This is a genomic window from Amycolatopsis benzoatilytica AK 16/65 (assembly GCF_000383915.1).
Classification (GTDB): domain Bacteria; phylum Actinomycetota; class Actinomycetes; order Mycobacteriales; family Pseudonocardiaceae; genus Amycolatopsis; species Amycolatopsis benzoatilytica.
Map to the genome: position 1 here is coordinate 5566968 of NZ_KB912942.1, position 55936 is coordinate 5622903.

At 69.8% G+C, this 55936-nt stretch carries 56 protein-coding genes, 2 tRNA genes and 1 other RNA gene (2 of these 59 only partly in view); 26 read left to right on the forward strand and 33 right to left on the reverse strand.

What is annotated here, in order from left to right; all coding sequences use genetic code 11:
- On the forward strand, window positions 1-556 hold the 3' portion of the coding sequence (locus AMYBE_RS0125630; protein ID WP_020662254.1) for an ATP-binding cassette domain-containing protein. It extends 359 nt beyond the left edge of the window; 556 of the gene's 915 nt are visible here — the last part of the coding sequence; its start codon lies off the left edge, out of view; the stop codon is at window positions 554-556.
- Window positions 553-1311: an ABC transporter permease gene (locus AMYBE_RS0125635; RefSeq protein WP_020662255.1), complete on the forward strand. Its 759-nt coding sequence runs from the start codon at window positions 553-555 to the stop codon at window positions 1309-1311. The genes AMYBE_RS0125630 and AMYBE_RS0125635 overlap by 4 nt, the downstream gene beginning before the upstream one ends.
- A gap of 82 nt (window positions 1312-1393) precedes the next feature.
- Here AMYBE_RS0125635 and AMYBE_RS0125640 read toward each other — a convergent pair whose 3' ends face one another.
- Window positions 1394-1945: a TetR/AcrR family transcriptional regulator gene (locus AMYBE_RS0125640; RefSeq protein WP_020662256.1), complete on the reverse strand. Its 552-nt coding sequence runs from the start codon at window positions 1943-1945 to the stop codon at window positions 1394-1396.
- A gap of 52 nt (window positions 1946-1997) precedes the next feature.
- Between AMYBE_RS0125640 and AMYBE_RS0125645 the strand changes: the two genes are divergently transcribed.
- A complete protein-coding gene (locus tag AMYBE_RS0125645; protein WP_020662257.1) occupies window positions 1998-3137 on the forward strand; it encodes an FAD-dependent monooxygenase in 1140 nt (379 codons plus the stop codon).
- On the opposite strand, the gene AMYBE_RS0125650 is transcribed toward AMYBE_RS0125645, so the two are convergent.
- Window positions 3109-3756 carry a response regulator gene (locus tag AMYBE_RS0125650; protein WP_020662258.1) on the reverse strand — a complete coding sequence of 216 codons (648 nt, stop codon included), beginning with the start codon at window positions 3754-3756 and terminating at the stop codon, window positions 3109-3111. The genes AMYBE_RS0125645 and AMYBE_RS0125650 overlap by 29 nt on opposite strands.
- Entirely contained in the window at window positions 3753-5300 is a 1548-nt protein-coding gene (locus AMYBE_RS0125655) for a sensor histidine kinase (protein ID WP_020662259.1), read from the reverse strand. The genes AMYBE_RS0125650 and AMYBE_RS0125655 overlap by 4 nt, the downstream gene beginning before the upstream one ends.
- Window positions 5301-5380: 80 nt before the next feature.
- On the opposite strand from AMYBE_RS0125655, the gene AMYBE_RS0125660 reads away from it, so the two are divergent.
- Window positions 5381-5590 (forward strand): hypothetical protein, encoded by a 210-nt coding sequence (locus AMYBE_RS0125660; RefSeq protein WP_020662260.1) that lies wholly within the window; start codon window positions 5381-5383, stop codon window positions 5588-5590.
- Window positions 5587-6315: a hypothetical protein gene (locus tag AMYBE_RS0125665; protein ID WP_020662261.1), complete on the forward strand. Its 729-nt coding sequence runs from the start codon at window positions 5587-5589 to the stop codon at window positions 6313-6315. The genes AMYBE_RS0125660 and AMYBE_RS0125665 overlap by 4 nt, the downstream gene beginning before the upstream one ends.
- 104 nt (window positions 6316-6419) lie before the next feature.
- Here AMYBE_RS0125665 and AMYBE_RS0125670 read toward each other — a convergent pair whose 3' ends face one another.
- The 9 genes from AMYBE_RS0125670 to hutH form a co-directional block, all read right to left on the reverse strand.
- On the reverse strand, window positions 6420-6641 hold the full coding sequence (locus AMYBE_RS0125670) for a hypothetical protein (RefSeq protein WP_020662262.1): 222 nt from the start codon (window positions 6639-6641) through the stop codon (window positions 6420-6422).
- Window positions 6642-6652: 11 nt separating this feature from the next.
- Complete coding sequence (locus AMYBE_RS0125675; RefSeq protein ID WP_027928008.1) at window positions 6653-7783, reverse strand: inorganic phosphate transporter; 1131 nt, start codon at window positions 7781-7783, stop codon at window positions 6653-6655.
- 357 nt (window positions 7784-8140) lie between these two features.
- Window positions 8141-8536: a hypothetical protein gene (locus AMYBE_RS46720; RefSeq protein WP_342663904.1), complete on the reverse strand. Its 396-nt coding sequence runs from the start codon at window positions 8534-8536 to the stop codon at window positions 8141-8143.
- An 80-nt stretch (window positions 8537-8616) separates the two neighbouring features.
- On the reverse strand, window positions 8617-9078 hold the full coding sequence (locus AMYBE_RS46725) for a serine hydrolase domain-containing protein (protein WP_027928009.1): 462 nt from the start codon (window positions 9076-9078) through the stop codon (window positions 8617-8619).
- Between the two features lie 20 nt (window positions 9079-9098).
- Entirely contained in the window at window positions 9099-10244 is a 1146-nt protein-coding gene (gene hutI / locus AMYBE_RS0125685) for an imidazolonepropionase (protein WP_020662264.1), read from the reverse strand.
- Window positions 10232-11536, reverse strand: a complete 1305-nt coding sequence (locus AMYBE_RS0125690; RefSeq protein ID WP_020662265.1) for a formimidoylglutamate deiminase — start codon at window positions 11534-11536, stop codon at window positions 10232-10234. The genes hutI and AMYBE_RS0125690 overlap by 13 nt, the downstream gene beginning before the upstream one ends.
- Complete coding sequence (locus AMYBE_RS0125695; protein WP_020662266.1) at window positions 11533-12729, reverse strand: allantoate amidohydrolase; 1197 nt, start codon at window positions 12727-12729, stop codon at window positions 11533-11535. Before AMYBE_RS0125695 ends, AMYBE_RS0125690 begins: the two co-directional genes overlap by 4 nt.
- Entirely contained in the window at window positions 12726-14384 is a 1659-nt protein-coding gene (hutU, locus tag AMYBE_RS0125700; protein WP_020662267.1) for a urocanate hydratase, read from the reverse strand. Before hutU ends, AMYBE_RS0125695 begins: the two co-directional genes overlap by 4 nt.
- The gene (gene hutH / locus AMYBE_RS0125705) at window positions 14384-15910 is read right to left on the reverse strand and encodes a histidine ammonia-lyase (protein ID WP_020662268.1); all 1527 of its coding nucleotides are present in this window, start codon (window positions 15908-15910) and stop codon (window positions 14384-14386) included. The genes hutU and hutH overlap by 1 nt, the downstream gene beginning before the upstream one ends.
- A 171-nt stretch (window positions 15911-16081) precedes the next feature.
- Between hutH and AMYBE_RS0125710 the strand changes: the two genes are divergently transcribed.
- Entirely contained in the window at window positions 16082-16867 is a 786-nt protein-coding gene (locus tag AMYBE_RS0125710) for an IclR family transcriptional regulator (protein ID WP_020662269.1), read from the forward strand.
- A gap of 228 nt (window positions 16868-17095) precedes the next feature.
- Here the strand turns inward: AMYBE_RS0125710 and ssrA are convergent.
- Window positions 17096-17470, reverse strand: a transfer-messenger RNA (tmRNA) gene (ssrA, locus tag AMYBE_RS43690).
- A 165-nt stretch (window positions 17471-17635) separates the two neighbouring features.
- Between ssrA and AMYBE_RS0125715 the strand changes: the two genes are divergently transcribed.
- The 5 genes from AMYBE_RS0125715 (at window position 17636) to AMYBE_RS0125735 (ending at window position 21985) form a co-directional block, all read left to right on the forward strand.
- A complete protein-coding gene (locus AMYBE_RS0125715; RefSeq protein WP_020662270.1) occupies window positions 17636-18328 on the forward strand; it encodes a sensor domain-containing protein in 693 nt (230 codons plus the stop codon).
- The gene (locus AMYBE_RS0125720; protein WP_020662271.1) at window positions 18325-19458 is read left to right on the forward strand and encodes a sensor histidine kinase; all 1134 of its coding nucleotides are present in this window, start codon (window positions 18325-18327) and stop codon (window positions 19456-19458) included. The genes AMYBE_RS0125715 and AMYBE_RS0125720 overlap by 4 nt, the downstream gene beginning before the upstream one ends.
- 167 nt (window positions 19459-19625) lie before the next feature.
- On the forward strand, window positions 19626-20267 hold the full coding sequence (locus tag AMYBE_RS0125725) for a response regulator transcription factor (protein ID WP_020662272.1): 642 nt from the start codon (window positions 19626-19628) through the stop codon (window positions 20265-20267).
- 85 nt (window positions 20268-20352) lie between these two features.
- The gene (locus AMYBE_RS0125730; RefSeq protein WP_027928010.1) at window positions 20353-20571 is read left to right on the forward strand and encodes a hypothetical protein; all 219 of its coding nucleotides are present in this window, start codon (window positions 20353-20355) and stop codon (window positions 20569-20571) included.
- Between the two features lie 118 nt (window positions 20572-20689).
- Window positions 20690-21985 carry an acyltransferase family protein gene (locus AMYBE_RS0125735; RefSeq protein ID WP_020662274.1) on the forward strand — a complete coding sequence of 432 codons (1296 nt, stop codon included), beginning with the start codon at window positions 20690-20692 and terminating at the stop codon, window positions 21983-21985.
- Here AMYBE_RS0125735 and AMYBE_RS0125740 read toward each other — a convergent pair.
- The 6 genes from AMYBE_RS0125740 to AMYBE_RS0125765 form a co-directional block, all read right to left on the reverse strand.
- Window positions 21975-22871, reverse strand: coding sequence for an amidohydrolase family protein (locus AMYBE_RS0125740; protein WP_027928011.1), 897 nt, complete (start codon window positions 22869-22871; stop codon window positions 21975-21977). The two genes, AMYBE_RS0125735 and AMYBE_RS0125740, sit on opposite strands and share 11 nt — an antisense overlap.
- Window positions 22868-23350, reverse strand: a complete 483-nt coding sequence (gene smpB, locus AMYBE_RS0125745) for an SsrA-binding protein SmpB (RefSeq protein ID WP_020662276.1) — start codon at window positions 23348-23350, stop codon at window positions 22868-22870. Before smpB ends, AMYBE_RS0125740 begins: the two co-directional genes overlap by 4 nt.
- Before the next feature lie 108 nt (window positions 23351-23458).
- Window positions 23459-24352, reverse strand: coding sequence for a permease-like cell division protein FtsX (ftsX, locus tag AMYBE_RS0125750; protein ID WP_020662277.1), 894 nt, complete (start codon window positions 24350-24352; stop codon window positions 23459-23461).
- A gap of 46 nt (window positions 24353-24398) precedes the next feature.
- Window positions 24399-25088 carry a cell division ATP-binding protein FtsE gene (ftsE, locus tag AMYBE_RS0125755; protein ID WP_009073292.1) on the reverse strand — a complete coding sequence of 230 codons (690 nt, stop codon included), beginning with the start codon at window positions 25086-25088 and terminating at the stop codon, window positions 24399-24401.
- Window positions 25089-25172: 84 nt separating this feature from the next.
- The gene (gene prfB / locus AMYBE_RS0125760; RefSeq protein ID WP_020662278.1) at window positions 25173-26276 is read right to left on the reverse strand and encodes a peptide chain release factor 2; all 1104 of its coding nucleotides are present in this window, start codon (window positions 26274-26276) and stop codon (window positions 25173-25175) included.
- A gap of 64 nt (window positions 26277-26340) precedes the next feature.
- On the reverse strand, window positions 26341-26841 hold the full coding sequence (locus AMYBE_RS0125765) for a PadR family transcriptional regulator (RefSeq protein WP_020662279.1): 501 nt from the start codon (window positions 26839-26841) through the stop codon (window positions 26341-26343).
- A 339-nt stretch (window positions 26842-27180) separates the two neighbouring features.
- Between AMYBE_RS0125765 and AMYBE_RS0125770 the strand changes: the two genes are divergently transcribed.
- Window positions 27181-27254 (forward strand) — tRNA-Met (locus AMYBE_RS0125770).
- Window positions 27255-27824: 570 nt separating this feature from the next.
- Here AMYBE_RS0125770 and AMYBE_RS0125775 read toward each other — a convergent pair.
- Window positions 27825-27898, reverse strand: a tRNA-Met gene (locus AMYBE_RS0125775).
- A gap of 67 nt (window positions 27899-27965) precedes the next feature.
- The gene (locus AMYBE_RS0125780; protein ID WP_020662281.1) at window positions 27966-30953 is read right to left on the reverse strand and encodes a UPF0182 family protein; all 2988 of its coding nucleotides are present in this window, start codon (window positions 30951-30953) and stop codon (window positions 27966-27968) included.
- Window positions 30954-31120: 167 nt separating this feature from the next.
- Between AMYBE_RS0125780 and AMYBE_RS0125785 the strand changes: the two genes are divergently transcribed.
- Window positions 31121-31681, forward strand: a complete 561-nt coding sequence (locus AMYBE_RS0125785) for a PPA1309 family protein (protein ID WP_020662282.1) — start codon at window positions 31121-31123, stop codon at window positions 31679-31681.
- A 117-nt stretch (window positions 31682-31798) separates the two neighbouring features.
- On the opposite strand, the gene AMYBE_RS0125790 is transcribed toward AMYBE_RS0125785, so the two are convergent.
- Entirely contained in the window at window positions 31799-32818 is a 1020-nt protein-coding gene (locus tag AMYBE_RS0125790; RefSeq protein ID WP_154676617.1) for a YlbL family protein, read from the reverse strand.
- A 191-nt stretch (window positions 32819-33009) separates the two neighbouring features.
- Between AMYBE_RS0125790 and AMYBE_RS0125795 the strand changes: the two genes are divergently transcribed.
- Window positions 33010-34443, forward strand: a complete 1434-nt coding sequence (locus tag AMYBE_RS0125795) for a zinc-dependent metalloprotease (protein WP_020662284.1) — start codon at window positions 33010-33012, stop codon at window positions 34441-34443.
- Between the two features lie 290 nt (window positions 34444-34733).
- Here AMYBE_RS0125795 and AMYBE_RS0125800 read toward each other — a convergent pair whose 3' ends face one another.
- On the reverse strand, window positions 34734-35243 hold the full coding sequence (locus AMYBE_RS0125800; RefSeq protein ID WP_020662285.1) for a YgjP-like metallopeptidase domain-containing protein: 510 nt from the start codon (window positions 35241-35243) through the stop codon (window positions 34734-34736).
- Window positions 35244-35460: 217 nt separating this feature from the next.
- On the opposite strand from AMYBE_RS0125800, the gene AMYBE_RS0125805 reads away from it, so the two are divergent.
- From AMYBE_RS0125805 to AMYBE_RS0125815, 3 genes are all read left to right on the forward strand, one after another.
- Window positions 35461-36546, forward strand: a complete 1086-nt coding sequence (locus AMYBE_RS0125805) for a TOMM precursor leader peptide-binding protein (RefSeq protein ID WP_020662286.1) — start codon at window positions 35461-35463, stop codon at window positions 36544-36546.
- A gap of 104 nt (window positions 36547-36650) precedes the next feature.
- Window positions 36651-37952, forward strand: a complete 1302-nt coding sequence (locus tag AMYBE_RS0125810) for an ABC1 kinase family protein (protein WP_425386957.1) — start codon at window positions 36651-36653, stop codon at window positions 37950-37952.
- A gap of 90 nt (window positions 37953-38042) precedes the next feature.
- Window positions 38043-38984 carry a hypothetical protein gene (locus AMYBE_RS0125815; protein ID WP_020662288.1) on the forward strand — a complete coding sequence of 314 codons (942 nt, stop codon included), beginning with the start codon at window positions 38043-38045 and terminating at the stop codon, window positions 38982-38984.
- A gap of 284 nt (window positions 38985-39268) precedes the next feature.
- Here AMYBE_RS0125815 and AMYBE_RS0125820 read toward each other — a convergent pair whose 3' ends face one another.
- From AMYBE_RS0125820 to AMYBE_RS0125850, 6 genes are all read right to left on the reverse strand, one after another.
- Window positions 39269-39451, reverse strand: a complete 183-nt coding sequence (locus AMYBE_RS0125820; RefSeq protein ID WP_020662289.1) for a hypothetical protein — start codon at window positions 39449-39451, stop codon at window positions 39269-39271.
- Window positions 39448-40353 carry a methyltransferase gene (locus tag AMYBE_RS0125825; RefSeq protein ID WP_020662290.1) on the reverse strand — a complete coding sequence of 302 codons (906 nt, stop codon included), beginning with the start codon at window positions 40351-40353 and terminating at the stop codon, window positions 39448-39450. The genes AMYBE_RS0125820 and AMYBE_RS0125825 overlap by 4 nt, the downstream gene beginning before the upstream one ends.
- 402 nt (window positions 40354-40755) lie before the next feature.
- Window positions 40756-41019, reverse strand: coding sequence for a hypothetical protein (locus AMYBE_RS0125830; RefSeq protein ID WP_020662291.1), 264 nt, complete (start codon window positions 41017-41019; stop codon window positions 40756-40758).
- Window positions 41016-41363 carry a WhiB family transcriptional regulator gene (locus AMYBE_RS0125835; protein WP_020662292.1) on the reverse strand — a complete coding sequence of 116 codons (348 nt, stop codon included), beginning with the start codon at window positions 41361-41363 and terminating at the stop codon, window positions 41016-41018. The genes AMYBE_RS0125830 and AMYBE_RS0125835 overlap by 4 nt, the downstream gene beginning before the upstream one ends.
- Window positions 41364-41517: 154 nt before the next feature.
- Window positions 41518-41793, reverse strand: coding sequence for a hypothetical protein (locus AMYBE_RS0125845; protein WP_020662294.1), 276 nt, complete (start codon window positions 41791-41793; stop codon window positions 41518-41520).
- A 213-nt stretch (window positions 41794-42006) separates the two neighbouring features.
- Entirely contained in the window at window positions 42007-44106 is a 2100-nt protein-coding gene (locus tag AMYBE_RS0125850) for an ATP-dependent DNA helicase UvrD2 (RefSeq protein WP_020662295.1), read from the reverse strand.
- A 64-nt stretch (window positions 44107-44170) separates the two neighbouring features.
- Between AMYBE_RS0125850 and AMYBE_RS0125855 the strand changes: the two genes are divergently transcribed.
- A complete protein-coding gene (locus AMYBE_RS0125855) occupies window positions 44171-44899 on the forward strand; it encodes a DUF4191 domain-containing protein (RefSeq protein ID WP_020662296.1) in 729 nt (242 codons plus the stop codon).
- A 106-nt stretch (window positions 44900-45005) separates the two neighbouring features.
- Here AMYBE_RS0125855 and AMYBE_RS0125860 read toward each other — a convergent pair whose 3' ends face one another.
- A complete protein-coding gene (locus AMYBE_RS0125860; protein ID WP_020662297.1) occupies window positions 45006-45491 on the reverse strand; it encodes an RDD family protein in 486 nt (161 codons plus the stop codon).
- Window positions 45492-45663: 172 nt separating this feature from the next.
- Here AMYBE_RS0125860 and glnA point away from each other — a divergent pair, with 172 nt between their 5' ends.
- The 3 genes from glnA to AMYBE_RS0125875 all read left to right on the forward strand — a co-directional run bounded on the left by glnA (window position 45664) and on the right by AMYBE_RS0125875 (window position 49902).
- The gene (gene glnA / locus AMYBE_RS0125865) at window positions 45664-47088 is read left to right on the forward strand and encodes a type I glutamate--ammonia ligase (RefSeq protein WP_020662298.1); all 1425 of its coding nucleotides are present in this window, start codon (window positions 45664-45666) and stop codon (window positions 47086-47088) included.
- Between the two features lie 298 nt (window positions 47089-47386).
- Window positions 47387-47866, forward strand: a complete 480-nt coding sequence (locus AMYBE_RS0125870; RefSeq protein ID WP_020662299.1) for a UPF0158 family protein — start codon at window positions 47387-47389, stop codon at window positions 47864-47866.
- A gap of 299 nt (window positions 47867-48165) precedes the next feature.
- Entirely contained in the window at window positions 48166-49902 is a 1737-nt protein-coding gene (locus AMYBE_RS0125875) for a hypothetical protein (protein ID WP_211226853.1), read from the forward strand.
- A 25-nt stretch (window positions 49903-49927) separates the two neighbouring features.
- Here the strand turns inward: AMYBE_RS0125875 and AMYBE_RS45085 are convergent, their stop codons facing one another.
- Window positions 49928-50077: a hypothetical protein gene (locus tag AMYBE_RS45085; protein ID WP_020662301.1), complete on the reverse strand. Its 150-nt coding sequence runs from the start codon at window positions 50075-50077 to the stop codon at window positions 49928-49930.
- A gap of 230 nt (window positions 50078-50307) precedes the next feature.
- Here AMYBE_RS45085 and AMYBE_RS0125885 point away from each other — a divergent pair, with 230 nt between their 5' ends.
- Window positions 50308-51519: an oxygenase MpaB family protein gene (locus AMYBE_RS0125885; RefSeq protein ID WP_020662302.1), complete on the forward strand. Its 1212-nt coding sequence runs from the start codon at window positions 50308-50310 to the stop codon at window positions 51517-51519.
- Here AMYBE_RS0125885 and AMYBE_RS0125890 read toward each other — a convergent pair.
- Both AMYBE_RS0125890 and AMYBE_RS0125895 read right to left on the reverse strand, forming a co-directional pair.
- On the reverse strand, window positions 51516-52646 hold the full coding sequence (locus tag AMYBE_RS0125890; protein WP_020662303.1) for a TetR/AcrR family transcriptional regulator: 1131 nt from the start codon (window positions 52644-52646) through the stop codon (window positions 51516-51518). The genes AMYBE_RS0125885 and AMYBE_RS0125890 overlap by 4 nt on opposite strands.
- A gap of 194 nt (window positions 52647-52840) precedes the next feature.
- Window positions 52841-53497, reverse strand: a complete 657-nt coding sequence (locus AMYBE_RS0125895) for an HAD family hydrolase (RefSeq protein ID WP_020662304.1) — start codon at window positions 53495-53497, stop codon at window positions 52841-52843.
- A gap of 72 nt (window positions 53498-53569) precedes the next feature.
- On the opposite strand from AMYBE_RS0125895, the gene AMYBE_RS0125900 reads away from it, so the two are divergent.
- From AMYBE_RS0125900 to AMYBE_RS0125915, 4 genes are all read left to right on the forward strand, one after another.
- The gene (locus AMYBE_RS0125900) at window positions 53570-54106 is read left to right on the forward strand and encodes a helix-turn-helix domain-containing protein (protein ID WP_020662305.1); all 537 of its coding nucleotides are present in this window, start codon (window positions 53570-53572) and stop codon (window positions 54104-54106) included.
- Window positions 54107-54231: 125 nt separating this feature from the next.
- Window positions 54232-54603 (forward strand): YciI family protein, encoded by a 372-nt coding sequence (locus tag AMYBE_RS0125905; protein WP_020662306.1) that lies wholly within the window; start codon window positions 54232-54234, stop codon window positions 54601-54603.
- Window positions 54600-55799, forward strand: coding sequence for an RNA polymerase sigma factor (locus tag AMYBE_RS0125910; RefSeq protein ID WP_020662307.1), 1200 nt, complete (start codon window positions 54600-54602; stop codon window positions 55797-55799). The genes AMYBE_RS0125905 and AMYBE_RS0125910 overlap by 4 nt, the downstream gene beginning before the upstream one ends.
- Window positions 55799-55936, forward strand: partial view of a carboxymuconolactone decarboxylase family protein gene (locus AMYBE_RS0125915; RefSeq protein WP_020662308.1) — the start only. Its footprint extends 744 nt past the window's final position; only the first 138 of its 882 coding nucleotides appear in the window; the start codon lies at window positions 55799-55801; the stop codon falls past the right edge of the window. Before AMYBE_RS0125910 ends, AMYBE_RS0125915 begins: the two co-directional genes overlap by 1 nt.

Below are 55936 nucleotides of genomic sequence, written 5' to 3' on the forward strand. Positions count from 1 at the left end.
CGCGGGCAAGCGCGCGGGCGCGTTCTCGCTCGGCATGAGCCAGCGGCTCGGCATCGCCGGCGCCCTGCTCGGCGACCCGGGAGTGCTGATGTTCGACGAGCCGGTCAACGGCCTCGATCCGGACGGCGTCCTCTGGGTCCGGCAGCTGATGCGTTCGCTGGCCGACGAGGGCCGGACAGTGTTCGTGTCCAGCCATTTGATGAGCGAAATGCAGCTGACCGCGGACCACCTGCTGGTCATCGGCAAGGGCAAACTCCTGGCCGACGCGGCGACCGCTGACTTCATCGCGGGCAACTCGAGCAGATCTGTCGCGGTGCTGGCCCCGGACCCGGTCGAGCGCGCTCGGCTGGCCGACCGGCTTGGCGCCGACGGCCGCACGGTGCTGCCAGGCGAAGGCGAAGAGCTGCTCGTGCGCGAGGTCAGCGTCGCCGAGGTGGGCGACCTCGCGCACCGGCTGGGCACGCGGCTGCACGGGCTCGGCGAACGGACCGCCTCGCTGGAGCAGGCGTACCTGGAACTGACTGCCGGCTCAGTGGAATACGGGGTGACCGCATGACGAAGCTCGCGATTTCCGCGGAGTGGACGAAGTTCTGGTCAGTGCGCGCCACCTGGTGGTGCCTGCTCGGCGGCGCGCTGCTGATGGTGTTCTACACCGTCGTTTCCGGCGTTTCCCAGCACCTCGGCGACGGCCATCCGAACTCGGCGCACGGCATCGTGCTGGCCGGAGCGGTGTACTTGGTCGAGTTCTGCGTGGTGTCGGTCGCGACGCTGTTCGTGACCAGCGAGTACACCAGCGGCTCGATCCGCTCGACGCTGCAATGGGTTCCGGTCCGGCCGCGGGTGACCGTGGCGAAGGCCGCGGTGCTGGTTCCAGTGCTGTTCGGGTACGGCGTGCTGGTGGCGTCGCTGGGCATGGCGGCGAGCACTGTCTCGATGGGCGGGGCCGGTGCGCCCACCTCGGTCGCGCAGGGCACGGTGACCGCGGTCGGCATGGGCGCGTTCTTCGCGTTCCTCGGATTGCTGGCGATGGGCATCTCGTTCGCCCTGCGCAGCGCGGCGGGCACGTTGGTGACGGTGATGGTGTTGTTGCTGCCGCTGCCGATGCTGGTGTCGGCATACGTGATCAGGGGAGCGATGGACTACTTCCCCGCGTTCGCCGGGGCCAACGCGATGGTGCCGGGCGGGGAGGTCAATCCGTTGCTGGGCAACGAGCCGCCATACCAGTCTTGGGTGGGGATCGTGGTCTGCCTGGCCTGGGGAATCGCGGGACTGGCGGCGGGGACGGCGTTGCTGCGGCGGCGCGACGCTTGACGGGCGAGGGTCCCCCGGCTGCTCCCGGGGGACCCTCGCCTCCCGCGGAAGCCCGCCGGGGGACGCCGCCCCTACGTCGTCGTCAAGCCGCCGCCAGCCCCAGTCCGGACAGCACCGCCCGGGCTCCCTCGACCAGCTCCTTCTCCCTCGGCGGGTTCAACGACCCGGACCCCGCCAGCGCGTCGAAGATCGACCCGTCCATCCACCCGATCACCGTTCGCGTGTGCGCCTCCGGCGTCGAAGACCCGGCCGCCGCGAGGACTTCCGCGCAGCGTCGCCGCAACTCCACCCCGCCCGCGTCGTACCGCGCCCGCAGCTCCGGCCGTCGCACCGACTCCAGCGCGAACTCGTACCGCGCGAGCATCCGGGTCCGGCCGACCGTGATCGACCGGTGCACCACCGCGCCGAGGAACTCCGCCAGCTTCCCCGGCGGGGGCGCGACCTCGGCCTCGTCCAGCGCGACCATCCGGTCCGCGGCCAGTTCCAGCAGCGCCAGTCGCGTCCGCGCGTAGTACGACGTCGAACCGGCGGGCAGCCCCGCCGTCCGGTCGACCGCCCGGTGGGTCAGCCCGCGCATCCCTTCGGCGGCGATCACTGCGATCGCCGCGTCGCCGATCACGGCAATCCGTTCCACCCCTCGAACCCTACAGGTGTAGAGTCCTCTACAGAAGTAGAGGAGGCGGCGGATGGCTTCGCGACACGCGCTCGTGGTCGGCGGCGGCATCGGCGGACTCGCCGCGGCGATCGGGCTGCACCGGGTCGGCTGGCAGGTCACCGTGCTGGAACGGGCATCGGAACTCACTGCCATCGGCGCGGGGATCTCGTTGTGGCCCAACGCGCAACGCGCGCTCGCCGAGCTCGGCGTCAACGCGCGGATCGCACCGCAGAGCGGCGGCGGCCTGGTCGACTGGCGCGGTCGGCGGCTGGCCAGCTGGGACGCGGACGCCTTCGTCCGCAGCCACGGCCTGCCGCTGGGTGCGATCCACCGGGCGAAACTGATCGAAGCACTCCGCTCCGCGCTGCCGGCGGAATCTCTGAAAACCGGCGTTGAAGTCACCGCCGCCGAGCCGTCCGGCATCGTCCGCTGCGACGACGGCGAACTCGAAGCCGACCTGATCGTGGCCGCCGACGGCATCAACAGCCCGATCCGCCAGCAGCTGTTCCCGGCCGCCCGCGTCGCCTACAGCGGCGGCGCGGCGTTCCGCGGGATCGCGAAACTTCCGCTGTCCCCCAGCCTGAGCACCACCTGGGCGGCCGGTACCGAGATCGGCATTCTGCCGCTGCCGGACGACGAGGTGTACTGGTGGGTCTGCGAGGCCCGGCCCGCCGGGATCGGCCACGAGGACAACCGGGCGTACCTGCGCGAAAAGTACGGTCGGTGGCACGAGCCGATCGGGCAGCTCATCGACGCGACCCCGGAAATCCTCCGGCACGACCTGCAGCACTTGGCCACCCCGCTGCCCAGCTACGTCCGAGGCAAGATCGCGCTGCTCGGGGATTCCGCGCACGCGATGCCGCCGTTTCTTGGCCAAGGCGGCTGTCAAGCGCTGGAAGACGCGGTGGTGCTGGCGGAGCATGCCGGAAAGTCCACTGTGGAGGCCGCGTTGCGCGGCTACGACACCGAACGCAGGCCGCGCACGCAGAAGGTCACCAAAGCGTCCATGCGGGCCGGGGCGAGCGGACCGCTGCTGCGCAACCCGGCGGCCGTCGCGCTCCGCGCCGCGTTCACCCGGCTGCTGCCGTCCGCGGTCACCACCCGGATCGGCGCGAGCGTCAGCCGGTGGGAACCGCCGAAGCTCACACCAGTCCCGCCTCGAACGCGGTGATCGCCGCCTGGACCCGGTTCCGCGCGTCCAGCCGGGTCAGGATGGTGCTCACGTGCGCCTTCACCGTCCCTTCCACCACGAAGATCCGCGCCGCGATGTCCGCATTGGACAGTCCCTCGGCCAGCAGCACCAGCACTTCCCGTTCGCGGGCGGTCAACGCGCGCACCCGGTCCCGCGCCGAGGCCGCCCGGCTCAACCGGCTGCCGGACAGCCGCGTGATCACCCGGTGCGCGACCTTCGGCGAAAGAAACGCCGCGCCGTCCGCGACCGCGTGCACACCGGAGAGCAGTTCGCGCGGATCGCCTGCCTTCAGCAGGAAACCGCTCGCGCCCAGCGCCAGCGCGCGTTCGATGTAGGCGTCCTCGCCGAACGTCGTCAGCATCAGCACCCCGGTTTCCGGCAGCAGCCGCCGGATCTCCTCGGCCGCCGCGAGCCCGTCGAGACCGGGCATCCGGATGTCCAGCAGCACCACGTCCGGCCGGTTCGCGCGCGCCAGCTCGACCGCCTCCCGGCCGTCCGCCGCCTCGGCGACCACCTCGATGTCCTTGTCCGAGGCCAGAATGGCGGCCACGCCGGCCCGGATCATCGCCTCGTCGTCGGCCAGCAGTACCCGGATCACCGTTCGTCCTCGCTGTAGTAGTCCTTGCTCGCCAGCCGTCCGTCCACAAAGCACAGCCGGTAGACAGCCGTGCTGAAGTTGAGCCAGCTTCGGCCGGTCCCGTAGTACTCGCAGTCGCTCCGGGGCGGCTCCGCCGGCACGTTGACGCCCGGCCGCGAGTCGCGCTGCCGCGCCGGCAGCAGGTCGGCGATCGCCGAACGCGGCACGCCGACCTGGATCCGCGCGTACGCGTCCGGCGCCAGCTCGGACTCGTTCCAGCGCACCAGATACGCCACCCCGGTGCCGCCGAGGACCACCCCGAACAGCGCCACCGGCACCAGGATCGCCTGCACGAGGCTCGACCGCACGTTCCGCCGCGCCCGTTCCCGCTCCCGGGCCGCCTGCCCGACCTCTTCGTCGTCCGGCTCCGGCGCGGGGGCCGCCTCGTGCGGCAGCTCCGCGGCCACCTCGAACCCGCCGTCCACCGGGCCGGTCCGCAGGCTCCCGCCGACCAGCCGGACCCGCTCGCGCAGCCCGATCAAGCCGCGCTGCCCGGAGCCGCCGGGCAACGGACCGGCCGGCGGCGGGTCGTTGCGCACCAGCACGCTGGTCCCGGCATCGGTGCTGGTCACCACGACCGAAACGACGGCGCCGGGGGCGTACTTCGCCGCGTTCGTGAGCGCTTCCTGCACCACCCGGTAGACCGCGCGCGCGACCATCGGCGGGGTGCCGGCAAGATTGTCCAGCTGCGACTCGATCTCGATCCCGGACGCCCGCGCCCGGTCGATCAGCTCGCCCAGATCGCCCTGCACCGGCTCGATCGGCGCGGCGTCCTGTCGGAGGACGCCGATGATCTCGTGCAGCCGCTCGGTCGCCGTCGCGGCACCGGCGCGGAGCTGCCCGGCGGCGGCGCGCTGGTCGTCGTCGAGGCGGCTGTCCACTTCCAGCGCCGACGCCCGCACCGCGATCAGGCTCAGCTCGTGGCCGAGCGAATCGTGCATGTCGCTGGCGATCCGGGCACGTTCCCGCAGCCGCGCCTCCTGCGCGACCAGCCGGTGCCGGCTCTCCATCTCCTCGGCCCGCCGCCAGCCGTCCTGCGCCAGCTCGCGCCGCAGCCGCAGGTGGCGTCCGAGCAGGCACGGAGCGACGCCGCCGAACGCGAGCGTGCCCAGCACCGCGCCCCAGGCGTCGAAGCCCGCCGACGGCAGCAGCGTGAGCGGCAGCGCGGCCACCGCGAGCGCGGCATACACGATGACCGCCGCGCGCACCCGCTCCAGCCGCAGGCCGGCGAGGTAGGAGGTCACGACGATGAGGAAGAACTCCCAGACCGCCACCCGGCCGCCCCAGCCGAACGCGATGACCAGCGCGGTCGTCATGGCTACGCCCAGCGCGACGACCGGCAGCGCGCGAGCGGTGGCCATCGCCGCGGTGACCGACACGATCCCGTAGACGAACTCCCAGAGGTGCGGCTTCAGCAGCGCGTCGATCGCGACGAGACCGCACAGCGCGGCCCACAACAGCACGTCGACCGCGATGCGCCAACGGTGCCGGGTCACCTCCTTCATCCTGGAAACGCTACAAGGACCCCGCGCGTCGTCACCACTGACGAAAGTCAAAGACGTCCTCGTGCGGCATGATGGCAACCATGGCGGAGCGCACCCTGGCCGAACAGCTTGGCGGCCCGCTGCCGGACGGCATCGAAGCCCTCTCTGAGCAGCACAAACAGGATCTGGCGGCGGCGGTGCGGGAGGCCCGGCACCGGCAGTCCACGGCGCTCGCGCACGCCGGCGAGGAGAGCCTGAAGTACGTGCCCGCACTGCTGCGCGGCGCGGTGCGGAAAGCGGTCGGCCTGTGAACCCGGAGATCCTCAAGCTGGCCCGGGTGCTCGGCGTCGATCCGGAACGGCTCGGTTACCTGGCCGACGTCGACTCCTACGAGGTCCGGCTGCTGCGCGAACAGGTCTCGACGACGCTGTTCGACGCGAACCTGGTGGTGCTGGAGCGGATGGCGCTGGCGAGCAGGCTGCTGCCCGCATCGGTGCTCGCGAAAATCGCCGAGAAGGTGTTCGGCCCGCTGCTGTGCGCGCGGATCGCCGGGCTGGTCGACGTCGCCCGCGGCGTCGATGTAGCGAAACGGCTCTCGCCGAAGTTCCTCGCGTCGGTGGCGACGGAACTCGACCCGCGCCGCGCGACCGCGATCATCATCCGGATTCCGGTGCCGACCGTCGTAGCGGTCGCCGAGGAACTGACCCGCCGCGAGGACTGGATCACGCTGGGCCGGTTCGTGGACCACCTGCCCGACGAGACCGTCCGCCGCTGCGTACGGCTGCTGGACGACGCCGGTCTGCTGCGCACCGCATACGTGCTGGACGACCAGCGCCGGATCGACCACGTGCTGGGCCTGCTCGGCGAGCAACGGCTGCCCGGCCTGGTCCGGACGGCCGCCGGGGACGACACGTTGTGGGCACCGGCCGTCGACCTCCTCGCGCAGCTGTGCGAGGAGCGCCGCGCCCTGGTACGACCCTTGCTGGCGGACCTGCCGGACGAGCTGCGAGAGCGCGCCGAAGCCGCCCTCGGCTGACCCTCGTCGCACTTGTCCGCTCCGGTCATTCCGTGAAGGGCCCCTTAAGGGAATCCAAGTCCCTCAAGGGGCCCTTCACGGACTGCTTGCTGGCCGGGGGGGTATCAGGCCACGATCAGGAAGATCCCGTACCCGACGACCGCGGCGCAGACCGCGAAACACACCACTGCGCCGGTCAGCTGGACCGTGCCGGTACCGCCGTGCGCCCGCGCCGCCTCCCGGTCGGACAAGCCGCGCACGCCGAACGCGAACAGGCCGGTCAGCACGACCGCGGCGGCCAGCGCCACTACGAACACGATGCCGAGGGCACCCCAGTTGATCGCCATGTCGTGCTCCCTCAGGCCGCGACCGGAGCGGCTTCGTCCGCCACCGGCTCGTCGTTGACAGTGGCCGGCGTGACCGGGTTGCGCCGCGACGCGAGCCAGATGCCCAGCGCCAGCAGCACCCCGACCCCGCCGACCAGGACCGTGCCCCAGCTGCCCCGGGTGGACACCGCGGCGGCGATCGCGCCGACGATGGCGGCGGCGGGCAGCGTGAGCGCCCAGGCGATCACCATCTTGCCCGCGACGCCCCAACGCACCTCGGCGAGCTTGCGGCCGAGGCCGGAACCGATGATGCCGCCCGAGGTGACGTGCGTGGTCGACAGCGCGAAGCCGAGGTGCGACGAGGCCAGAATGACCGCCGCCGAGCTCGTCTCCGCCGCGAATCCCTGCGGCGTCTGGATTTCGGTGAGCTTCTTGCCCATCGTCTGGATGATCCGCCAGCCGCCCAGGTAGGTGCCGGCCGCGATCGCCACGCCCGAGCAGAGGATGACCCAAACCGGCGGGCTGGAGCCGGGCGCCAGCGAACCGCCCGCGATCAGCGCGAGCGTGATGACGCCCATCGTCTTCTGCGCGTCGTTCGTGCCGTGCGCGAGCGAGACCAGGCTGGCCGAGAGCACCTGGCCGGTCTTGAAGCCCTTGCCGACCACGTCCTGCCGCGATTTCGCGGTGATCCGGTACACCAGGAAAGTGCCGGCGATCGCTACGACGCCCGCGACGATCGGCGACGCGATCGCCGGGATCAGCACCTTCTCGACGACCTTGCCGAAGTGCACCGCGTCCGCGCCGGAGGCGATCCAGGTCGCGCCGATCAGCCCGCCGAACAGCGCGTGCGACGAACTCGACGGCAGCCCGACCAGCCAGGTGACCAGGTTCCAGACGATCGCGCCGACCAGTCCGGCGAAAATCACCACCGGGGCGATTTTCGTGTCGTCCACGATGCCGCCGGAAATCGTCTTCGCGACTTCGATCGAGAGGAACGCGCCGACGAGGTTCAGCACCGCCGAGATCGCGACCGCCACCCGGGGCTTCAGCGCGCCGGTGGCGATCGACGTGGCCATGGCGTTGGCCGTGTCATGAAACCCGTTGGTGAAGTCGAAGGCCAGTGCCGCGACGATCACCACCAGGACAATAAGAGAAAAGTCCATACCCGCTCTCCAGTTCGGAGTGTCCTGCGCAATAGACGCTACCGATTCCGGAGACTTCTCCAGATCCCTCGAAGAGTGTCCAGTAGTTGAACTCTGAATGAACGCGATCTTGCCGAGTGCTCCGGTTTCTTGCCGTTCACCTGCTGGTCGGTCACCGGTCGGGATTCATCGTCGCCATTCATCGTCGCCTTCGCGCGCCGGACCCGCGCGCACACCCGGACGCACAGTCGCATCGGGGCAACAATTCTGCCCCGGCGCACTTGCCCCCACTTTCGAACTACCGGGCCGGACGGTATTCAGTCGCCTGCGGCAATGCGCTCGGCAGCGCATTCACCGTGCGGGAGCCACCCGATTCTGCTAATCGGTCATTTCCGCCATTTCCGGCAGCGGAACGGGCCCGGGGCCCCTGGACCGCACTGCTACAAAACCCCAACGACCCGTCAAGCCTCCCCGCCAATACCCCACCCCAATGTGGCATTGGGTGCGTGAGATGCACCCAATACCCCACCCCAATGTGGCATTGGGTGCGTGAGATGCACCCAATGCCACATTGGGGTGCTCGCCCCGCCCGGTCAGGCCGCGATGCCGGATTACGCCATCGGTCTCGAGGTGGCCGACCGCCGTCCGGCACAGAATCGCCTCGTCCGCACTGGTCGCGACTGCGGCCAAGCCCAGCGGGTCCACCAGGCGCTCGCGGAGCACGTCGTGGAACAGCTTGCCGCGCAACACTTCCACCAGCCGGCCCAGCACCACGTACCCGCTGTTGGAATAAGGAGAACACCTGGCCTGGGGTGAACAAGCGCTCCGCTTCGGTCAGGCCGGCGACGAACTTCTCAATCGCGTCGGGGTTGCGTCTCTGGTCGACATAGTGGTTCGCGTCGATCCCAATGTGGCATTGGGTGCATGCGACGCACCCAATGCCACATTCGGTGCGTGAGATCCACCCAATGCCACATTGGGGTGCGTGAGACGCACCCAGGAGTGTGGGTGAGCAGCTGGCGCGCGGTCAGCAGGTCGGTCGCGGCCGGATCGCGCAGCCGGAACCCGGGCAGGTACTCGCGCACCGGCCGGTCGAGGTCCAGGACGCCGTCGTGCACCAGCTGCTGGACCAGCGTCGCGGTCCAGATCTTGGTGATCGAGCCGACCTTGAACACCGAGTCGCCGGTGGTCTCGACCCCCGTGCGCAGGTTCAGCACCCCCGCGGCCTGGTCATGGATCTCCCCGCCGGCCAGCACGGCGACCTGTGCGCCCGGGACGCCGTGCTTCGCGATGAGCTCGCGCAGGTTCCAGCTCATCCGGCCACCTTAGTGACCGCTCACCGCACCCGTTCTCCCTTTCGCCACACCGCGTGTGTCAGCGGCACGCCGGGCCGGTACGCGAGGTGGGTCGCGGACGGAGCGGCGAGCACGTGCACGTCCGCCCGCGCACCCGGGCGCAGGTACCCGACGTCGTCCCGCCGAAGCGCCTGCGCGCCACCCGCGGTCGCGGACCACACGGCCTCGTCCACGGTCATCCGCAGCTGCAGGACCGCAGTCGTGACACAGAACGCCACCGACGTGGTGTACGAGCTACCCGGGTTCGCGTTGCTGGCCAACGCGACCGTCGCACCCGCGTCGAGCAGCCGCCGCGCGGGGGCCAACGCCTGCCGAGTCGACAAGTCGCACGCGGGCAGGATCGTCGCGACTGTGTCGGACGACGCGAGCGCTTCGACGTCAGCATCGCTCAGGTAGGTGCAGTGGTCGACGCTGGCCGCGCCGAGTTCCACTGCCAGCCGAACGCCCGGGCCTTCGCCGAGCTGATTGCCGTGCACCCGCAGGCCGAGCCCGCGTTCCGCGGCGGCCTTGAGCACCCGCGCCGACTGCGCCTCGTCGAACGCGCCGGTCTCGCAGAACACATCGGCCCAGCGCACGTGCGGCGCGACCGCGTCCAGCATCTCGCCGCACACCAAGTCCACATAGGACTCGGCGGCCGCGCCCGGCGGCACCAGATGGGCACCGAGGAAGGTCACCTCGTCGGCGACCTCGGCGGCGATCCGCGCCGACCGCGCTTCGTCGGCGACGGTGAGGCCGTACCCGGTCTTCGTCTCCAGACAGGTGGTGCCCTGCGCGGCCGCTTCCTCGACAAGCCGACGCAGGTTCGCTGCCAGCTGCTCGTCCGACGCCTCCCGGGTGGCGTTGACGGTGACGGCGATTCCGCCTGCCGCGTAAGCCTGTCCGGCCATCCGCGCCTCGAACTCGGCGGTGCGGTCTCCCGCGAACACCAGGTGGGTGTGGCTGTCCACCCAGCCCGGCAGCACCGCTCGGCCTTCGACGTCCACGCGCTCGTCCGCGTCCGGAGCCTGCGCCGCCGGTCCCGCCCACGCGACGGTCTCCCCGTCGAGCACCAGAGCGGCATCGCGAAGCTTGCCCAGCTCCGGGTCGTTCGTGGTGAGCTCGCCGATTCCGGTGATCAGAACTGCCACAGCGCCTCGATCTCCTTGGCCAGTACGGTTTCCGGTCGTTCGATCAACGCGTGCGCCCCGTCGCGCACCACTTCCCGCCCGGCGACGACCACGGTACGGACGTCCGGCGCTCCGGCGGCGAACAGCACGCCGGACGGCTCGATGCCGGCCGTGCGCACCGTGTCCAGCGCGACCGTGACCAGGTCGGCTCCGGCACCGGCGGCGAGGGCGCCGACCTCCGGCCAGCCCGCGGTGACGTGGTCGGTCCCGGCGGCCAGCAGTTCCTGCGCGGTGAACCGGCCGCGTTCCTCGCAGGCCAGCCGATCGTCGAGCTCCAGCGCCCGAGTCTCCTCGAACGCGTCCACCACCGCGTTGCTGTCGCTGCCGATGCTCAGCCGCACCCCCGCGTCGGCCAGGCTCCGCGCCGGGCCGATGCCGTCGCCGAGGTCCCGCTCAGTGGTCGGGCAGAAGCACGCACCGGCCCGATGGTCGCCGAGCCGCTTGAGGTCCAGCTCGGTCAGATGCGTCGCGTGCACCGCGGTGAGCCGCTCGCCTAGCACACCGCTTTCGAAGAGCAGCCCGGTCGGCGTCGACCCATACGCCGTCTCGCACTGCTCGTTTTCGGCCCGCTGCTCGGACAGGTGGATGTGCAGCGGCCGGTTCTCCGGTACCGCGTTGTTCACCTCCGGCAGCTCGTACCGTGGAACCGCGCGCACCGAATGGATCGCCCCGCCGACCCGGAACAGCTCGTCTTCCTTCAGCAGTTCGACCCGTTCTGCCCACTTCTCCGCGGAACCGTCGGAGAACCGCTGCTGCACTTCGTCCGGCGGCACGCCGATGCCGCCGGCGAGGTAGCAGGTGTCGAGCAGGGTCAGCCGGATCCCGGCGTCCCGCGCCGCCTGCCGCAACGCGTCGCCCATGGCGTTGGGCGACGCGTACGGCGTGCCGCCCGGGCCGTGGTGCAGGTAGTGGAACTCGGCGACGCTCGTGTAGCCCGCCAGCACCATCTCCGCGTAGACGCCCCGGGCCAGCCGGAAATACGCGTCGGGATCGAGCCGGGAGGCGAGCGCGTACATCCGTTCCCGCCAGGTCCAGAACGTGCCCCGCTCGTGGTGCGTCCGGCCGCGCAGCGCGCGGTGGAACGCGTGCGAGTGCCCGTTGGCGAACCCGGGCAAGGTCAGCCCGGCAAGGACGGTCCCGCTCTTTTCTGCGCCCGGCGTCGCCGAAACGATCCGGCCGTCGGCTGTTTCGATCCGGACCGCGTCCGCGACCCCTTCGGGCAGCCAGGCCCGTTCGCACCAGTAGACGGTCATTTCGTGAGCCGCTCCAGCGCCTCGGCCAGCGCCTTCGCGCCCGCCTCGACGTCGTCCGCCTCGACGAATTCCTCCGGCGCGTGGCTGATGCCGGTCGGATTGCGCACGTACAGCATCCCGGACGGCACGAATCCGGCCAGGATCGCCGCGTCGTGCCCGGCCCCGGTGGGCAGCTCGGGCGGGCTGCCCAGCCACTCGCCGAGCGACCGCCGCAACTGCTGGTCGAAGACCACGTCGTCGGAGTACGACTCCCGCGTGACCGCGATTTCGCAGCCCTCCGCGGCCGCCGCGTCCCGTGCCGCCCGGGTGATGTCCTCGACCAGCTCCGGCGTCGACGTGCCCGGCACCCGCGCGTCCAGCCACAGGTCCACAGTGGACGCGATCACGTTCGTCCCGCCCGGCGTGGGCACCAGCCGCCCCACGGTCGCCCGCGCGTCCGGTCGCGTCCGGGCCAGCCGACGCACCGCGAGCACGGTTTCGGCTGCTGGCAGCATCGGGTCGGCCCGATCCGCGAGCAGCGTCGCCCCGGCGTGATTGCCTTGCCCGGAAAAGGAGAACCGCCACCGGCCGTGCGCGATCACGGTGTTGCCGACGGCGACCGGCGAGCCGAGGTCGATCAGCCCCTTGCCCTGTTCCACGTGCAGCTCCAGGAACTGCCCGATCAGCCCGAGCCGGTCCGGTTCCGGGCCGACCCGGTCGACGTCCAGCCCGGATTTCGCGGCCGCTTCGGCGAACGTGACGCCGTCCGGGTCCCGCAGCGCTCGCGCCCGGTCCGCGTCGATCGTCCCGGTGAGCAGCCGGGAGCCGAGGCACGGCACGCCGAACCGGCCGCCCTCTTCCTCGGCGAACACCACGACGGCGAACGGCTTGCCCGGCTGGAAACCCTTGTTCCGCAGCGCTTCTACCGCGGCCAGCGCACTCGCGACGCCGAGCGGCCCGTCGAACGCGCCGCCGCCGGGCACCGAGTCCAGGTGGCTGCCGGTGACGACCGCGTCCGGGCCGGGTGTGCCCCACCAGGCCCACAGGTTGCCGTTGCGGTCGGTCTCGACGTCCAGGCCGAGCTGTTGCGCCCGCTCCACGAACCAGGTGCGCAGGTCGTGCTCCGGCGCGTCGAACGCGTGCCGGGAGTAGCCGCCGCGTCGGCCGTCGCGCCCGACGTCGGCGATCTCGCCGAGCAGCCCGGATGCGGTCACGCCTGCTCCCGCATCGGAATCCGGACCCCGCGCTCTTCGGCGACCTCGATCGCTCGCTCGTACCCCGCGTCGACGTGCCGGATGACGCCCATGGCCGGGTCGTTGGTGAGCACCCGCTCGAGCTTCTGCGCGGCCAGCGGCGTGCCATCCGCGACGGTCACCTGACCGGCGTGGATCGAACGGCCCATGCCGACGCCGCCGCCGTGGTGGATCGAGACCCAGCTCGCCCCGGACGCGGTGTTGACCAGCGCGTTCAGCAGTGCCCAGTCGGCGATCGCGTCGGAGCCGTCCTTCATCGCCTCGGTCTCGCGGTACGGCGAAGCGACCGAGCCGCAGTCGAGGTGGTCGCGGCCGATCACGATCGGCGCGGACAGCTCGCCGCTGGCCACCATCTCGTTGAACTTGAGGCCGGCGCGGTCCCGCTCGCCCTGGCCAAGCCAGCAGATTCGGGCGGGCAGGCCCTGGAAGTGCACCCGCTCCTGCGCCAGGGTGATCCACTTGCGCAGCCGCTCGTTCTCCGGGAACAGCTCCAGGATCGCCTCGTCGGTCTTGCGGATGTCCTCCGGGTCGCCGGACAGCGCGGCCCAGCGGAACGGCCCGCGGCCCTCGCAGAACAGCGGCCGGATGTAGGCCGGGACGAAACCCGGGAACTCGAACGCGCGGTCGTACCCGCCCTTGCGCGCCTCGTCGCGGATGGAGTTGCCGTAGTCGAACACCTCGGCGCCGCCGTCCTGGAACTCCACCATCGCCCGCACGTGCTTGGCCATGGAGGCCTGGGCCTCCTTGGTGAAGCCAGCCGGGTCGGCCGCCGCGCGCTGGTGCCATTCCTCGAATGGAACGCCGGACGGCAGGTAGCTCAGCGGATCGTGCGCCGAGGTCTGGTCGGTGACGATGTCGATCGGCGCCTTCATTTCCAGCAGTGCCGGGAAGATCTCGGCGGCGTTGCCCAGCAGCCCGATCGACAGCCCGCGCTTCTCGTCCCGGGCCTGCACGGCCAGTTCGAGCGCGTGCTCGATCGACTCCGCCTGCACGTCCAGGTAGCGGTGCTCGATCCGGCGGCTGATCCGGCTCTGGTCGACGTCGACGCAGATCGCGACGCCGTCGTTCATCGTCACCGCGAGCGGCTGCGCGCCGCCCATGCCGCCGAGGCCGGCGGTGAGCGTGATCGTTCCGGCGAGCGTACCGCCGAACCGCTTGTCCGCGACCGCGGCGAACGTTTCGAAGGTGCCCTGCAGGATGCCCTGGGTGCCGATGTAGATCCAGGACCCCGCGGTCATCTGGCCGTACATGGTCAGCCCGAGCTCTTCGAGCCGGCGGAACTCTTCCCAGTTGGCCCAGTCGCCGACGAGGTTCGAGTTCGCGATGAGCACCCGCGGGGCCCATTCGTTCGTCTTCATGACGCCGACCGGCTTGCCACTCTGCACCAGCATGGTTTCGTCGTCGCCGAGTGTGGTGAGCGTGCGCACCAGCGCGTCGAAGCACTCCCAGTTGCGCGCGGCCTTGCCGGTGCCGCCGTACACCACGAGGTCTTCGGGACGCTCGGCGTTCTCCGGGTCGAGGTTGTTCATCAGCATCCGCAGCGGCGCCTCGGTCTGCCACGAGCGGGCAGTGAGTTCGGTGCCGCGGGCAGCGCGGACGACACGGGGGTTGCTCATCAGACCTCCAGTTCGGCCGCGGCCAGGACAGCGCCCGACCGCACGAGTTCTTCGGCAGCCGCGATCTCCGGTGCCAGATGCCGGTCCGGGCCGGGGCCCTCGACCTTGGTGCGCAGCAGTTCCCGGACGCGTCCGGTGACCGGCGAAGGCGCGAGCGGCGCGCGGAAATCAAGCGCGCGAGCCGCAGTGAGCAGCTCGATGGCGAGCACGGTGGTCAGGCCGTCGACCGCCTTGCGCAGCTTGCGCGCGGCGGACCAGCCCATCGACACGTGGTCTTCCTGCATCGCGCTGCTGGGAATCGAGTCGACCGAGGCGGGCACCGCGAGCCGCTTCAGCTCGCTGACCACCGCGGCCTGGGTGTACTGCGCGATCATGTGGCCCGAGTCGACGCCCGGGTCGTGCGCGAGGAACGGTGGCAGGCCGTGCGACCGGGCCTGGTCGAGCATCCGGTCGGTCCGGCGTTCGGCGATGCTCGCCATGTCGGCCACCGGCACGGCAAGGAAGTCGAGCACGTACGCGACCGGCGCACCGTGGAAGTTGCCATTCGACTCGACGCGGCCGTCCGCGAGCACCACCGGGTTGTCGACCGCGGACCACAGCTCGCGGTCCGCGACCAGTTCGGCGTGCGCGAGCGTGTCCCGCGCGGCGCCGTGCACCTGCGGCGAGCACCGCAGCGAGTACGCGTCCTGCACGCGGTTGCAGTCCGGACCGCGGTGGCTTTCCACGATCTTCGATCCCTGCAGCGCCGCGAAGATCCGCGCCGCGCTGGTCGCCTGGCCTGGGTGCGGGCGCAGCGCCTGCAGGTCCGCGGCGAATACGCGGTCCGTGCCCAGCAGTGCCTCGACGCTCATCGCCGCGGTGAGGTCCGCGACATCGAACAGCCGGTGCAGGTCGGCCGCGGCGAGCAGGAGCATGCCGAGCATGCCGTCGGTGCCGTTGGTGAGCGCGAGGCCCTCCTTCTCGGCCAGCACGACCGGTGTGATCCCGGCAGCCCGCAACGCGTCCGCCGCCGGCTTCCGCACTCCGGCGTGGAACACCTCGCCCTCGCCCATCAACGCCAGCGCGACCGCGGCGAGTGGCGCGAGGTCGCCGGAGCAACCGAGCGAGCCGTATTCGTGCACCACCGGCGTGATATCCGCGTTCAGCAGCGCCGCAAGCGTTTGCGCGGTCTGCGGCCGGACCCCGGTGAACCCGCTGGCCAGCGTGCGCAGTCGCAGCAGCATCAGCGCGCGCACCACTTCGGTCTCCACCGCCGGACCGGCGCCCGCCGCATGCGAACGGATCAGGCTGCGCTGCAGCGCGGTACGGCTCTCGACGGGGATGTGACGCGTGGCGAGCGCGCCAAATCCGGTCGAGACCCCATAAGTCGGCGACGTCGCATGCGCGAGGTCTTCGATGTGCTGGCGGGTGGCGGCGAGGTTCTTCTCAGCCGCCTCGGCGAGCCCGACGCGCGCGTGCCCGCGGACGACGTCGACGACCTCCGCCGCGGTCATCGGCTTCGAGCTCAAGAGGACTGGTTCCGGCATGCCGCCATTGCACCTCCCGGCGGGCGGCGGCAACAGAGCGGAGTTGGCGGTAGTGTCTGGAATCCAAGACAATACGTGGCGAGAGCCTCGGCCACCGAGGCGAACGGCCCCCTCATACTCCGTACGAGTGGCACGAGGGGTCCCCTCGCACCGACCGGACAGGAGGCGACAGTGAGCAGTTCCGACGTTCCCGCCCTGCGCAACGGCCTCGCCGTGCTGCGCCTCCTCGCCGGACACGCCGGTCCAGTCTCGGCCGCAGCCATCGCGAGAGACCTCGATCTCCCCCGTTCCACGACGTATCACCTGCTGAACGAACTGACCACGACCGGCTTCGTGACGCACTTGCCCGCCGAACGCCGGTATGGACTGGGCATCGCCGCCTTCGAACTGGGCTCGGCCTACCTCCGCCACGACCCGCTGGAACGCCTGGCCGGACCGCTGCTGCGCAAACTGGTGGACCGCATCGGCCACACCGCGCACCTGGGCGTCCTGCACGGCAACGAGTCGCTGTACCTGATCAAGGAACGCCCAGCTCGGCCGGAAACCCTGGTCACCGACGTCGGCGTGCGCCTGCCCGCGCACCTGACCGCCTCCGGCCGAGCCATGCTCCAGCACCTGCCGGCGGCACACGTCCGGGCACTGTTCCCGGCCGCCGCCTCGTTCGTCCTGCGTACTTCGCGCGGCCCGAACTCGCTGGCCGCGCTGCGTCGCACGCTGGCGACCGAGCTCCGCTTGGGCTGGTCAGTCGAGGACGGTCACGTCACAGCCGGTTTCGCCTCGGTGGCCGCCGCCGTCTTCGACCACGGCTCACGCCCGATGGCCGCGATCAGCGTGACACTGCGGCACCTGTGCCCGGACGACGAGCCATGCAGCGAAACATTCCCTGCGCTGGCGGAAGCGGTAGCCACGACGGCCGCCGCGCTCACGTCGAGCATCGGCGGCACCCGCCCGACGTAACAACGCCCTCTTCAGCGCAGCCCATCGCCACCGTGCCAGACCGCTCGCTCCGCCCCGCAGTCCGTGAAGGGCCCCTTGAGAGACCTAGATTCCGTAAAGGGGCCCTTCACGGACCGGGAGCGCACTCGTCTGCCGGGACTCGCTCGCCGAAGAGCCACGGCACTGCCACGCCTCGACGCTCCCGCGAACGCAAAAGGCCCGCGCCCTGTGCGGGCGCGGGCCGTTGATGCGTGGAGGTGCCGGGAATTGAACCCGGGTCCTCTAGCGCCTCCTCAAGGCTTCTCCGTGCGCAGTCCGCTCTGTCTCTACTTGGCCCCTTCAGTCACGCGAACAAGCTGAAGTGACGGGCCCAGCCACTGTTTGCTTCCCTACCAGGCTCCGCGGCCGGGACTGGCGGTAAGCCTCCTAGCTGATGCCGGCGACCGGGTCGGAGGCGACCCCGGGCCGACAGACTTGCTCTACTGCGATCAGGCAGCGAGAGCGAAGTCGCGCTGGCTATTGGCCTTGGCGCTTATTGGTTTGCGATGACGCTTGCGGTGGTCTCTCGCCTGCACCGGCACGCTTCCCTTGACTCGACGTCCAGAGTCGAAACCGTTCACCCCCTTGTAGGTGTTCTTAACCTGTTCATCATAACCCGCGCGGCAACGGGTTTGTTCCCGCCGGGGGTAGGGCTTGCCCCACCGTCAAGATGGCTGTTCGCCCCCTGGCTGGCACCCCCGGACACGGCCATCCTGAACAGGTCAGTTTCCGCAGTGAGGGAGCCCCGCCATGGTCACCGTGCCCGCCGATCGCAGCCACCGGCGCCGGACTCCGCCGTTGGGCGGGTCGCTGGCGTACCTGCTGCTCAACTTCCCGATCGGCGTGTTCTCGTTCGCCCTGATCACGGCGCTGGGTTCGGCCGGGCTGGGCACGGTCGTGGTGTGGATCGGCGTACCTCTGCTCGCACTGCTCCTGCTGTTCGTGCGGGCCGCCGGGCGGATGGAGCGGGGCCGGGTGTTCGCGCTGCTGGACGTCTACATCGACGACCCGTACCTGCCGTTGCCGATCTCCGGGCAGAAGCAGCGGTGGCTGCGCCGGTTGAAAGACCCGGCGACCTGGCGCGACCTCGGCTACCTGTACCTGCTGTTCCCGCTCGCGGTGGTCGAGTTCGTCCTGGTCGTGACGGCCTGGGCGGTCAGCCTCGGCCTGGCCGCGCTGCCCGTTTACTACCGCTTCCTGCCCGGCGGCGTCTACGCTTTCCCCAGCGACGACCTGCGCTGGTTCACCGTAGACTCGTTCGTGTCCGCGCTGCCTTGGGCGGCACTGGGGGTCCTGTTCGCCGCGGTTTCGATAGCTCTGACGAAGGGGCTGGCGTCGATGCACGCGGCGCTGGCGACCGGAATGCTCCGGCCCACTCCCGCCCAGCGCCGCCGCATGGAGCGTTCGTGGAACGAGATCGACGGGATGACGGTAGCCGGATGACCACGCAGGAGGCGCTTCCGGAGCATCCGAAGCCGAATCCGGCACGCACGATCGGCTACATGCTCGCGTCGTTCGTGCTGCGGTTGCTGCAGTTCATCCTGATCGTGGTCGGCGCGTCGGTGGGCACCGCGACGCTGGTGGTCTGGGTCGGGTTCCCGATCCTGCTGGCGGTCACCGCGTTCATCCGCTGGTCCGGCGACCTGGAGCGACGGTGGGCGCGCACGATGCTGGGCGCTCCGCTGACCCCGGCCGAACGGCTCTCGACCGAGGGACAGTCGCTGACCCGTCGGTGGCTGACCCGGCTTTCCGACCCGACGACCTGGCGGGACCTGGCGTACCTGCTGCTCGCGTTCCCGCTGGCGGCCGCGGAGCTGCCGATCGCGCTCGCGTCGATCGTGCTGCTGCCGATGGCGATCTGGGTGACGCCGTGGCTGGGCTGGCTGCACGGGAACCTGGCGCTCGCGCTGCTGGGCCCGAACCGGACGAAGAAGCTGGAAAAGAAGGCCGAGCACCTGCAGGCGTCCCGGGCCCGGGGCGTCGACGCGGCGGAGGCCGAGCGGCGCCGGATCGAGCGCGATCTGCACGACGGTGCCCAGCAGCGGCTGGTCGCGGTCGCGATGAGCCTGGGCCGCGCGAAGTCGAAGTTCGACCAGGACCCGAACGCGGTGCGCGACCTGATCAACGAAGCGCACACCGACGCGAAGCTCGCCGTCTCCGAACTGCGCGATCTGGCGCGCGGCATTTACCCGGCCGTGCTGGGCGACCGCGGCCTCGACGCGGCGCTGTCCGCGCAAGCCGCGAAGTCGCCCATCCCGGTGGACGTGCAGGTGGACGTCGAGCCGCGGCCGCCGGCGGCGGTCGAGACCACGGCGTACTTCATCGTCGGCGAGTCGCTCACCAACATCGCCAAGTACTCCGGTGCCACCGAGGCATCGGTGAAGGTCTGGCGGACCGACACGCACGTGATCACCGAGATCACCGACAACGGCCGCGGCGGCGCCGAAGTCCGCCCCGGCGGCGGGCTCGCCGGACTGGCCGACCGCGCGGCGACGATCGACGGCGTGATCACGGTCGTGAGCCCGGTCGGCGGGCCGACGGTCATCCGGGCGGACCTGCCCTGCCAGTGGTGAACGCGTCGCGGGTGGCCCGAAGGCTCGCCCGCCCGCGCCCGTCGACGAGGCCCCGGCGGCCCCGCATCCCGCCATTTCCCCGCTGACCGACCTGCCGTACCCCGGACAGCCCGTCCGTGAGTGAATAGCCTCCGGGAGCTTTTCACTCACGGACCTGGGGGCCTTTGATGCGAGTCGTGATCGCCGAAGACGCAGTTCTGCTTCGGGCCGGGGTGATCCGGCTGCTCGCCGACGAGGGCATCGAGACCGTCGCCGAGGTGGACAACGGCGACGACCTGCTCGGTGCGGTCACCGAGCACCGGCCCGATCTGGCGATCGTCGACGTCCGGATGCCGCCGACTTTCACCGACGAGGGGCTGCGGGCGGCGCTGGCCGCGCGCAAGGAGGTCTCCGGCCTGCCGGTGCTCGTGCTGTCGCAGTACGTCGAGGAGAGCTACGCCGTCGAACTGCTTTCCGGAGGCGCGGGCGGCGTCGGCTACCTGCTGAAAGAGCGGGTAGCCGATGTGGACGAGTTCCTCGACGCAGTCCGCCGGGTCGCCGGCGGCGGCACCGCGATCGACCCGGACGTCATCGCGCAGCTGATGGCGCGCGGCCGGCGCAACCCGCTGGACGCGCTCACCGCCCGCGAGTCGGAGGTGCTCGGTTTGATGGCGCAGGGCCTGTCGAACACGGCCATCGCGAACTCGCTCGTGGTGTCGCACGGAGCGGTGGAAAAGCACATCGGCAACATTTTCTCGAAGCTCGGCCTCGAGGCCAGTTCGGAGGAACACCGCCGGGTTCGCGCGGTGCTGACCTATCTCGGCCGGTAACCCTCACTCGAACTGACGGCAGCCCCGGCTCGGGGGTCTCGCCTACCATGGACCGATGCCGTCCGAACCGAGCGACGAGACCCCGATGTCCGACCGTTGCGTCCGCTTTCTCGGCGGCCCGCTCGACGGCCGGGTGCAGGAGCTGTCGGACGAGCAGCCGGTTCCGGGCACTGTGGTGCGGCACATCCACTTGCACGGCGGGCCGAAGATCGAAACCCGGTACGAGCTCGGCCTGACCGAGCACGGCTGGGCGTACCGGGTGCAGGCGCACGAGTCCGAGCCGGAGCCGGACACCCTGCCCTGAGCAGCGGTTTCCGTGCCGGGTAGGGCAAACCCCACCGAGCGCCTCCTGCTGACCGGAGCGTGAAGTCGGCGGCCTGCACCGCTGTTTCCGGGCCGGGGAACCGGCAGGCTCTTGAGTCATGACGACGAGCCAGCTGCGACCCGGCAGCACCCGGGCGACCCGGGACATCTTCCTCGACGTGGTACGGGCCGGGGCGATCCTCCTGGTGGTCGCACAGCACTGGATGATGCCGGTGCTTTCCTTCTCCGGCACCACTCTCGCCACCGGCAACGCCCTCGCGACGCCCGGCTGGTGGATCATCACGTGGGCCTCGCAAGTGATGCCTCTGGTGTTCTTCGCCGGCGGTGCCGCGAACCTGATTTCCCTGCGCCGCGCCACCTCCACCCGCGACTGGTTCGCCGGGCGCGTGCGCCGGCTGCTGATTCCGGTGCTGCCGCTGCTGGCCGTCTGGCTCGTGGTGCCAGACCTGTTGCGCGGCATCGGAGTTCCCGGTCAACCGGTCCAGGTGGCCAGCGCGATCGCCGCACAGCTGCTCTGGTTCCTCTCCGTTTACCTGCTCACCGTGCTGCTCACCCCGTTGATGGTCGCCGCGCACCGCCGCTGGGGCCTGGCGGTGCCCGCGGTACTGGCCGCTCTCGGCGTTCTCGTCGACGTCGCCCGCTTCTCCGACCTCGGCATGATCGGCTACGCCAACGCGGTCATCGTCTGGGTTGCCGTGCACCAGCTCGGTTTCCACTACGTCGAAGGCAGGCTCGGCTCGCTGACCCGCCGCGCCGCGCTCGTCCTGTCCGCCGCCGGCTTCGGCGTGACGGCGTTGCTGGTCGCGTTCGGCCCGTACCCGGCGAGCATGATCGGGATGCCGGGCGCGCCGGTGTCGAACATGAGTCCGCCCACCGTGCTGCTGCTGTTCCTGGCGTTCGGCCAGATCGGTTTCCTGCTGGCGTTCCGCGACAAGCTGATCTCGCTGCCCCGGGTCACCGCGGCGCTCAGCTGGCTCGCCCCGCGAACCATGTCGGTCTACCTGTGGCACATGCCGGCCCTGGTCGTGGTGTCCGGCGTGACGGTCTTCGGACTGCGGTACTCGACGCCGGAGCCGGGCAGTTCGCTCTGGTTCCTGATGGCACCCGCTTGGGTCCTCGTCTGCGGCCTGGTCCTGCTGGGCCTGTTGCGGATGTTCGACCGCTTCGAAACCCAGCCGGACAGCCTGGTGGTGACCGCACGGACGCCGCAGCTGGTGCTCGCCGGCCTGCTCGCCTCCGGCGGCCTGCTCGGCCTGGCCGCGCACGGGTTCGCGCCGCTGAGCGACGGCCTGCTGACCGGGCCGGTGCCGTGGGTGGCGCTGATCGCGGCCGGGTTCACGCTGGCCGGGCGTCAGGTTTCGCTGCCCCGGCCGCTGGTGGCGGTCAGACGCTGAGCAGCTTCGCGGGGGTGTCGTGCAGTACCGCCCGCAGGAACGGCTCGCCCAGGCGATCGTCGGCTGCCCAGCCGGCGATCGCCTGCAGCTGTGTCGCGTACGAGTACGGAATGTTCGGGAAGTCGGTGCCGAGCACGATCCGGTCGGCGTACTCGGCGAGCCGGGCGGTCCAATCCGCCGGAAGCGGCGAGATGGCTTCCACGAACGGCACCCCGACCATGGTGGTGTCGAGATGCACGCGCGGATAGCGGGCCATCAACTCGAACGCGGCGTGGAACTCGGGCATCGCCGAGTGCGCGAGGACCGCGGTCAGCCGCGGATGCCGCCGCAGCACCTCCTCGAACACGTCGAGCCCGGTGAAGTCGCCGGGCCGCGGACCGTGTCCACAATGGATCACCACCGGGACGCCGGACTCCGCCAACGCGCCCCACACCGGATCGAGGAACTCGTTGCGCGGGTCGTACGCGCCGACCTGCACGTGCGACTTGAAACACCGGGCACCGGCGCGAAGCGCGGCGTCCACAGAGGACGCCGCCGCTGGCTCCGGGTAGAACGTGCCGGTGGGCACCGCGTCCGGCACCTGCTCGGCGAACTCCAGCGCCCACGAGGTGAGCCATTCGGCCATGCCCGGCTTGTGCGGGTACACCAGCGGCGCGAACCGCTTCACGCCCAGCGCGCGCAGCGTCTCGATCCGCTCCGCCTCGGACGTGCGGTAATGCACCGGCCAGGCCATGCCGTAGTGCTGCTCGGCCAGGTCGAAGTACGCCCACACCTTGTCCATCACCGGCTTCGGCAGGAAATGAACGTGCAGGTCGACGATCCCGTCGAGGCCGAGGCCGGCGAGCCAGGCCGGCACGTCGGCGTCGGTGGCCGGTCCGGGCATCACTCCGTGAACCGGCCCTTCAACGCCCGCCCCATGGCGCGGCTGATGTCCTTCTGCGCGTCGCGCTTGGCGATCGACTGGCGCTTGTCGTATGCCTTCTTGCCCTTCGCCAGCGCGAGCTCGACCTTGACCTTGCCGTCCTTGAAGTACATCGACAGCGGGACGAGCGAAAGGCCGCTCTCCTTGGTCTTGCCGATCAGCCGTTCGATCTCGCTCTTGTGCAGCAGCAGCTTTCGCGTGCGCCGCGGCATGTGGTTGGTCCAAGTGCCCTGGGTGTACTCGGGGATGTGGACGTTGCGCAGCCACACCTCGCCGTCGTCCACCGTCGCGAAGGCGTCCACCAGCGAAGCCTTGCCTGCCCGCAGGCTCTTGACCTCGGTGCCCTGGAGCACCATCCCGGCCTCGTAGGTGTCCAGGATGGAGTAGTCGTGCCGAGCCTTGCGGTTCGACGCGATGACCTTCTGTCCACGTTCCTTGGGCATACCGACCACTTTACGTGGCCGCCAGGGTGCCAAGCACGCCGGTTTCGCGCCGGAACGACGAACCGCCCGGCGAAGGAGTTCGCCGGGCGGTCCGCATGGTTCGGCGGGTCAGTGGCGCACGTACAACCGCAGCGTCACGTAGCCGGTGATCGCCGAGATCACGATCGACACGGCGAGCAGGATCGGCGCGACCGGGAACAGCACTTCGAGCGTGGTGATCTGCGGGAACACCTCGCCGGTGAACACGGTGTCGAGGAAGGACAGCTTCGTGAGCAGCAGGAACACCACCCCGAGCACCGCACCGACCGTGCCCGCGACCACCGCCTCCAGCAGGAACGGCAGCTGGGTATACCACCGCGTCGCGCCCACCAGGCGCATGATGCCGACTTCGGTCCGCCTCGTGAACGCGGAGACCTGAATGGTGTTGGCGATCAGCAGGAGGGCGGCGACGGCCATGATGAGCGCCATCACGAAGGCGATGTTCCGGACGCCGTTGAAGACGTTGAACACCCGGTCCAGGAACTTCTTCTGGTCGTCGACCTTCTTGACGCCGGGCTTGCCGGTGTACTGCTGGATGATCGCGTCCGAGCGGTCCGGGTCCTTCAGCTTGACCTGCAGCGACGCCGGCAGCGCCTCCGGACCGGCGAGCTCGAGCAGCTCGGGCTGGCTGGCGAAGATCTTCTTGAACCGGTCGTAGGCCTGGTCTCGGTTCTCGAAGACGACCGATTCCACGCCGGGGTTGTTCTGCAGCGACTGGCGCAGCCCGCCGCAGAGTGCCTGCGTGCAGTTCTTGTCGTTCGCGCTCACGTCGTCGACCAGCGTGATCGACACTTCGACTTCGGCGAGGAAGTTCGCCTTCATCTTGTCGATCGTGCGCACGGCCAGCAGGCCGCCGCCGAGCATGGCGAGCGAGACCGCGGTGGTGAGGATCATCGCGATGGTCATCGTGACGTTCCGGCGCAACCCGGTGACGACCTCGCTGAAGACGAAACTGGCTCGCATCGCTCTCGTGATTCCTTGGGTCGGGGCGGAAAAGGGGGCGGGTGCGTCAGCGGCCGATGCCGTAGACGCCGCGGGCGTCGTCGCGGATCACGCGACCGAGCTGCAGCTCGACGACCCGCCGCCGCATCGAGTCCACGATGGAATGGTCGTGCGTGGCCATCAGCACCGTGGTGCCGGTGCGGTTGATCCGCTCCAGCAGCAGCATGATGTCCTGGCTGGTGTCCGGGTCCAGGTTCCCGGTCGGCTCGTCGGCGAGCAGCACGAGCGGCCGGTTCACGAACGCGCGGGCGATCGCGACGCGTTGCTGCTCGCCGCCGGAGAGCTCGTTGGGCAGCCGGTCGGCCTTGCCGTCGAGGCCGACGAGTTCGAGCACCTCGGGCACGACCTTGCGGATCGTGGGCCGGGGCTTGCCGATGACCTCGAGCGCGAACGCGACGTTTTCCGCGACGGTCTTGTTGGCCAGCAGCCGGAAGTCCTGGAACACGCAGCCGATGGTCTGGCGCAGCCGGGGGACGCGGCGCCGGGCGAGCTTGGCGACGTCGAAGTTCGACACCATGACGCGGCCCTTGGAGGGAACCTCTTCGCGCAGCAGCAGCCGCAGGAACGTCGACTTCCCGGAGCCGGACGGGCCGATGAGGAAGACGAACTCACCCTTGTCGATCTCGACCGACACCCGTTCGAGGGCGGGACGGGTCGAGGTCTTGTAGACCTTGGAAACCTCTTCGAGCCGGATCACGGTTCGGCATACTACCCATGGGCCGCGTTAAGCCCTGGTTGCCGGTGCCTTGCGTCACGCGCAGTGCACCGGCCGCCACCGCGATCAGGCCGCGCTCGTCTGCCTGCGCCAGCGGATCCCGGCTTCGAGGAACCCGTCGATGTCGCCGTCGAGCACCGCGGTCGGATTGCCGACCTCGAATTCGGTCCGCAGGTCCTTGACCATCTGGTAGGGGTGCAGGACGTAGGAGCGCATCTGGTTGCCCCAGCTGGAGCCGCCGTCCTTGAGCGCGTCCATTTCGGCCCGTTCCTCCTCCTTTTTGCGCTGCAGCAGCCGCGCCTGGAGGACCTTCATCGCGGCCGCTTTGTTTTGCAGCTGCGATTTCTCGTTCTGGCAGGAAACGACGATTCCGCTCGGAATGTGCGTCAGCCGGACCGCGGAGTCGGTCGTGTTGACGCTCTGCCCGCCGGGGCCGGAGGAACGGTAGACGTCGACCCGGATGTCCTTTTCCGGGATGTCGACGTGGTCGACTTCTTCGACCTCGGGCAGGACCTCGACGTGCGCGAAGGACGTCTGGCGCCGGCTCTGGTTGTCGAACGGCGAGATGCGCACCAGCCGGTGGGTGCCCTGTTCGACCGAGAGCGTCCCGTACACGTAAGGAGCGGAGACCTTGAACGTGGCGGACTTGATGCCCGCTTCTTCGGCGTAGGAGATGTCGAAGACGTCGGTCGGGTAGCTGTGCCGTTCCGCCCAGCGCAGGTACATGCGGAGCAGCATTTCGGCGAAGTCGGCCGCGTCGACGCCGCCCGCCTCGGACCGGATGGTGACCACGGCGTTGCGTGCGTCGTACTCACCGGACAGCAGGGTGCGGACCTCGAGCGCGTCGACATCTTTGCCCAGGTCGGCGAGGTCGCCTTCGGCCTCGGTCATGCTGCCGGAGTCGCCTTCGTCGGCGGCGAGCTCGTAGAGGACGCCGAGGTCGTCGAGGCGCTGGCGCAGCTCGGAGACGCGACGGAGTTCGCTCTGCCGGTGGGACAGCTGGCTGGTGACCTTCTGGGCCTCTTCCGGATTGTCCCAGAGGGTCGGGCTGGACGCCTGTTCCTCGAGCTCGGCGACCTGCGCCCGCAGCGCGTCGAGGTCCATCACCGACTCGATCTGGGTCAGCTTGCCGGCCAGGTCCTTCAGTGCCGCATCGAACTCATCGCTCACATCGGACAAGGTTACGGCAAAACCCGCGACCGGTTGCGAACCGGTCGCGGGGCCGTGACCCGGATCAGGTCTGCGGGATGGAGTCGAGCAGCTTCAGGGCAGCCTTGGCCTGCGCCTGGGCGAACTCGGCGACTGCCTTCGCGTAGGGGCCTTCGGCCGCCTTGGCGGCGGTCTTGGCCTCCTCGAGCTGCCCCTGGTAGGTGGCGCGGGCGCTGTCGAGCAGGGCGGTGCGCTGCTTGGCGGTCAGCGAGCCGGCATGCACGAGCCGCAGGATGAGCGGGCTGCGCAGGTGGTCGGGGCCGGCCTCGGACGTGAGCCACGTCTTGAAGGCCTTCTTGCCCGCCGCGGTGAGCACGTATTGCTGGCTCGAGCGCGGCCCCTGCTTGCCGAGCCGGACGAGGCCCTCTTTGGAGAGCGCCGGGAGCTCGCGGTAGACCTGGCTGCGGGTGACACTGAAGAAGGCGCCGAAGCGCTCGTCGGCGCCCGACACGAGCTGCCCGCCGGTGGCGGGACCGTCGTGAAGCAGGCCGAGAAGAGCGGCGGCGGTTGCATTCAATTCGGACACCCCTCTACCGTCCCACTTAATTCCCGCTGTGTCCACAGTGGTCAAGACTGAGTCCATTGTGGCCACGAAATACCCACGTTCAGCCCAGTCCTTCAGCATGTCCACTTTAGACAAAGACACGCTCCGCAACCCCCGCCGAAACGATCACCGCCGGACACCACCACCCGAGCGACGGCCAAACAGCCCAGCCCACCCGTCCGCCCGCCCCACGCCGACCGGCCCCCAGGCCGCCTCCACCCGCAAAATCCGGCGAACGGGACCCCTGACCAGCCAAGACACCGTTAACGGGGGGTGCCTAAAACCTGCTGCGACAGGCGTGTAATCTTACTTTCACAACGACGCGGGGTGGAGCAGCTCGGTAGCTCGCTGGGCTCATAACCCAGAGGTCGCAGGTTCAAATCCTGTCCCCGCTACTTCAGACTGAAGGCTCGTGCATCCGCACGAGCCTTCAGTCTTTTCCGCATCGGAACTCTCCGCCCCCTCGCCCGCCGCCACGCTCCGCAGACGCGGACTATCGCGCGGATGAGCCAACGGCACCGCACCGCCGACGGGCACGCGCCTTTCGCAGCCCGATCCGCACGAGCCTCCCCGCACCGCCCCGTCCGGGACGACCGAGGGGCGCAGGTCGCTCAGCGGCCCACCCGCCCCGCCGTGGCGACCTGGCTCGCGCCAGCCAGGCTCAAGCCGCCGACCGGTACAGCCACGCCCCAGACCGCCACCCAGCCTTCGAACAACCCCAAGGTCTGAACCACTGAACCCGACGCACCCGCGACCTGGGCCGCGCACCACAATTCCTGCAGCCCCAGGCACAACCGAAAGCCAGTCGCCGCCCCCCCAACCGCACCCCGAATCGGAACGCAACCCCGACCCGGGGGGTCCAGGGGGGGGCACCCCCCTGGCGGGGGTCTGGGGGTTCGACCCCCAGGGACAAAACGAAAGAGGCGTGACTCGCGATTTCCGCGAGTACACGCCTCTGACCTCTGTAGCGGGGACAGGATTTGAACCTGCGACCTCTGGGTTATGAGCCCAGCGAGCTACCGAGCTGCTCCACCCCGCGTCGTAGGACCTACTTTACGCCAGGCTTTCCGCCTGGCGCAAAGCAGGTGCCCATTAGGTAACAGACGTCACCCGCCCGGCTGGGACGGCGCTCCGCTGGAGGGCGGAGTGCTCGGCTTGGCGGCCTCGTATTCGGTGATCGCCTGGGACAGCGCCTGCAGCGCCGAGCCCTGGTCGGCGAAGTTGCCCGACTGCTGCGCTGCCTTGAGTCTGGCGAGCGCGGCCTGGATGTCGCCGACGGCCTTGTCCAGTGCCGGGTTGTTGGCGTTGCCCGGCGGCGGGGTCGTCGCGGGCGGCGTGGTCGTGCCGGGGTTCGGCGTGGTCGGCGGCGGGGTCGTGGCCGGGGTGCCGGTGTCCTTGGGCCCGGCCGCGACCGCTCCGGTGCCGGCGCCGAACACCTGGTCCAGTGCCTCGCTCAGAGTGGCCGCGTAGCCGACCTTGCCGCCGAACGAGACGAGGACGCGGGCTAGCTGGGGATAGCTGTTCTGGTTGCGCTGCCGGATGTAGACGGGTTCGACGTTGAGGAACCCGTCGGCTACTGGCAGCGTGATCAGGTTGCCGTAGATGGGAATGATGTTGGGGTTGTTGAGCAGAGTGCGGTCTTGCGCCACTCGCGGGTCGCTCTGGAATCTGTTCTGGACTTGGACCGGGCCCTCGACCTGGTTCGTCCCGGTGGACGCGGCCAGCCGGAGCACTCGGATCGCCCCGTAGTCCTGCGGATCGGAGGAGACTGTCATCCAGGCCGACAGGTACTGCCGCTGCAGACCGGTGAGCGCGCTGGTCAGCTGGAACGTCGGCTTGCCTTCGCCGGCGGCGTTGGCGAGCACGTAGTAGCCCGGCTGGTTCGCGACGTTCGAGCCGGCCGCGGTGGAGCTGCCGTCCTCGGTCGGGTCCTGCGGGATGCTCCAGAACGCTTGCTGCGCATAGAACTCCTGCGGGCTCTCCACGTGGTAGCGGGCGAGCAGCTCGCGCTGGACCTTGAACAGGTCCTCCGGGTAGCGGAAGTGCGAGCGCAGCTCCGGCGAAATGTCCGAGCTGGGCTTCACCATGCCCGGGAACACATTTTCCCACGCCTTGAGGACCGGCTCGTTGTCGTCGATCGAGTACAGGGTGACGGTGCCGTCGAACGCGTCGACGGTCGCCTTCACCGAGTTGCGGATGTAGTTGATCGAGTTGTTGGCCTGTTTGGCCACGCCGTTGAGCGAGTCGTTCGTCGCCTCGCCCAGTTGGGTCTGCTGGGCGTACGGGTAGTTGTTGAGCGTGGTGTAGCCGTCGACGATCCAGAGGATGCGGCCGTTGACCACGGCCGGGTACGGGTCGCCGTCGAGGGTGAGCCACGGCGCGACCTTGCTGACCCGGTCGCGCGGTTCGCGGTTGTACATGATCTTCGAGCCGTCGCCGACGGCGTCGGAGAAGAGGATCTTCGGTTCGCGGTATTCGGCGGCGAACGTCAACCGGTTGAACCAGTTGCCGAGCGAGACGCCGCCCTTGCCGTCGTACAGGTAGCTGCGCTGGGCGGCGGTGTCGTACTCGCCGGGCGCCTTGCCGGGGGTGCCGCCGACGATCGCGTAGTCGGCCTGGTTGGCCAGTTCCCCGTAGTAGATCCGCGGCTGGGAGACCTTGATCCCGGGCTGGCCGTTGACCGCGCCGGCCCCGGCCGGGTTGGCGGTGTCGCTCGTGGTGGCGAGCGGGTAGCCGCCGTCGGAGTTCAGGTCCTTCACCGCGCGGTCGACGGTGTTGGCGGGCGCGGCGACGAACCCGTTGCCGTGCGTGTAGACCAGGTGCTTGTTGATCCAGTTGGTCTGGTTGCCGGTGAGCCCGTCGCTCTTGATTTCCTTGGCGGCCACGATGTAGTCCTGCGTGGTGCCGCCGATCGTGTACCGGTCGATGTCGAGCTTCTGCGGGAAGCCGTAGAAGTTCTCGCTGCCGACGCGCTGGGTGAACGTGTCGCTGAGGACGTTCGGGTCGAGCAGGCGGATGTTGGACAGCGTGCTGGCGTCGTTCTTGACCGCCGCGGCGGTGGCGTCGGTTTTGCCCGCGTACTGCTCGTACTTGACGCCGGAGAGCCCGTACGCCGCACGCGTCGCGTCCATGTTGCGCTGGATCGACGGCGCTTCCTTCTCGTTCGCGTTCGGCTTGACCGAGAACTGGTCGAGCACGGCCGGCCAGGCGACCCCGACCAGCACGCCGGACAGGATCAGCAGCACCAGCGAGATCGCCGGCAGCTGCAGGTTGCGCAGGAACGCCCCGGCGAAGAACGCGATCGCGCAGATCACCGAGATGCACAGCAGGATCAGCTTGGCCGGCAGCACCGCGTTGAGGTCGGTGTAGGTGGCGCCGTTGAACAGCGGCATGTCCCGGTCCGACAGCAGCAGGTTGTACCGGTCGAAGAAGTACTCGACCGCCTTGAGCAGAACGAAAAGCCCGACCGTGATGGCGAGCTGGGCGCGGGTCGGGCCGGCCAGCTGGCCGCCGCGGCCGGCGAGCCGGATGCCGCCGAAGAGGTAGTGCGCGATCAGCGCGCCGAAGAACGAGACGACGACCGTGACGAAGAGCCAGCCGAGCAGCCAGTTCACGAACGGCAGGGTGAAGGCGTAGAAGCCGATGTCGATGCCGAACTGCGGGTCTTTCTGGCCGAACGAGGTGCCGTTGAGAAACAGCTGGATGGTCTGCCAGTCGCCGTTCGCGGACGCGCCCGCGATGACGCCGGTGAGCACCGGGATGCCGATGCCGAACAGCCGGATCCGGCTGACGACCACCGAGCGGTAGCGCGACAGCGGGTCGTCGCGTCCGGACACCGGCACGAAGACCGGGCGAGTGCGGTAAGCGATCAGCAGGCTGACTCCCAGCGCGCCGCCGACCAGCAGCCCCACCGCCAGGAACAGCACGAGCCGGGTGAGGATTTCGGTGGTGAAGACCGATCGGGCGCCCAGCTCGCCGAACCACAACCAGTCCACATAGGTGCTCAGCAACCGGACGCCGGCCAGCAAGGCCAGCACGATCACCGCGGCGATGATGAGGAGTATCCGGCTGCGCCGGGACAGCTTCAGGCTCACCGGGGGCCGAGTCGCCACGGCTACGCTCCTGTCTTCGTGAACACGTCCGCACGGGGACGGAGAGGTCCCCGTGACCTCTAACTCTACGGATGGGGTCGCGAGTTCCCGGGACCGCCCAAACCGGGCGCGCGCGGCGCGTCGCGGGGCCGCCTGCGACGATGGTCTCCATGCCACCGAGTGAGCCGTCTGCCGCCCACCCTGTCGCCGGGCTGGCCCGGGAAGTCGAAGAGTTCGTCGCCTCCGCCGGCTGGGACCAGCCGCCGCAACTGTTCGCGCTGGTGCCGACCGCGGCGCTGCTCGACGAGCAGCCCGAACTGGCCGGTCAGCTGGACCGGGCGAACCCGCTGACCCCGGTGGCGCAGGACGCGCTGCCGGACGGCGACCTCGCCGAATCGCTCGGCCGCATCGCGTGGCCGGAGATCGTCGTCGGATGCGCGCTGGCGCAGGAGATCATCGTGCTGCCGCCGGACGCGGAGGCGGAGCTCGAAGGGTTCGCCGAGGCGGACGCGGCGAGCCTGCGCAAGGCCGCCGCGGACCACCCGCGCCGCACCGAAGCGCGTCTCGTGGCCGCCGTGCTGCGCGACGGCGAGACCGCCTGCGTGATGCGGCTGCGCGGCGTCCAGCCCGGTGACGAGACGAACGACGAGAACGCGGTGGACGAACTGGTGGAAAGCGCGGACCTCGCGCCGAACCTGCTGGAAGCGTTGAAGGCCACGCTGCAGCCCTGACCCACGGCCGGCTGGCCCCTCCGGCCGCCCGCCGCCCCGGCCAAAAGCCGTGAAGGGCCCTTTCCGGGAATCTGATTCCGGAAAGGGCCCTTCACGGCTTCGTCGAGTCGCCGCCGGTCAGCAATGCGCGGTCGGCCGTCCGGCCTTCAGGTTGTCCAGCTGGGCGAGCGCGTCGTCCAGTGTGGACACCTTGATGAGGTTGAGCCCGGCCGGCGCGGCCGACGCGGCCTCGGCGCAGTTGTGCTCGGGCACCAGGAAGTCGGTCGCGCCGGCTTCCTTCGCTCCGATGACCTTGAACGAGATGCCGCCGATCGGCCCGACCTGCCCGGTCTCGCTGATCTCGCCGGTGCCCGCGATGTGCCGGCCGCCGGCCAGGTTGCTGTCCGGCTTCCCGGGCGGAGTGAGCCGGTCGATGATCGCGAGGGTGAACATCAGGCCGGCCGACGGGCCGCCGACGTCCTGCAGCGAGATGTCGACGGTGAACGGGGCGATCGCCTTGTCCACCGCGGTCAGCCCGAGGAACCCCTGGGTCCGGTCGCTGCGCTGGGCGAGCGTGACCGGCACGGTCCGTTCCGCCTGGCCGAGATGCTGGAAGGTGACCTGGACGCTGTCCCCCGGCTTGGTGTTGGTCAGCGCCGCGGCGACTTCGGCGGCTTCCTGGACCCGCTTGCCGTTGACCGCGACGAGCTTGTCGCCGGGGGCGAGGATGTGGTCGGCCGGGCTGCCGGAGACGATCTGCTTCGCGACCACCTGCACCGGGTAGCCGAGGTGGCGCAGCGCGGCGACCTGCGCGTTGCTCTGCGAGTTCTGCAGCTGCTGGATGTTCTCCTGCTTGACCTGCTCGTTCGTCTCGCCCGGCTTGTAGTACTCCTCGCGCGGCGCGAGCGCGTAGCGGCCGCTGGCCCACAGGCCGAGCGCGGTGAACAGGTTGATCCCGTCGTTCAGCGAGACGGTGGTCATCCGCAGCTCGCCGGTGGTGTCGTAGCTCTGCTGCCCCTTGACCTGGATCACCGCGTTGCCCGCGGCGTCGCGGCCGAGGGTGTCGTAGGTGGGGCCGGGGCTGATCGCGACGTAGGGCACCTGGACCAGGAACCCGGCCACGACGAACACCAGGAACAGCACGCCGCTGACCGTCATCGTCCAGCCTCGGCGGGTCATCCGCCGGTCGCGGCGGGACGACGCGTCCGGCGGCTCGGCGCGGCTGGACTGGTTCGCGGTCTCCTCGTCCGGTTTGGTCACGAGCGACAGCGTACGGTGACGGTGTTCGCTTCCCGGTGAAGGCCACGGTTGACGCGCTGACGCGGCCCGCACCCGCGTACGGTGGACCTATGAGCAATCCCCCGTTCGGCTTCGGACCGCCCGATCCCGACAAGCGCGGCGACGACGACCCTTCGAACCCGGGACCCTCCGGTGCCGAGGCGTTCAACCAGCTGGGCCAGATGCTGAGCCAGCTGGGGCAGATGATGAGCCAGGCGGGCTCGTCTAGCGGGCCGGTCAACTACGACCTGGCGAAACAGATCGCGCTGCAGAACCTGAGCGGACGGGACGACGCCAAGATCGGCTTTTCCTCCTCCGGCGGCCCCGGCGACTCCGCGACCGCCGTGCGCGACGCCGCTCATCTGGCAGAACTGTGGCTGGACGCGGCGACGATCCTGCCCGCGGGTGCGACGACGACCGTGTCGTGGTCCGCGCGTACCTGGGTGGAGAAGACCCTGCCGACCTGGCAGCTGCTGTGCGACCCGGTGGCGCAGCAGATGTCCGGCGCGTGGCTGCAGGCGCTGCCCGAAGAGGCGAAGCAGGCAGCCGGCCCGCTGCTGTCGATGATGGGGCAGATGGGTGGAATGGCGTTCGGCTCGCAGCTCGGCAACGCGCTCGCGCAGCTGGCGCAGGAGGTGCTGACCTCGACCGAAGTCGGCCTGCCGCTCGGCCCGGCCGCCACCTCGGCGCTGCTGCCGGCGAACATCGAGAAGTTCACCGAGGGCCTGGAGTTGCCCGCCAGCGAGGTCCTGGTGTTCCTCGCCGCCCGCGAAGCCGCGCACCAGCGTCTGTTCGCGCACGTGCCGTGGCTGCGCCAGCGTCTGCTCGGCACGGTCCAGGAATTCGCCCGCGGAATCACCGTCGACACGTCGGCACTGGAGTCCCTGGCTGGTCGCATCGACCCGGCGAACCCGGCGAGCATCGAGGAAGCGATGTCCTCGGGTCTGCTGGAACCGCAGACGACCCCAGAGCAGCAGGCCGCGCTGAAGCGCCTGGAAACACTGCTGGCCCTGGTCGAGGGCTGGGTGGACGTGGTGGTGGCCGAGGCCATCGGCGACCGTCTGCCCGGTGCCGGTGCGCTGCGCGAGACCCTGCGCCGCCGCCGCGCGACCGGCGGACCGGCGGAGCAGACCTTCGCCACGCTGGTCGGCCTGGAGCTGCGTCCTCGCCGGATGCGCGCCGCGTCGTCGCTGTGGAAGCTCGTCGGAGAACGCTACGGCCTGGAAAAGCGCGACGGCCTCTGGTCGCACCCGGACCTCATGCCGACCGCGGAGGACCTGGACGAGCCGCTGGACTTCGCCGAGCGCCTGGCCGAGGCAGCCGCGATCCCGGCGGATCTGGACCCGATCGCGGAGCTGGAGCGGACGGAGAAGGCGGAGCGCGAGGCCCGGGAAGCGAAGTCCAGCTCCGGTTCCGGCGCTGGCGAAACGCCGTCCGCCGACGACGCCAAGGGCACCGAGACCCCCAAGGACACTCCGAAGGACGAGGGAAACCCGCCCGCCTGAGCCCTCACCCGGGCGGTCTCTCCAGGAATGCTCTGACCGCCCGCTCATTCCCACCCGCGCGGCCCGCCTCGACCTCCTCGAGCCGGGCCGCGCGGCTGTTCTGCCCGGTCCAGCCGCGACCGACTCAACGGTGCCAGCAGCCGCTTCCCGCTCCATTCGCCGATCGCTCGCCACCGCCGGCCACTCGCCGCCCCAGCCGGCCGCGCACCACCTTGCCGACCGCTCACGACCCCAGCCCGCCGCTCACATCCCGGCCGACCGCTCACCATCCCGGCCGGGCTCCGGCCAGCTCAGTCTTCCTCCGATATCCCCCACCCCGCCGCCGCGGACAGCCCCTCCAGATACCCGATCGCCCGTTCCGTCTTCGGGTACCGGTTGACGAGTGCCCAGAACGCCGCGTCGTGCCCGGGCTCGCGCAGGTGGGCCAGCTCGTGCACCAGGACGTAGTCCAGCACCCATTGCGGCACCCGCTGGAGCCGGTCGCTGACCCGGATCGTCGCGTCCACTGGAGTGCACGAGGCCCATCGGGTCCGCATCGGCGGCACCCAGCGCACGCTGGCCGGCAACGCTTTCCCGTCCAGGTATTTCGCCACGAGCATGGTGCAGCGCGTCAGCAGCACCGCGTCCGACGACTTGGGCGGAGCCGCCGCCTTCGCGCCGGAGCGCAACAGCTTGCGCTCCATCTCCGCGACCCAATGCCTCTCTTCCGCGCGGGTCATCCGTGCCGGAATGAGCACCACCAGGGTGTCGTCTTTCCAGTACGCGGTGACCGTCCGGTGCCTGCGCTGGCTGCGCCGCACCTCGACCTTGTGCCGTGGAGTGTCCGAGGGGGCGTTCGCGCCCCTGCCCTTAAGCGAGGGCGTCCGTGCTTCGACCACCCCACAACGGTAAGGCTCAGCACCGACAACTTGGAGCGCCGAAAAGGTCACAGACCTGAGTTGTCCACAACTTGCTCTCCCTGTGGACAACTGGGTTTCCCACCCGCTCGTGGCGCTGCGTGACTGCCAAGCTGGCCGTATGACCCTGTCCACCGTTCCACCGCCGGACGTGCTCCTCCCGGCGTATCCGTCCTTGCTTCCGGGCATCCACGTGCTCGAACGCGGCGGTGCCGAGATCCAGTTCGGCCTTGACCCGCGCCACGGCGTCGTCGCCGCCGGACTGCCCGCGCCGATCGTCGACAGCGTCCGCAGGCTCGACGGACGGCGCAGTCTGGAGTCCGTGCTGCTCGCGGCAGGCGAACACCGGAACCAGTTCCACCTGCTGCTGAAGCAACTGACCGCGCTCGGTTTGGTCACCGAAGCGGCGGCACCGAGCGCGAAGCGCGTCGAGACCGGGTTGTGGTCGTTGCGCGCCCGGCATTACCAACCCGCGCTCACCGACCGTCGTCGGCAGAGCTTCATCGGGGTCCACGGCAGCGGCCGGATCGCGGTCGCGGTGGCCGCGCTGCTGGCGACGGCCGGCGTCGGACATCTCGACATTCGAGCGTCCGGCACGGTCACCGAGGCCGACCTCGGCACCGGGCTCACCCCCACTGAACTGGGCCAACCGCGACACAAAGCGATCCGTGCCGTCCTCTCCCGGATCGCGCCGGACGTCCGCACCTCGCGCAATCATCGCCGCATACCCGACCTCGTGCTGCTCACCGACACGCTGGTGCCGCCGCCGGAGGACGTCGCCAAGCTGGCCGAGGCCGGCATCCCGCATCTGCCGGTCCAGGTCCGCGAAGGAACCGGCATCGTCGGTCCGTTCGTGGAACCTGGCCGCAGTGCCTGCCTGCGCTGCTGCGACCTGCACCGGACCGACAGCGATCCGGCGTGGCCGCGGATCGCGACCCAGCTGGTCGGCCAGATTCCACGACCCGACCTCGGTGCGGTGCAAGCGTGCGCCTCGTTGGCGGTCGCGCAGGCGATGCGCGTCCTCTCGCCGAGCGAAACCCGACCGCCGGCGTGGAACACCACGCTCGAGATCGACACCTTTGACGGGCAGCTGCGCCGCCAGTACTGGGAGCCGCATCCCGAGTGCGGCTGCGGCGCACCGGTTCCCTTGGAAGCAGAGCCCGACGAGGCTCCGAACGAACCAACGGAGGCACGTCAAGAGAGGTAGGACACACATGGACGCCGTCTGCGGGCTGCGGTGGCCGTGGTCGCCAGGGCAGAATCGCTAAGGTGACCGACTTCCGCGACCGCTCCGGAGAACGCGATTCCGCTATGCCGCGCCGCGGTGCTGCCCGCACCGCGAAGCTGGCCAGCCTGCCGCTCGGCATCGCCGGCCGGGCGGTCGGCGGATGGGGCAAACGGCTCGCCGGGCAAAGCGCTGAGCAGGTGAGCGCGACGCTGTCGGCGAAAGCCGCGGAGCAGCTGTTCGAGGTGCTCGGCACGCTCAAGGGCGGCGCGATGAAGTTCGGGCAAGCGTTGAGCGTGTTCGAAGCCGCGGTGCCGGACGACATGGCGCAGCCGTACCGGGAAGCGCTCACGAAGCTGCAGTCGGCGGCTCCCCCGATGTCGGCCCGGCAGACCCACCGGGTGCTCGCCGAGCAGCTCGGCCGGTCGTGGACCGGGCGTTTCGCGGACTTCGACGACGAGCCCGCCGCCGCGGCGAGCATCGGCCAGGTGCACCGCGGCGTCTGGCACGACGGTCGCCCGGTCGCGGTCAAGGTGCAGTACCCGGGAGCGGACGAGGCGTTGCGCAGCGACCTGCGTCAGCTGCAGCGGTTCAGCAGGCTGTTCCAGGCGTTCATCCCCGGCACTGACGTGAAGCCGCTGCTGACGGAGCTGTCCGAACGGATGGACGAGGAGCTCGACTACCTCGCCGAAGCGGACAATCAGCGCGCGTTCGTGAAGGCATTCGAGGGCGACCCCGCGTTCCTGATCCCGCGCGTCGTGGCGAGCGCGCCGAAGGTCGTGGTCAGCGAATGGGCCACCGGCACTCCACTGGCCCAGATCATCGCGAACGGCGACGTGGAAACCCGGAATCTCGCCGGACGGCTGCTCGCCGAATTCCACTACTCGTCGCCGGCCCGGGCGCATCTGCTGCACTCCGACCCGCACCCCGGCAACTTCATGCTCACCGAAGACCGCCGGCTGTGCGTCATCGACTTCGGCGGCGTCGCCAAGCTGCCGCACGGCATTCCGCGGCACCTCGGCGAGATCACTCGCCTGGCCCTCGACGGCCACTCCGCCGAGCTCATGCGGCTGCTGCGCGAAAACGGCTTCGTCCGCGAGGATTCGCAGCTCGAAGCAGAGGAGGTACTGGCGTACCTCGCTCCGTTCACCGAGCCGCTGGCACAGCCGACGTTCCACTTCACCCGGCGCTGGATGCAACGGCAGGCGGGCCGGGTCGGCGATTCCCGCGGCAACGACTTCCATGTCGGCCGCTCGCTGAACCTGCCGCCGGAATACCTGATGATCCACCGGGTCACCGCGGGCTCCACCGGGATCCTCTGCCAGCTCGACGCCGAGATCCCGGCCCGGGGCATCGTGGAGCGCTGGCAGCCCGGGTTCGCCGCCTGAGTTGTCCACAGGGCAGTCCTGTTACCGAGAGTTGTCCACAGATTGCGAAGCGTCGTTCTCTGTACGCCTTCGAGCCGCCATGCTCGAACCATGACGACCACGACCGGCGACACTGAAGCCCTCGAATTCAGCGACCTTGTTTCACACGGCGTACTCCACCGGCGGCATTTGCGCGTCGCCGGCATCTCCGACCGAAGAGCCGCCCAGCTCTCCGGCCCCGGAGGACCGTGGCGGCAGGTTTACTCCGGGGTCTACCTGGTGCACGACAAACCGCCGAGCCGGGACGAACTCCTGCACGCGGCAGTGGCCAGGTTCGGCCCTGGATCGCTCATCACCGGCACCGACGCGCTGTGCGCACACGGCATCAGCCACCCGCGCACGCCGGAGATCCACCTGCTCGTGCCGCACAACCGAAGGCCGTCCTACGAACCGAACGTCATCGCGTCCCGCACCGCGCGCATGCCCGAGCCGGTCCTGATCAACGGACTCCCGTACGCCAACGCCGCCCGGGCGGCCCTCGACCTCGCCCGCCGGGAACAGAACCCCGACGAGATCGCGCGTTTGGTGTCATTGCCGCTGTACTGGGGCCTCGCCGGCCGAGAAGACCTCACCGCCGAACTGGACTCCGGAAACCAGCGCGGCACCTCGGCAGTGCGCACGATTCTCCGGAACCTCGACGACAAGGAAACCTTCGCGCACGGTCACGCCCTGCGAGCCCTCCAGCGAACACCGCTGCCGACCCCGCAATGGAACGTCGCCATCTGCGATCTCCGGGGCCGACGGCTCGGCACTGCGGACGCCTGGTGGGACGAAGTCGGCATGGCATGGCGCTACCGCACCGCCGCCGGCTCCGACGACTTCAGCCATCTAGCCCTGGCCGCGACCGGCACTGTGCTGTTCCGCTGCACACCGCAGCAGCTGCAGGACTCACTGGAAGCGATGAGCGCCGAACTGCTCAGCGCCTACCGCCAAGCGACGCGCACTCCCCGTCCGAAGGTCCGAGCTGTCTATAAGACGGGAAATGCCGCATGACCCAGACCTGACCCCAGCACGCCGACGACGGTGGCCGCGGCATCGTCCTCGCTGTCCTCGCTCGCCATCGATCAGGCTGACCTGGCCCAGACCGGCTCGGGCTGGGCAGGCAGGACTGGTCCAGCGGGAGGCAAGCAGCCGAGGCAGCGAGGCCTGTACCAGCCCAGCCAGTTGGGCAGGCGAAGGGTCACCGGCGAAAACCGCGTGTCCTCCGCAGCCCGGGGAGGTGCACAGTGCCTGCCAACGGCTGCGGCTCGGGCCTGTCCCAGGTCAGGCAGCGACAGCTACCAGTACTCGTCAGGCAGCTTGCCCTCGATGTCGCGGACGTGGCTGCGCGCGCAATTCGGGCACAGCCAGCGCTGGACGCCGTTCTCTTTGGTACTCGCCCAGGCCAGGGTCGCGATCGGGTCGGTCTCGGCAGCCCGAGACCGACCGCATCGCGAACAGGCCGGTTCCGGGGCGGTCACGTTCGGCGACCGTGGTGGACGGTTCGTGCGCCGAGCAAGTAGAGGTCGCGGCGCTTGCCGAGGTAGTGCGGGCTGTCCGGGTCGAGCAGGGAGGCCAAGACCGACTGGTCGTCGTCCGAAAGGTGATCGGCGGCGTTCATCGCGAGGCGCGAAAGGTGGTGGTGCACGTAGTCGGTGAGACCGTCCGGTCCTGGCGCGGGGTGGTCGACCAGCGCGCTGAATGAACGGACCTCGGCGAGCCCGGCGCGTTCGAGCGCGAGCGGCCAGCCGTAGGGCATCGGGACCGCGCCGTCGATGCCTTCGCGCATCCCGACAAACCATGCCGCCTGCGCGGCCTGCAACCGGTCCTCCAGCCCGGGTCGGCCGACTCCGAGATCCCAAGGGAGGAAGCAGAAGGACAATCCGCCCTCAGCAAGTGCGACGATCCCGCCCGGACGGGCGATCGACGCGATCGTGCCGGTCGCTGCCTGCTGGTCCGGGAGGTGATGCACGACGCGCGACGCCCAGACAAGATCCGCGGCGGGCAGTCGGTCCGGCAATGCAGCGTCCGCGAGATCCGCGACGATCGCCTGGACCTCGACCTTCGACGCCGTGCCGTCGGTCGCCGCGGCTGCGGCTGCGTACTGGACGATGCGTGCAGCCTCCTGCAGAAGTTCAGGAGTCGCGTCTACCAGGACGATCGTGCCGCCGCTTCGTTCGGCCAATGCCGCCGCGAAATGGGTACTCATGCCGCCGGCGCCGCAGCCCAGATCGATCACGGTCGGACGGGAGGGGAGTTTCTCGACAAGGCGTGCCGCGATGGCGGCTTGTGCGGGAGCGTCGAGGGCGTCGGCCGCGCGGAGGTACGCCAGCCGGTCTGCCCAGTCGATGTGGTCATGCGTATGTCCGGACACGAGGACCATTGAACACCCGCCCACCATCCGCGAACGAGAACGAGCCTGGAAGGTCCCCCGACAGGTGCCTTCCAGACTCGTTCCCACGATCGGCCGCGCGGGTCAGCGGTGCGCTGCGTGAGCCAAGAAAAGCCTTGGCCACCAAGGTAAATCAGCCGCGGCGTGCAGGCCGCCGCTCCGCCCCCCTCGGACGAAACGGCAGAGATCCGAGACTGACGAGCGGTTGTGGGCAGTCGAAAACCACTCGCCCGGGCAAGCCGGCATTCGATGCCAGCAGCCGCCCCGCAACCGAAGTCGACACCCGCTCAAAACCGCAGTCGGCACCCCTGCACAGGCAACCGACATCGGCAGTCGGCATCGGCCGCAGGACTGGAGGCAGTCCTGCGGCCGATGCCGACCGCACGGTCCGGCTTAGTCCGGCGGGGCGTGCCGCTCGGCTCGGCTCTTCGCCCAGTCGGCGAGCCTCGACCAGCGGCGCGCGGCTCGGGCCTGACGCCATGGGCGTTGGGCCTCATGTTCGGTTATCAGGTCCCGTATTCGGGCCCTCGACAGTTCTTCGTGAAGCAACATGTTGCTGATCTCCTGAGACTTGGTCTGCTTGGGTTTCGCCTGCACGGGGACGGTTTTTCCGGTGCGGGACTCGTAATCGCGGGTGGTGCGGACGTCGACGGTCATGCGGCGGCGCTCCTGGCTGCGGCGGCGGGTTCGAGGGCGGCGTTCTTGCGCGGACGGCCGCGGGGCCGCTTGCGCGCGATGACTGCGCCGCGTTCGAAGATTTCGCCTCCCCAGACACCCCAGGGCTCGCGCCGGGCGACTGCTCCGGCGAGGCATGCCTCGCGGACCGGGCAGCCGGCGCAGAACGCCTTGGCTCGTTCGAGCTCGGCGGGCGATTCGGCGAACCAGAGGTCCGCGTCCCGCGAGCGGCAGGGAAGTTCGGGTTCGGCGACCCCTTCGAGAAGGTCGCCGATGTCGAACCCCTCGGCCAGGGGGCCCTCGGCGAGGGCGATGGCGGATGACATTTCCGGGCTCCTTTGCGATGCGGTGGTGCGGGCGGTGTGGGTGGCGATCGAACTGGACAACTTGTTCCTTCTGTTGTGCAGCCAAAAAAACACGAAGGCCGCGGATCCGGTTACCGGTTCCGCGGCCTTCGTGAGCCTCATGTCCTGACGCAGGTCAGGAACTTCGCTCCCGTATCGACAACGGAACACGGAACTGCTTGATGGTCGGCAGATCGGCATCAACCTGCGGGTACGCGGCGACGACGGCCGTCGCGAGGGCGATGCCGGCCGGGGTCCCGTTGCCTTCGATGAGACGCAGTCCGTCGATACGACGCCGCGTTCCGTCGACATGCGCAACCGTGGACACACCGGTGCCAGGGCGCGGAGCGGTCGGAGCCATGCAGACAGGCAGACCGGTGCCGGCTTTCAGAAACTTCGAGTTGCTGATCATTTCACTGGCACCGCCTTTCTCTGCCGGACGCGCGCCGCCCGAGGCGGGCGCTGTCGTGTACTTCCCCAGACCGGGCCCTACTTCGCCCGGGTTCCTACGCAGGTTATGCGGCCCGGCGCGGGCGGGGCAACTTATTTTCCCAAATCTTTGTCGAAGCGACGGAGATCGCTGCCTAGCAGCAGGTTCGCCGCATCGATCACCGGATCGACGCGGTCAAGACCGCATCGACGATCGGATCACGTCGAGCACCTCGGCGCCGAACCGCTCGAGTTTCGTCGCGCCGATCCCGGAGATCGACACCAGCGCGCCGTCGTCGGTCGGCCGCTGTTCGGCGATGGCCATCAGTGTCGCATCGGTGAACACGACGAATGCCGGCACCTTCAGTTCGCGCGAACGCTCGCCGCGCCAGGTCTTCAGCTTCTCCAGCAGATCTTCATCCACTGTGGACGGGCACTTCGCGCACCGGCCCAGCTTGACCTCCATGGTCTGGACGAGCGGTCCGCCGCACAGCCGGCAGCGGCCGGCCTTCGACCCCGGCTTCGCCGCTTGCTGCGACCGCGCGATCCGTGCCGCCGGGTGATCCTCCGGGATCAGCCCGTACAGGAACCTCGACCGCCGCCGGTTGCGCCGGCTGCCCGGACCGCGGGACAGCGACCACGACAGCCACAGGTGCTCCCGAGCCCGCGTGACGCCGACGTAGAACAGGCGCCGTTCCTCTTCGATCGCGGCGTCGTCGCCATCCGCGTGCAGGATCGGCATGGTGCCCTCCGACAGCCCGACGAGGAACACCGCGTCCCACTCGAGCCCCTTCGCCGCGTGCAGCGACGCGAGAGTGACACCTTCGACCGTCGGCGGGTGCTGGGCGGCGGCGCGCTGCTCCAGCTCAGCGACGAACCGCGGCAGGTCGGCGTCTTCGACGCTCGCCGCCAATTCCTCGGCCAGCTCCACGAGGGCGAGCAGCGCGTCCCAACGCTCTTTCGCCGCGCCGCCGGACGGCGGCTGCTCGGTCAGCCCGACCCGCGCGAGCACCGAGCGCACTGTGGTGACCAGCTCCAGCTCGGTGGGCTCCATCGACGCCGTACGCAGCGCGACCATCGCCTGCCGCACCTCGGTGCGCTGGAAGAATCGCTCGCCGCCGCGGACCAGGTACGGGATCCCGGCCTCGGTGAGCGCCTGTTCGTACGCCTCCGACTGCGCGTTGATCCGGAACAGCACCGCGATCTCGCTCGCCGGCACGTCCGCGTCGAGCAGCTCGCGGACCCGGCGCGCGACCGCGCTGGCCTCGGCGGCCTCGTCCTCGTACTCGGCGAACCGCGGATCCGGTCCGTCCGGCCGCTGCCCGATCAGCTTCAGCCGCGACCCCGCCGGACGGCCGCGCGCGGCGCCGATCACCTGGTTCGCGAGCGCGACGACCTGCGGCGTCGACCGGTAATCGCGCTCCAGGCGCACCACGGTCGCCTCCGGGAACCGCCGCGTGAACTCCAGCAGCGACTTCGGCGAGGCACCGCCGAACGAGTAGATGGTCTGGTTGGCGTCGCCGACCACCGTGAGGTCGTCGCGGCCGCCGAGCCACGCGTCGAGCAGCCGTTGCTGCAGCGGCGTGACGTCCTGGTACTCGTCCACCACGAAGCAGCGGTACCGGTCGCGGAACTCGGCCGCGACGGCGTCGTGCTTCTCCAGCACCGCGGTGGTCTGCAGGAGGAGGTCGTCGAAGTCGAGCAGCTGCGCGTCGTTCTTCAGCTCCTCGTACCGCCGGTAGACCTCGGCGACCTGCGCGACCGGCGCCGGGGTGTCCCGCTGCATCCGGGCGGCGACCGAGGGGTAGTCGTCCGGCGAGACCAGCGACGCCTTGCTCCACTCGATCTCGCTCGCCAAGTCGCGCAGCACTTCGGTCTCGGTGCTCAGCCGGACCCGCTGGGCGGCCTGCGCGACGAGGCGGAACTTGTTGTCGATCAGGTCCCACGGCCGGTCGCCCACGACCCGCGGCCAGAAATACCGGAGCTGACGGCGGGCGGCGGCGTGGAAGGTCAGCGCCTGCGCGGCGTCGACGCCGAGGCCGCGCAGCCGGGTGCGCATCTCCCCGGCCGCGCGCGTGGTGAAGGTGACGGCCAGCACCTGCGCCGCCGAGACGTGCCCCGATCGGACCAGATGAGCGATGCGATGCGTGATCGTCCGGGTCTTGCCGGTGCCCGCACCAGCGAGGACGCAGACCGGACCGCGGGGAGCCGCCGCGGCGGCGCGCTGCTCGGGATCAAGCCCGTCGAGCAGGCTCGAGCGGCTGTGCCTGGTCTGGGGAGACGATGCGGTGGCCACCCCGCGATCCTCGCAGAGGGGGCCGACGAATTCCCGGCAGGGCACGCGGCCGTATCCTGGCTGTATGGCGGGCAAGCAGGACAAGGAAGCGGCCAAGCAGGCCAAGCGGGAGAAGCGAGCGGCGAGCAAGGCGCGCCGCGGGCAGCTGTTCGAGGCGTTCAAGATGCAGCGCCGAGAAGACCCGATGCTGATCCCCTGGATGGTCGGCTCGATCGTGGTCACCGCCGGCGTGCTGTTCGGCATCGGCTTCATCTTCAACATCCAGTGGACGCTGCTGCCGCTGGGCGTCGTGCTCGGCATCCTGCTGGCCGTGATCATCTTCGGCCGCCGCGTGCAGCGCACGGTCTACGGGAAGGCCGACGGCCAGCCCGGCGCCGCCGCCTGGGCGTTGGAGAATCTGCGCGGGAAGTGGAAGGTCACGCCGACCGTCGCCGCGACCACGCAGCTCGACGCGGTCCACCGGGTGCTGGGGCACCCGGGCGTCATCCTGGTAGCGGAGGGGGCTCCGCACCGGGTGAAGGGCCTGCTCGCGCAGGAGAAGAAGCGAGTGTCGCGGCTGGTCGGCGACACACCGATTTACGACGTGACCATCGGGCACGAGGACAACCAGGTCCCGCTGAAGAAGCTGCAGGCGCACCTGGCGAAGCTGCCGCGGAACCTGAAGCCGGCCCAGGTCGACGCGCTGGAGGCCAAGCTGGCGGCGCTGGGATCCCGGGGAGCGGCTATGCCCAAGGGGCCGATGCCGGCCGGGGCGAAGATGCGGAACGTGCAGCGGACGATCCGGCGGCGCTGACCCTCGAAAGCCACCTGTCCGTGAAGAGGGCCCCTTGCGGGAATCACATCCTCGCAAGGGGCCTTTTCACGGGCAAACCTGCCGGTTAGACCGGCGCGGGCGGGTCTCAGCGCATCCGGATGACGACGGTGTTCGTGACTCGGTCCAGCCAGTTGCGGCCGTCCAGGTTCCGCACCAGCGGAGGCAGCAGGAGCACCGTCAGCGCCATCCGGACCAGGGCTCGCCATGCGCCGACCATGGTGGCGCCGTCCAGGCGGGCCACCCGGATGCCGAGCGCGGCCATCCCCGGCGTGAAGCCGAAGAACGTGACCGGCACCACGGTGAGCACCGCCCAGACCGCGCCCGCCCACAGGTTGAAGGTCTGCATCGCGGCGGCGTTCTGCAGGTCGTAGCGCACGAACAAGGTCGTGATCAGCGACGCCAGCACCAAATCGACCAGCAGCGCCAGGAACCGCGGGCCGCCGCCGGCTATCGCGCCCGGCCCGGATTCGGGCAGGCCCAGTGACTCGCCACGCCAGCGCGGGGCCTCTCTCGGAGCCGCCGCGGAGCCCTCGCCGACGCCCGGCAGCCATTCGCCCGTCCATCTCGCCACCCATCCAGGGTATGCCGGTGGCGCGGACCACATCCGGCCTGGTCGACTGGGCAGTGGCGGGGGTCCGTTAACACCCGCGAAACATTCGGGTGACGGTCGGGCAACACCGCCCTCTTAGCGTGAGCCGAAGAGAGTACTGCCGCCGGTAACGAACGAGAAGGAGTCACCGAGGGTGCCCACTACTCCAGACGACATTCAGCGCCTCATCGCCGACGAGAAGGTCGAGTCGATCGACGTCAGGTTCTGCGACCTGCCGGGCGTCATGCAGCACTTCACGGTGCCCGCCAAGGCGTTCGACCTGGAGGCGTACGAAGAGGGCCTGGCCTTCGACGGCTCCTCGGTGCGCGGCTTCCAGTCGATCCACGAGTCCGACATGCTGCTGCTTCCGGACCCCGAAACGGCGCGAATCGACCCGTTCCGCAAGACGAAGACGCTCTCGCTGAACTTCTTCGTCCACGACCCGTTCACCCGCGAGGCCTACAGCCGTGACCCGCGCAACATCGCGCGCAAGGCCGAGCAGTACATCGCCGAGTACGGCGTCGCCGACAACGTGTACTTCGGCCCGGAAGCCGAGTTCTACATCTTCGACTCGGTCCGCTTCGAAGACGCCGAACATCTCTCGTTCCACGAGATCGACTCGGTCGAGGGCTGGTGGAACACCGGCGCCGACACCGAGGGCGGCAACCAGGGCTACAAGACGAAGTTCAAGGGCGGCTACTTCCCGGTCCCGCCGGTCGACCACTTCGCCGACCTGCGCGACGACATCGTCCGCCAGTTGCAGCACTCCGGTTTCGAGATCGAGCGCGCGCACCACGAGGTGGGCACCGCCGGCCAGACCGAGATCAACTACAAGTTCAACACGCTGCTGCACGCTGCCGACGACCTGCAGCTGTTCAAGTACATCGTGAAGAACACCGTGTTCGCCGCGGGCAAGACCGCGACGTTCATGCCGAAGCCGCTCTCGGGCGACAACGGTTCGGGCATGCACTGCCACCAGTCGCTGTGGAAGGACGGCCAGCCGCTGTTCCACGACGAGTCCGGTTACGCGGGCCTGTCCGACACGGCGCGGCACTACATCGGCGGCCTGCTCAAGCACGCGCCGAGCCTGCTGGCCTTCACCAACCCGACGGTGAACTCCTATCACCGCCTGGTGCCGGGCTTCGAGGCCCCGGTGTCGCTGGTGTACTCGCAGCGCAACCGCTCCGCGTGCGTCCGGATCCCGATCACCGGCAACAACCCGAAGGCCAAGCGCGCCGAGTTCCGCTGCCCGGACTCGTCGGGCAACCCGTACCTCGCGTTCTCCGCGATGATGATGGCCGGGCTCGACGGCATCAAGAACAAGATCGAGCCGCCGGAGCCGATCGACAAGGACCTCTACGAGCTTCCGCCGGAAGAGGCCAAGAACGTCAAGCTCGTCCCGGGCGACCTGGGCACCGTGCTGGACACCCTGGAGCGGGACCACGACTTCCTGCTCGAGGGCGGCGTCTTCACGCCGGACGTCATCGAGACGTGGATCCAGTACAAGCGCGAGAACGAAATCGACCCGCTGCGGCTGCGTCCGCACCCGTACGAGTTCTCGCTGTACTACGACGTGTGATCGGGTGGAGGCGTTGACCAGGGGTTTCCTTGGTCAACACCTCCGCTAGGCCGGCACCAGGCCAACAACGGCAGGTGGCGGTCCACCAGACACGGGACGGCGGTCGAGGGGAATACCCCGACCGCCGTCCCGTTCTTTGCGCCCTCGGTCAGCATCGTCGGGCTGTCGCTCAACGCGCGGTGCCCCGGCCGTTCGCTGACCGACGATGGGTAGCTCATTCACCGGAGCAGATGAGCGGCGGGCAGGGCAAGCAAGACGCACCTCCGACGCGGGTGCCCTCAGCCCCTAGCCTGTCCGGGTGTTCGCCTTGGACAGTTTCGACCTCGACGAGATCGCCCACGCCCTGCAGAATCAGGATGCTTACGACCTCCGGTTCCTTGTCGACCCGCGTACCGGCGAACTCGTGCTCTGGACGCTCGACGGCGGGCTCGACGGCGAGAACCCGGTCGATCTGGACGAGCTGGACCTGATCCCGATCCAGCCGCTGCCGCCCTACGTTTGGTATCAGGACATGGCGGACTTCGCCGAGTGTGTCGGCGACGAACAGGCCAGCCTGCGGCTGTCGAGGGCTCTCCGCGGCAGCGGGGCCTTCCGTCGTTTCAAGGACCAACTGCACCACGACTATCCGGAGCTTCTTCCGCTTTGGCGCGCCTTCCGCGACGTTCGCGCACGCCGCCGTGCCGTGGAGTGGCTGAGCGACAACGCCCTGACCGGCTTGGACGTCGCGCGCCAGTTCATCGCCGAGCACCCGGACCCAGACCTCCGGCAAGGACAGTGACTCCGATGCGCATGTATTACCAGCCCGAAGACACCGACGCGTTCGACGCGGCCAAGGACCTGCTGGTCCGACGGTCGCCGATCATGGCCGGAACGGAAAGCATCGATCCGCTGGTACTGGAGGCGGCTCTGGACTTCCGGCACCAGAGCGTCGACGGGCGGCTGGGCTACTGGACCGCCGGCCTGGTCGAGGAGTTCCTGCTGTCGCACCTGCCTCGGCGGCTGTCGGCTCGCCCCGAGGACACCGCGCACATCCCGGAGGACCTGCGGCTGTTTCTCCGCGGACTGCACACAGCTGGCTTGGCCGACCCGACCGGCGATCCGCTGACCGAGCTCGACGCGGCAGTCACGAAAGCCGGTGCCGGTTTCGCGACGGCGATGACCGACGATCGCAACTTCGGTGTGGCCAAGTTCTGGGCCATGAACGCGCTCCGCCAGGGAGTCGATCCCAGAGACGAAGCGGGCATGGGCAGGTTCCTCGACGCGGTGCGCGCCGGCAAGGTCGACTACAACGACGAGGCGCTCAGCGAGATCACCGCGCGGCATGTCCACGACGGCGGCGGCCGGCCCGAGCGTGCCGTGGCCACCCTTCCGGTGACGCTTCCCCCGGATGCGGAACTGGCAGCGGCTGCCGAGGAGACGGCGGTCGTCGCGCGGTTGCGTGCGCTGGTCGAATGGGTCGGCGACGGTCGGGCGCTGACCGCGACCGGCAACCTGAAACTGGCCGATGCCCGTGCTCTGGTGGAACTCCTGGACACCGGCGACGAGTTCGATCGGGAGGTCGGGGGCGAGATCTACCGGACCCGCAGCAGCGAAGAACTGACTGTCCTGTCCAGCCTGATCGAGCTTGCGAAAACGATCCGGGTCGTCCGGGTGGTCAAGGGCAAGCTGGTGCGCGTAGCGAAGAACGCGCGGCTGCTTCGCGACAGCCTCGGACTCTGGACCGCGGCGTTCGACCGCCTGGCCTCGCCGGAGCTCGTTCTGAACGGACGCAACTGGGCACCTAGGTACAGCATTCTGCTCGCCAGCATCATCGACGAGGTGCTGCCTGACGTCCTGAACACCCTCTACAGCTTTCCCCGATCGATGCCGATCGTCAGGCTCCAGGAAACCGTCTGGCTGTCCGTCCTCGAATGCTTCGCCATCGACGACCTGGACGAGGCGAGCGAGCAGGCATGGCGCGAGGGAGTCGGCGCAGACCTTCGACGGGTGTTCACGACGCTGGCCGAATTCGATGTGGTGACGCTCACGACCGGCGTGGCCGATCCGGTTTTCAGTATCGACCTCGATCCGGGCGGGCCCGGCGTGTTCTCGCCGGCCACCGCTGACCGCCTGCGGTCCGCGCTTTCCGCCGACAGCGTGGAATTGATCGCGCTGACCCCGCTGGCCAGGCGCGCAGTACGCCAGCGCATGATCGCGGCAGGCCGGCACGCACCGCTGGTCGGGGAACTTTCCGGGGCCGAACCCTCGGGTTTGCTCGGGGTGCTCGCAGACCATTACCCGCAGGAGGCAGCGGCGGCGGAACTCGCCGGTTGGCTCGACGCCCACGGCGGCCGGGACCGCGGGTTGCCGCTGCTGATGGATGCAGTCCGGCGCTGCCCGATCCGTTCGCGTGCGACCGCGATGCTCGATGTGCTCGCGTGGGCCATTCCCGACGGCACCGCACTGCTCCGGGAGCTGCGCTCGGACCGGAAGCTGGCCCCCATTGCCATGCAACTCCTCGTCGAGCGCGGCGAACTTGCTCTGGAGGAGCTCAGCGATGACGAGCGACTGCGCGGCGTGGCCGAGCAGTTCATCCATCTGCTCGAACTCGGCGGCCCGGACCAGGTCGCTGCGTCCCTCAATGCGATGCCGCCGGACGAAGCCCGCGGTTTGGTCACGGCAGTGCTGAACTGCGGTCATCCGGATGAGGCCGGCATCGCGGAACTACGGGAACTGCTTGCCCGACGGCGACCTGGGGCAACGACTGGGCATCCGCTGGCTGGAGTGTCGCGGTCGTCGCGAAAGGCCCGGCGGAACGGCAAGTACCGGCGATAAACGCGTCGCGGCGATAGGCCGCGGGTTAACCGGTGGCGGAGGTCGCGATCACCCGCCAGCCGCCGGGCGGCCCCAGAACGTGTGTCCAGGCACCGGCGTCGGTGACGAGCCGCATGTCCGAGGGACCGTCCTGGGAGGTCTGCCGCAAGGCGCGCAGGGTGGCGGGGATGGTCATCGTCGGTGCTCCTTACCCGGCGAGCGCCAGTCCCTCACGCAGACCTCCGCGGTGGCGCAAACGAATCCACCGGAGCCGATACGCCGGCGGAGCCGCCTCTTGCCGACCCGTCACCAGTGCCGTTATGTTAATGAGAAATCACATCATCCGAGACTGTCGAACAGGGCGGCGGCCCCGCGCCGGCCGGCGATGGGATGGCAACGACGCCAACCAGAGAGGCAGAGCAGGACATGGAGAATCTCAGCAGGAGGACGGTCCTCACCCTCGGCGCGGCGCTGGGCATCGCGGGCGCGGCCGGGGCGGCGAGCCCGGCGTGGGCATGGTCCGGCAAGGGTTCAGTCGCCGGTACGGACACCGTCGCGGACCCGTTCCAGGTGTGGGACGACACGGCGGACGCGGTCGCCGCGGCGCTGCTCGCGGACGGCCAGGTCGACGCCGTCAACGCCGCCTGGCAGGGGTGGATCGACAACAACGCCCCGTTGCCCGCCGGGATGCCGGACTACCTGACCTCGTACTTGCGGCAGGTCAACAAGCTGCCGTCGTGGGCCGACCCGGTGAAGCTCGCCGCGTCCGAGAAGCTCTACACCCGGCTGAGCAGTTACTTGTTCGTCTCCGAAACGCTCGGCAGCGGAATCATGAGCACGGTCATCCCGCGCGAGGCGCGGGCGGTCTACTGGTCGGCCGGCGGCGCGGACATGAAGCAGCGCGCGGCCAAGACGTTCACCTTCGGCTACGACCTGCACAACGCGAAAGCATGGGATCCGGACGGGCATTTCGTCGTCACCGCGAACAAGACCCGGCTGGTGCACGCCGCGGTGCGGAATCTGCTGCCGACGTCGGCGAAGTACCAAGCCGGCGCGGACCAGCCCAAGCCGATCAGCAACGGGGACATCCTGCGCACCTTCCACTCCGTCGCGACGTTCGCCCGCAGCAACATGCTCAAGTGGCACATCTCGTTGTCGCAAGCGGAACAGGAAGCGGATCTGCACGCGTGGCAGGTGGCGCTCCACCTGCTCGGAGTCCAGGAGCGGTTCATTCCCAAGACCTGGGCCGACGCCGAAACGCAGGCGGACCAGATGCTGTGGCCGGTGCTGGGGCCGACCAGCGAGGGAGTCAGCCTGGCGCACACCCTGCTCGGCTATCTCGAGAATCCTGTGCTGGGCTTGGATTCCGGCTTCCTCAACGAGTTGGTCCGCTATCTGCTCAACGACCAGATGGGCGACTGGCTCGGCCTCCCGCGCGACTACGTGCAGGCCGCGCTGATCCGGGTCGAATGGCCGGCCTACGTGGCGTTCCGCGAAGGGGTGTCGAAGGTCAAGCCAGGCAGTTTCTGGCTGTTCGACCAGTTCGTCCGCGGCATTTCCATGCTGTACCTCAACAACGGCACCTCGCCGACGCAGACGCCGATCACCCTGCCCACCGCGAACCGGCCGGGTGCCTAGAAACCCAGTGCGCTCAACAGGAACGCGGTGACGGCGGCGCGGTGCTCCGGGCCGTCGCGCCACCGCAGCCGCCGGCCGGTTTCGACCACCACGCCGAAGCCCGCGTGCACCAGCACGCGGGCTTGGTGCGGGTCGAGCTCCGGCCGGGCGAGCCGGAGTTCTCGTTCCCAGACTGCGATGTGCTCGCGCTGCGCCTGAATCAGCGGCTGCTGGAGCGCGGCAGGCAAACCGCCGACTTCAGCGGCAGCGACGTTGGTCAACGCGGTGTGTTCGAAGCTGTAGGCCACGTACGTCGCGGCCAGCAGCGGCAGAGCGCGCGAACCGGTTGTCCCGTGCAGATTTCGCTCCACTGCTTGCGCCAGCAGCCCGGCGGCCTGCAGGCACGCCGCCGCTAGGATCTCGGCCTTGTTGGGGAAATGGCGGTAAAGCGCGGACGGCACGAGCCCGACCGCCTCCGCGATCCGGGCGTTCGTGACCGCGGCGAACCCGTCTCGGTCGAACAGCGGGACGGCGGCCGCGATGATCTCCGCGCGCCGGGTCTTGGGCGCGGGCTGCGCCGGAAGCTCGACGGACGGCGCAGCCGACGAAGAAGCGGCGGCTACCCGCATAGCGGCTTCGGTCAACAGGTCTTCCGCTCGGCGCTGGGCGATCGAGGTGTGGTGCATCGTGACGGACCCGATCGCGCCGAGCGCCGCCACCGCGCGGAGATCCGCGTCCGGCGACGGCTGGACCGCTTCGGTCACGCGCGCGACGACCTGCGCGAACTTCTCGCTCAGCTGGCGCCGGTCGGCACGTTCGAGATAGCGGGACTCCCAGCGGTACAGGCCGCCGGAAGCCCGGTGCGCGACGGTGACCCGGGCGACGGCGCGGAGCACGTCGGCCAGCGGCGCGCCGGGCGGAGCCAGGGCAGCGACGAGCCGGTCCGCCATGACGTTCGCGCATTCGGTGAACAGCGCGTACTTGTTCGGGAAGTGCCGATACAGGGCGGCCGCGGTGATCCCGACCGCGGCGGCGATCTCTTCCATCGACGCCGCGTGGTACCCGCGTTCGCTGAACGCCCGTCCGGCCGCTGCGACAATGAGCTGCCGCCGGTTGCGCGGCCGGACCGCCGGCGTCCCGGCGGTCACTGCGGACCCCGAGCGCGCGGATGCCTGACCATGCCGGCCAGTCAATCACGCGCGAGGCGCGGTTTCACCCGGGGTGACGCACCCGGAAACAGCGGAGAGCAGGCCGTCCAGGCGGGTCGTGAAGGGAACATTGAGGGACTCTGATTCCCTCAATGTTCCCTTCACGACCTCTCCAAGGGCCAGGACAGCGCCGCTCACCGCCACTCCCGGAGCCACTCCAGCAGTCCCGGATCACGCAGCGAGGACACCACCAGGTCCGCCGGAAACTCCTTCCCCGGCAGCGTCGGCACCCCCACCACCGGCATCCCGGCCGCCCGAGCCGAACGCAGGCCGGTCATCGAGTCCTCGAACGCCAGCGCGTCCGCCGGTGCCACTCCCAGCCGGGCGCACGACGTCAGGTACAGCTCGGGGTCCGGCTTCGGCGCGGCGACCTCGTCCGCGGCCACACTGACCGCGAACTCGAAACCGCCCCGTGCCAAGGCCGCCGCCAGCAACGCGCGCGGCGAATTGCTGGCCACTGCGACCGGCATCGCCGCCGCGGCCAGCTCGACGAGTTCGTGCGCGCCCGGCATCGGTTCCGCCTTCGCGGTGACGACTTCGGTCACCATCGCCAGCAGGTCCGCCTCGATCGCCCGGCCGGTTCCCGGTTCCCCGAACACCTCAGCCATCGTGTCCGCCGCCGCGGCGAGGGACTTGCCGATGACCAGCGCCTTCTGCTCCGGGCCGAACGGCAGGCCGTGCCGGGCGAACAGTTCGGTCTCGGCCACCGACCAGCATGGTTCGGTGTCCATCAGCAGGCCGTCGCAATCGAAGACGACGGCTCGCGGCTTCCACGCGTACAGCTCGGACATGCGTTCCCCTCCAGACGGCGGCCGGGCCGCCAGTCTGCCAGCGGGCAGCGGCCGCTCGGCGATAATGGCCGGGTGACCGTGACGAGGATCCGCGAATTCCGCTCCCAGCGGGGCCTGACCGTGCGCGAGCTGGCCGACCAGGCGGGCGTGTCGACCGGGCTGATCAGCCAGGTCGAACGCGGCGTCACCGACCCCAGCCTGGAAACCATGCGGCGGATCGCCGAGGTGCTGGAAGTCCCGCTGTTCAGCCTGTTCCAGGAGCCCGACGAACAGTCCGTCGCGGTGATCCGCGGCGCCGACCGGTACCGGATCTCCTCGCCGCACCACGCGATCACCTACACCCGGGCCTCTCCTGGCGGTGCGAAGCTCGAAGTGCTCGAAGGCGTGCTCGAACCCGGCGGCGTGTCGGCCGACGAGCCGCGGTCGCATCCGTCGCAGGAGTGCGTGGTGGTGCTCGCCGGGGAGCTGACCGTCCAGGTCGGCGAGCAGACGCACGTGCTGGCGGCGGAGGACAGCTGCACCTTCGATTCCTCGATCCCGCACCGGTTCCGAAACGACAGCACGACCGCCGCACGGTTCCTGGTGAGCGTCACGCCGCCGAGCTACTGACGCGGGAGCGCGCTGCTTCCGGCGCGCTTCCCCGGTTTTCCGGATCGTGCCCTCCGGCCGGTCGAGTTACCGTCGATCCGTTCGTCTTCCACTAGGACGACGCCGGACCGGCTCCTGGAGGACACATGCAGTACCTGCTGGTGATCTACAACTGCGACCGCCCCGAACCCGGAGATCCGCGCTTCCCGGAGGCGCTGGCCAGGGTGAACGCGTTCGCCGACGAGTGCAAACGGCGCGGCGCGTTCGTGTCCGGGCATCCGCTGCAGGGCGAGCACACCGCCACCACGGTCAGCGTCCGCGAGGGAAAGACGCTGGTCACCGACGGGCCGTTCCTGGAGACCCACGAGCACCTCGGCGGCATCTACGTGCTGGACTGCCGCGACCTCGACGAGGCGCTCGAACTCGCCGCGCTGTGCCCGATGGCCGAGGTCGGCACGATCGAGGTCCGGCCGGTCGCCGGCGTGCCCGGGCTCGACCACCGGGCCGCGGGGGCATGACGCTGCTGCACGAGACCTACCGCGAGCACCGGGCGCGGATGCTCGCCGCGCTGGTCCGTGTCCTCGGCGATTTCGAACTGGCCGAAGACGCGCTGCAGGACGCGTGCGCGCTCGCGCTGCGCAAGTGGGACGAGGAGCCGCCGGACGACCCGATGGCATGGCTGCTGACCGCTGCCCGCAACAGCGCTGTCGACCGTCTTCGCCGGGCCCGGCGCGGTCAGCAGAAGCTTGCCCAACTCGACGCTCCGGCAGTGGCGAGCAATGAACCACCGGACGAGCGGCTGCTGGAGATCGGCGACGAGCGGCTCAGCCTGATCTTCACCTGCTGCCACCCCGCGCTCGCCGAGGAGGCCCGCGTGGCGCTCACACTGCAGGCGGTGGCCGGGTTGACCGCCGGCCAGATCGCGCGCACGTTCCTGGTCAGCGAGGCGACGCTGGCGCAGCGGCTGGTACGGGCGAAACGCAAAATCCGCGACGCCGGGATCAGCCTCGCGGTGCCGCCCGACCACTTGCTGTCCGAACGGCTTTCCGGCGTGCTGGCGGTGCTGTACCTCGTCTTCACCCAGGGATACACCTCGCCGGAGCACCGCGAACTGTGCCGCGAGGCGATCCGGCTGGCCAAGCTGGTCGCGACTCTGATGCCGGACGAACCGGAAGCGCTCGGGCTCGTCGCCCTGCTGCTGGCGCACGACTCGCGCGCCGCTGCCCGGCACGCCGCGGACGGCGCTGTCGTGCTGCTTGCCGATCAGGACCGAAGCCGGTGGGACAGCGACGAAATCGCCGAAGCTGTCGGGCTGCTTGGTCGAGCGTTGCGGTTCGGAACAACCGGCCCGTACCAAGTCCAAGCCGCGATCGCCGTCCAGCACGCGCTGGCGCCGTCGGCCGCGGAGACCGACTGGGCGGCGATCGCCGGACTCTACGACCGGCTCTATGCCATGACTCCGTCGCCGGTGATCGCGTTGAACCAGGCCGTCGCTCTCGCCGAAGTGCACGGCCCAGCCGAAGGTTTGGCGCTTATTGAGCGCATCGACGGCCTGGACCGCTACCACCTGCTGCACGCTGCCCGCGCCGACCTGCTGCGCCGATCCGGCCGCTCCGCGGAGGCGGCCGAAGCCTACCGCCGCGCTTATGCCCTGGCCGCGAACCCGGCCGACCGGCGCTACCTCGCCGATCGCCTGTCCACGTTGGAGCCCTGATGAGACTGTCCATTCTCGACAACGGACATCGCTTGCGCGCCAAGCTTTTCCTGGCCATGACCGGGAAGAACCCGCCGGACATCGTGAAGATGCTGCTGTACCGACCCGGCTTCCTCACCCGGCCGTTGCTGGACCTC

Excerpts from the sequence above, each read along its gene's own strand:
- AMYBE_RS0125785 (WP_020662282.1), top strand. The coding sequence starts at position 31,121 with ATGCCACCGAGTGAGCCGTCTGCCGCCCACCCTGTCGCCGGGCTGGCC.
- AMYBE_RS45085 (WP_020662301.1), bottom strand. The coding sequence starts at position 50,077 with ATGACCATCCCCGCCACCCTGCGCGCCTTGCGGCAGACCTCCCAGGAC.
- AMYBE_RS0125905 (WP_020662306.1), top strand. The coding sequence starts at position 54,232 with ATGCAGTACCTGCTGGTGATCTACAACTGCGACCGCCCCGAACCCGGA.
- AMYBE_RS0125720 (WP_020662271.1), top strand. The coding sequence starts at position 18,325 with ATGACCACGCAGGAGGCGCTTCCGGAGCATCCGAAGCCGAATCCGGCA.
- AMYBE_RS0125815 (WP_020662288.1), top strand. The coding sequence starts at position 38,043 with ATGACGACCACGACCGGCGACACTGAAGCCCTCGAATTCAGCGACCTT.
- AMYBE_RS0125660 (WP_020662260.1), top strand. The coding sequence starts at position 5,381 with ATGGCGGAGCGCACCCTGGCCGAACAGCTTGGCGGCCCGCTGCCGGAC.
- AMYBE_RS0125810 (WP_425386957.1), top strand. The coding sequence starts at position 36,651 with ATGCCGCGCCGCGGTGCTGCCCGCACCGCGAAGCTGGCCAGCCTGCCG.
- AMYBE_RS0125635 (WP_020662255.1), top strand. The coding sequence starts at position 553 with ATGACGAAGCTCGCGATTTCCGCGGAGTGGACGAAGTTCTGGTCAGTG.
- smpB (WP_020662276.1), bottom strand. The coding sequence starts at position 23,350 with ATGCCCAAGGAACGTGGACAGAAGGTCATCGCGTCGAACCGCAAGGCT.
- AMYBE_RS0125675 (WP_027928008.1), bottom strand. The coding sequence starts at position 7,783 with ATGGACTTTTCTCTTATTGTCCTGGTGGTGATCGTCGCGGCACTGGCC.
- AMYBE_RS0125835 (WP_020662292.1), bottom strand. The coding sequence starts at position 41,363 with ATGTCATCCGCCATCGCCCTCGCCGAGGGCCCCCTGGCCGAGGGGTTC.
- AMYBE_RS0125725 (WP_020662272.1), top strand. The coding sequence starts at position 19,626 with ATGCGAGTCGTGATCGCCGAAGACGCAGTTCTGCTTCGGGCCGGGGTG.
- hutH (WP_020662268.1), bottom strand. The coding sequence starts at position 15,910 with ATGCCGGAACCAGTCCTCTTGAGCTCGAAGCCGATGACCGCGGCGGAG.
- hutU (WP_020662267.1), bottom strand. The coding sequence starts at position 14,384 with ATGAGCAACCCCCGTGTCGTCCGCGCTGCCCGCGGCACCGAACTCACT.
- AMYBE_RS0125805 (WP_020662286.1), top strand. The coding sequence starts at position 35,461 with ATGACCCTGTCCACCGTTCCACCGCCGGACGTGCTCCTCCCGGCGTAT.
- AMYBE_RS0125790 (WP_154676617.1), bottom strand. The coding sequence starts at position 32,818 with ATGACGGTCAGCGGCGTGCTGTTCCTGGTGTTCGTCGTGGCCGGGTTC.
- AMYBE_RS0125895 (WP_020662304.1), bottom strand. The coding sequence starts at position 53,497 with ATGTCCGAGCTGTACGCGTGGAAGCCGCGAGCCGTCGTCTTCGATTGC.
- AMYBE_RS0125735 (WP_020662274.1), top strand. The coding sequence starts at position 20,690 with ATGACGACGAGCCAGCTGCGACCCGGCAGCACCCGGGCGACCCGGGAC.
- AMYBE_RS0125670 (WP_020662262.1), bottom strand. The coding sequence starts at position 6,641 with ATGGCGATCAACTGGGGTGCCCTCGGCATCGTGTTCGTAGTGGCGCTG.
- AMYBE_RS46725 (WP_027928009.1), bottom strand. The coding sequence starts at position 9,078 with ATGAGCTGGAACCTGCGCGAGCTCATCGCGAAGCACGGCGTCCCGGGC.
- AMYBE_RS0125655 (WP_020662259.1), bottom strand. The coding sequence starts at position 5,300 with ATGAAGGAGGTGACCCGGCACCGTTGGCGCATCGCGGTCGACGTGCTG.
- AMYBE_RS0125830 (WP_020662291.1), bottom strand. The coding sequence starts at position 41,019 with ATGACCGTCGACGTCCGCACCACCCGCGATTACGAGTCCCGCACCGGA.
- AMYBE_RS0125855 (WP_020662296.1), top strand. The coding sequence starts at position 44,171 with ATGGCGGGCAAGCAGGACAAGGAAGCGGCCAAGCAGGCCAAGCGGGAG.
- AMYBE_RS0125825 (WP_020662290.1), bottom strand. The coding sequence starts at position 40,353 with ATGGTCCTCGTGTCCGGACATACGCATGACCACATCGACTGGGCAGAC.
- AMYBE_RS0125910 (WP_020662307.1), top strand. The coding sequence starts at position 54,600 with ATGACGCTGCTGCACGAGACCTACCGCGAGCACCGGGCGCGGATGCTC.
- AMYBE_RS0125885 (WP_020662302.1), top strand. The coding sequence starts at position 50,308 with ATGGAGAATCTCAGCAGGAGGACGGTCCTCACCCTCGGCGCGGCGCTG.
- AMYBE_RS0125645 (WP_020662257.1), top strand. The coding sequence starts at position 1,998 with ATGGCTTCGCGACACGCGCTCGTGGTCGGCGGCGGCATCGGCGGACTC.
- AMYBE_RS0125715 (WP_020662270.1), top strand. The coding sequence starts at position 17,636 with ATGGTCACCGTGCCCGCCGATCGCAGCCACCGGCGCCGGACTCCGCCG.
- AMYBE_RS0125730 (WP_027928010.1), top strand. The coding sequence starts at position 20,353 with ATGTCCGACCGTTGCGTCCGCTTTCTCGGCGGCCCGCTCGACGGCCGG.
- AMYBE_RS0125795 (WP_020662284.1), top strand. The coding sequence starts at position 33,010 with ATGAGCAATCCCCCGTTCGGCTTCGGACCGCCCGATCCCGACAAGCGC.
- AMYBE_RS0125690 (WP_020662265.1), bottom strand. The coding sequence starts at position 11,536 with ATGACCGTCTACTGGTGCGAACGGGCCTGGCTGCCCGAAGGGGTCGCG.
- AMYBE_RS0125845 (WP_020662294.1), bottom strand. The coding sequence starts at position 41,793 with ATGATCAGCAACTCGAAGTTTCTGAAAGCCGGCACCGGTCTGCCTGTC.
- ftsX (WP_020662277.1), bottom strand. The coding sequence starts at position 24,352 with ATGCGAGCCAGTTTCGTCTTCAGCGAGGTCGTCACCGGGTTGCGCCGG.